At 53.9% G+C, this 57,671-nt stretch carries 54 protein-coding genes, 1 pseudogene and 2 riboswitches (1 of these 57 running past the window's edge); of the genes and pseudogenes, 38 read left to right on the top strand and 17 right to left on the bottom strand.

Annotated features, from left to right (window positions below; all coding sequences use genetic code 11):
• The 4 genes from MOMUL_RS10755 to sigF form a co-directional block, all read left to right on the top strand.
• Positions 1-313, top strand: the 3' portion of a protein-coding gene (locus MOMUL_RS10755; protein ID WP_169802193.1) for a D-alanyl-D-alanine carboxypeptidase family protein. It extends 857 nt beyond the left edge of the window; only the last 313 of its 1,170 coding nucleotides appear in the window; its start codon lies beyond the left edge, outside the window; it ends in the stop codon at positions 311-313.
• A gap of 80 nt (positions 314-393) precedes the next feature.
• Positions 394-732 carry an STAS domain-containing protein gene (locus tag MOMUL_RS10750; protein WP_084785603.1) on the top strand — a complete coding sequence of 113 codons (339 nt, stop codon included), beginning with the start codon at positions 394-396 and terminating at the stop codon, positions 730-732.
• The gene (spoIIAB, locus tag MOMUL_RS10745) at positions 732-1,178 is read left to right on the top strand and encodes an anti-sigma F factor (protein ID WP_062284824.1); all 447 of its coding nucleotides are present in this window, start codon (positions 732-734) and stop codon (positions 1,176-1,178) included. The genes MOMUL_RS10750 and spoIIAB overlap by 1 nt, the downstream gene beginning before the upstream one ends.
• Before the next feature lie 19 nt (positions 1,179-1,197).
• Positions 1,198-2,004, top strand: a complete 807-nt coding sequence (sigF, locus tag MOMUL_RS10740; RefSeq protein WP_062284823.1) for an RNA polymerase sporulation sigma factor SigF — start codon at positions 1,198-1,200, stop codon at positions 2,002-2,004.
• A 115-nt stretch (positions 2,005-2,119) separates the two neighbouring features.
• Here the strand turns inward: sigF and MOMUL_RS10735 are convergent, their stop codons facing one another.
• The 3 genes from MOMUL_RS10735 to MOMUL_RS10725 all read right to left on the bottom strand — a co-directional run bounded on the left by MOMUL_RS10735 (position 2,120) and on the right by MOMUL_RS10725 (position 5,067).
• Positions 2,120-3,280: a UxaA family hydrolase gene (locus MOMUL_RS10735; protein WP_062284821.1), complete on the bottom strand. Its 1,161-nt coding sequence runs from the start codon at positions 3,278-3,280 to the stop codon at positions 2,120-2,122.
• 2 nt (positions 3,281-3,282) lie between these two features.
• Positions 3,283-3,561, bottom strand: coding sequence for a UxaA family hydrolase (locus tag MOMUL_RS10730; RefSeq protein WP_054935406.1), 279 nt, complete (start codon positions 3,559-3,561; stop codon positions 3,283-3,285).
• Positions 3,562-4,050: 489 nt separating this feature from the next.
• Complete coding sequence (locus MOMUL_RS10725; RefSeq protein WP_236713090.1) at positions 4,051-5,067, bottom strand: ISNCY family transposase; 1,017 nt, start codon at positions 5,065-5,067, stop codon at positions 4,051-4,053.
• A 534-nt stretch (positions 5,068-5,601) separates the two neighbouring features.
• Here MOMUL_RS10725 and MOMUL_RS10720 point away from each other — a divergent pair.
• The 16 genes from MOMUL_RS10720 (at position 5,602) to hepT (ending at position 19,644) form a co-directional block, all read left to right on the top strand.
• Positions 5,602-6,000: a RidA family protein gene (locus MOMUL_RS10720; protein ID WP_062284877.1), complete on the top strand. Its 399-nt coding sequence runs from the start codon at positions 5,602-5,604 to the stop codon at positions 5,998-6,000.
• 92 nt (positions 6,001-6,092) lie between these two features.
• Positions 6,093-7,292 carry a threonine synthase gene (locus MOMUL_RS10715; protein ID WP_062284819.1) on the top strand — a complete coding sequence of 400 codons (1,200 nt, stop codon included), beginning with the start codon at positions 6,093-6,095 and terminating at the stop codon, positions 7,290-7,292.
• A 132-nt stretch (positions 7,293-7,424) separates the two neighbouring features.
• On the top strand, positions 7,425-8,504 hold the full coding sequence (locus MOMUL_RS10710) for an ABC transporter substrate-binding protein (RefSeq protein ID WP_062284818.1): 1,080 nt from the start codon (positions 7,425-7,427) through the stop codon (positions 8,502-8,504).
• 28 nt (positions 8,505-8,532) lie between these two features.
• Positions 8,533-9,612: an ABC transporter ATP-binding protein gene (locus MOMUL_RS10705; protein WP_062284875.1), complete on the top strand. Its 1,080-nt coding sequence runs from the start codon at positions 8,533-8,535 to the stop codon at positions 9,610-9,612.
• A gap of 25 nt (positions 9,613-9,637) precedes the next feature.
• A complete protein-coding gene (locus tag MOMUL_RS10700; protein WP_062284816.1) occupies positions 9,638-10,774 on the top strand; it encodes an S-methyl thiohydantoin desulfurase family protein in 1,137 nt (378 codons plus the stop codon).
• The gene (locus MOMUL_RS10695; protein WP_062284814.1) at positions 10,771-11,643 is read left to right on the top strand and encodes an ABC transporter permease; all 873 of its coding nucleotides are present in this window, start codon (positions 10,771-10,773) and stop codon (positions 11,641-11,643) included. The genes MOMUL_RS10700 and MOMUL_RS10695 overlap by 4 nt, the downstream gene beginning before the upstream one ends.
• Positions 11,644-11,645: 2 nt before the next feature.
• The gene (locus MOMUL_RS10690) at positions 11,646-12,452 is read left to right on the top strand and encodes an ABC transporter permease (protein ID WP_062284813.1); all 807 of its coding nucleotides are present in this window, start codon (positions 11,646-11,648) and stop codon (positions 12,450-12,452) included.
• Positions 12,453-12,467: 15 nt separating this feature from the next.
• The gene (locus tag MOMUL_RS10685; RefSeq protein WP_062284811.1) at positions 12,468-13,619 is read left to right on the top strand and encodes an S-methyl thiohydantoin desulfurase family protein; all 1,152 of its coding nucleotides are present in this window, start codon (positions 12,468-12,470) and stop codon (positions 13,617-13,619) included.
• Entirely contained in the window at positions 13,607-14,281 is a 675-nt protein-coding gene (locus MOMUL_RS10680; RefSeq protein ID WP_064774393.1) for an aspartate/glutamate racemase family protein, read from the top strand. Before MOMUL_RS10685 ends, MOMUL_RS10680 begins: the two co-directional genes overlap by 13 nt.
• Entirely contained in the window at positions 14,269-14,958 is a 690-nt protein-coding gene (locus tag MOMUL_RS10675) for an AroM family protein (protein ID WP_062284808.1), read from the top strand. The genes MOMUL_RS10680 and MOMUL_RS10675 overlap by 13 nt, the downstream gene beginning before the upstream one ends.
• Positions 14,959-15,039: 81 nt before the next feature.
• Positions 15,040-15,924 (top strand): DeoR/GlpR family DNA-binding transcription regulator, encoded by an 885-nt coding sequence (locus tag MOMUL_RS10670; RefSeq protein WP_062284806.1) that lies wholly within the window; start codon positions 15,040-15,042, stop codon positions 15,922-15,924.
• Between the two features lie 95 nt (positions 15,925-16,019).
• Complete coding sequence (locus MOMUL_RS10665; RefSeq protein ID WP_062284805.1) at positions 16,020-17,366, top strand: M20/M25/M40 family metallo-hydrolase; 1,347 nt, start codon at positions 16,020-16,022, stop codon at positions 17,364-17,366.
• Positions 17,367-17,506: 140 nt separating this feature from the next.
• Positions 17,507-18,187, top strand: coding sequence for a helix-turn-helix transcriptional regulator (locus MOMUL_RS10660; protein WP_201786513.1), 681 nt, complete (start codon positions 17,507-17,509; stop codon positions 18,185-18,187).
• A 115-nt stretch (positions 18,188-18,302) separates the two neighbouring features.
• Complete coding sequence (locus MOMUL_RS10655; protein ID WP_062284802.1) at positions 18,303-18,698, top strand: secondary thiamine-phosphate synthase enzyme YjbQ; 396 nt, start codon at positions 18,303-18,305, stop codon at positions 18,696-18,698.
• Positions 18,699-18,782: 84 nt separating this feature from the next.
• Positions 18,783-19,229, top strand: a complete 447-nt coding sequence (gene mntA, locus MOMUL_RS10650; protein WP_062284800.1) for a type VII toxin-antitoxin system MntA family adenylyltransferase antitoxin — start codon at positions 18,783-18,785, stop codon at positions 19,227-19,229.
• Positions 19,222-19,644 carry a type VII toxin-antitoxin system HepT family RNase toxin gene (gene hepT, locus MOMUL_RS10645; protein ID WP_062284798.1) on the top strand — a complete coding sequence of 141 codons (423 nt, stop codon included), beginning with the start codon at positions 19,222-19,224 and terminating at the stop codon, positions 19,642-19,644. The genes mntA and hepT overlap by 8 nt, the downstream gene beginning before the upstream one ends.
• Before the next feature lie 39 nt (positions 19,645-19,683).
• Here hepT and MOMUL_RS10640 read toward each other — a convergent pair whose 3' ends face one another.
• Positions 19,684-19,893 (bottom strand): dodecin family protein, encoded by a 210-nt coding sequence (locus MOMUL_RS10640; protein ID WP_062284796.1) that lies wholly within the window; start codon positions 19,891-19,893, stop codon positions 19,684-19,686.
• A gap of 212 nt (positions 19,894-20,105) precedes the next feature.
• On the opposite strand from MOMUL_RS10640, the gene MOMUL_RS10635 reads away from it, so the two are divergent.
• Complete coding sequence (locus tag MOMUL_RS10635; RefSeq protein WP_062284794.1) at positions 20,106-20,882, top strand: fumarylacetoacetate hydrolase family protein; 777 nt, start codon at positions 20,106-20,108, stop codon at positions 20,880-20,882.
• Positions 20,883-20,967: 85 nt separating this feature from the next.
• The gene (locus MOMUL_RS10630) at positions 20,968-22,158 is read left to right on the top strand and encodes a pyridoxal phosphate-dependent aminotransferase (protein ID WP_062284791.1); all 1,191 of its coding nucleotides are present in this window, start codon (positions 20,968-20,970) and stop codon (positions 22,156-22,158) included.
• A gap of 164 nt (positions 22,159-22,322) precedes the next feature.
• Here the strand turns inward: MOMUL_RS10630 and MOMUL_RS10625 are convergent, their stop codons facing one another.
• The 3 genes from MOMUL_RS10625 to MOMUL_RS10615 form a co-directional block, all read right to left on the bottom strand.
• Positions 22,323-22,775 (bottom strand): hypothetical protein, encoded by a 453-nt coding sequence (locus MOMUL_RS10625; RefSeq protein WP_062284789.1) that lies wholly within the window; start codon positions 22,773-22,775, stop codon positions 22,323-22,325.
• A gap of 78 nt (positions 22,776-22,853) precedes the next feature.
• The gene (locus MOMUL_RS10620) at positions 22,854-25,415 is read right to left on the bottom strand and encodes a cation-translocating P-type ATPase (RefSeq protein ID WP_062284787.1); all 2,562 of its coding nucleotides are present in this window, start codon (positions 25,413-25,415) and stop codon (positions 22,854-22,856) included.
• 3 nt (positions 25,416-25,418) lie between these two features.
• Positions 25,419-25,982 (bottom strand): Chromate resistance protein ChrB, encoded by a 564-nt coding sequence (locus MOMUL_RS10615; RefSeq protein WP_062284786.1) that lies wholly within the window; start codon positions 25,980-25,982, stop codon positions 25,419-25,421.
• 140 nt (positions 25,983-26,122) lie between these two features.
• Between MOMUL_RS10615 and MOMUL_RS10610 the strand changes: the two genes are divergently transcribed.
• The 9 genes from MOMUL_RS10610 to MOMUL_RS10570 all read left to right on the top strand — a co-directional run bounded on the left by MOMUL_RS10610 (position 26,123) and on the right by MOMUL_RS10570 (position 35,784).
• Positions 26,123-29,398 (top strand): DEAD/DEAH box helicase, encoded by a 3,276-nt coding sequence (locus MOMUL_RS10610; protein WP_062284784.1) that lies wholly within the window; start codon positions 26,123-26,125, stop codon positions 29,396-29,398.
• A 115-nt stretch (positions 29,399-29,513) separates the two neighbouring features.
• Complete coding sequence (locus MOMUL_RS10605) at positions 29,514-30,377, top strand: SWIM zinc finger family protein (protein ID WP_062284781.1); 864 nt, start codon at positions 29,514-29,516, stop codon at positions 30,375-30,377.
• Positions 30,378-30,436: 59 nt separating this feature from the next.
• A complete protein-coding gene (locus MOMUL_RS10600) occupies positions 30,437-30,880 on the top strand; it encodes an OsmC family protein (RefSeq protein WP_062284780.1) in 444 nt (147 codons plus the stop codon).
• A 115-nt stretch (positions 30,881-30,995) separates the two neighbouring features.
• Complete coding sequence (locus tag MOMUL_RS10595; protein WP_062284778.1) at positions 30,996-31,553, top strand: sigma-70 family RNA polymerase sigma factor; 558 nt, start codon at positions 30,996-30,998, stop codon at positions 31,551-31,553.
• A complete protein-coding gene (locus tag MOMUL_RS10590; RefSeq protein ID WP_062284777.1) occupies positions 31,546-32,157 on the top strand; it encodes a hypothetical protein in 612 nt (203 codons plus the stop codon). Before MOMUL_RS10595 ends, MOMUL_RS10590 begins: the two co-directional genes overlap by 8 nt.
• A gap of 120 nt (positions 32,158-32,277) precedes the next feature.
• Positions 32,278-33,417: a COG1470 family protein gene (locus tag MOMUL_RS10585; RefSeq protein ID WP_064774395.1), complete on the top strand. Its 1,140-nt coding sequence runs from the start codon at positions 32,278-32,280 to the stop codon at positions 33,415-33,417.
• Entirely contained in the window at positions 33,387-34,391 is a 1,005-nt protein-coding gene (locus MOMUL_RS10580; protein WP_236713084.1) for an ABC transporter ATP-binding protein, read from the top strand. Before MOMUL_RS10585 ends, MOMUL_RS10580 begins: the two co-directional genes overlap by 31 nt.
• The gene (locus MOMUL_RS10575) at positions 34,372-35,376 is read left to right on the top strand and encodes an ABC transporter permease (RefSeq protein ID WP_084785600.1); all 1,005 of its coding nucleotides are present in this window, start codon (positions 34,372-34,374) and stop codon (positions 35,374-35,376) included. Before MOMUL_RS10580 ends, MOMUL_RS10575 begins: the two co-directional genes overlap by 20 nt.
• A 129-nt stretch (positions 35,377-35,505) precedes the next feature.
• Positions 35,506-35,784, top strand: coding sequence for a nucleotidyl cyclase domain-containing protein (locus MOMUL_RS10570; RefSeq protein WP_062284772.1), 279 nt, complete (start codon positions 35,506-35,508; stop codon positions 35,782-35,784).
• A 39-nt stretch (positions 35,785-35,823) separates the two neighbouring features.
• Here MOMUL_RS10570 and MOMUL_RS10565 read toward each other — a convergent pair whose 3' ends face one another.
• The 9 genes from MOMUL_RS10565 to MOMUL_RS10525 form a co-directional block, all read right to left on the bottom strand.
• A complete protein-coding gene (locus MOMUL_RS10565) occupies positions 35,824-36,696 on the bottom strand; it encodes a GGDEF domain-containing protein (protein ID WP_062284770.1) in 873 nt (290 codons plus the stop codon).
• Positions 36,696-37,061, bottom strand: coding sequence for a hypothetical protein (locus tag MOMUL_RS10560; RefSeq protein ID WP_062284768.1), 366 nt, complete (start codon positions 37,059-37,061; stop codon positions 36,696-36,698). Before MOMUL_RS10560 ends, MOMUL_RS10565 begins: the two co-directional genes overlap by 1 nt.
• Before the next feature lie 133 nt (positions 37,062-37,194).
• Positions 37,195-39,042, bottom strand: coding sequence for an NADH-dependent [FeFe] hydrogenase, group A6 (locus MOMUL_RS10555; RefSeq protein ID WP_084785599.1), 1,848 nt, complete (start codon positions 39,040-39,042; stop codon positions 37,195-37,197).
• Between the two features lie 19 nt (positions 39,043-39,061).
• Positions 39,062-40,774 (bottom strand): NADH-quinone oxidoreductase subunit NuoF, encoded by a 1,713-nt coding sequence (nuoF, locus tag MOMUL_RS10550; protein WP_084785598.1) that lies wholly within the window; start codon positions 40,772-40,774, stop codon positions 39,062-39,064.
• A complete protein-coding gene (locus tag MOMUL_RS10545; RefSeq protein ID WP_062284766.1) occupies positions 40,716-41,246 on the bottom strand; it encodes an NADH-quinone oxidoreductase subunit NuoE family protein in 531 nt (176 codons plus the stop codon). Before MOMUL_RS10545 ends, nuoF begins: the two co-directional genes overlap by 59 nt.
• Positions 41,247-41,372: 126 nt before the next feature.
• A complete protein-coding gene (locus MOMUL_RS10540; protein ID WP_062284764.1) occupies positions 41,373-42,608 on the bottom strand; it encodes an NAD(P)/FAD-dependent oxidoreductase in 1,236 nt (411 codons plus the stop codon).
• A gap of 21 nt (positions 42,609-42,629) precedes the next feature.
• On the bottom strand, positions 42,630-45,860 hold the full coding sequence (locus MOMUL_RS10535) for an FAD-dependent oxidoreductase (protein WP_062284763.1): 3,231 nt from the start codon (positions 45,858-45,860) through the stop codon (positions 42,630-42,632).
• A 7-nt stretch (positions 45,861-45,867) separates the two neighbouring features.
• Entirely contained in the window at positions 45,868-47,106 is a 1,239-nt protein-coding gene (locus tag MOMUL_RS10530; protein WP_062284761.1) for a (Fe-S)-binding protein, read from the bottom strand.
• An 85-nt stretch (positions 47,107-47,191) separates the two neighbouring features.
• The gene (locus tag MOMUL_RS10525) at positions 47,192-47,512 is read right to left on the bottom strand and encodes a MerR family transcriptional regulator (RefSeq protein WP_062284759.1); all 321 of its coding nucleotides are present in this window, start codon (positions 47,510-47,512) and stop codon (positions 47,192-47,194) included.
• 221 nt (positions 47,513-47,733) lie between these two features.
• On the opposite strand from MOMUL_RS10525, the gene MOMUL_RS10520 reads away from it, so the two are divergent.
• The 7 genes and pseudogenes from MOMUL_RS10520 to MOMUL_RS10490 all read left to right on the top strand — a co-directional run bounded on the left by MOMUL_RS10520 (position 47,734) and on the right by MOMUL_RS10490 (position 57,291).
• Positions 47,734-48,117, top strand: coding sequence for a MerR family transcriptional regulator (locus MOMUL_RS10520; protein WP_062284757.1), 384 nt, complete (start codon positions 47,734-47,736; stop codon positions 48,115-48,117).
• A 99-nt stretch (positions 48,118-48,216) separates the two neighbouring features.
• Positions 48,217-48,468: riboswitch (cobalamin riboswitch) on the top strand.
• Between the two features lie 106 nt (positions 48,469-48,574).
• Positions 48,575-50,659: a ribonucleoside triphosphate reductase gene (locus MOMUL_RS10515; protein ID WP_062284756.1), complete on the top strand. Its 2,085-nt coding sequence runs from the start codon at positions 48,575-48,577 to the stop codon at positions 50,657-50,659.
• A 21-nt stretch (positions 50,660-50,680) separates the two neighbouring features.
• Complete coding sequence (locus tag MOMUL_RS10510) at positions 50,681-51,376, top strand: anaerobic ribonucleoside-triphosphate reductase activating protein (protein ID WP_062284754.1); 696 nt, start codon at positions 50,681-50,683, stop codon at positions 51,374-51,376.
• An 868-nt stretch (positions 51,377-52,244) separates the two neighbouring features.
• Positions 52,245-52,331: riboswitch (cyclic di-GMP riboswitch) on the top strand.
• Between the two features lie 419 nt (positions 52,332-52,750).
• A pseudogene (locus MOMUL_RS17895) lies at positions 52,751-53,623 on the top strand (methyl-accepting chemotaxis protein); the annotation flags it as partial.
• A gap of 363 nt (positions 53,624-53,986) precedes the next feature.
• The gene (locus MOMUL_RS17890) at positions 53,987-54,703 is read left to right on the top strand and encodes a methyl-accepting chemotaxis protein (protein WP_407937692.1); all 717 of its coding nucleotides are present in this window, start codon (positions 53,987-53,989) and stop codon (positions 54,701-54,703) included.
• A gap of 30 nt (positions 54,704-54,733) precedes the next feature.
• The gene (locus MOMUL_RS10495; RefSeq protein WP_062284748.1) at positions 54,734-56,242 is read left to right on the top strand and encodes a chemotaxis protein CheW; all 1,509 of its coding nucleotides are present in this window, start codon (positions 54,734-54,736) and stop codon (positions 56,240-56,242) included.
• Complete coding sequence (locus tag MOMUL_RS10490) at positions 56,239-57,291, top strand: protein-glutamate methylesterase/protein-glutamine glutaminase (protein ID WP_062284746.1); 1,053 nt, start codon at positions 56,239-56,241, stop codon at positions 57,289-57,291. The genes MOMUL_RS10495 and MOMUL_RS10490 overlap by 4 nt, the downstream gene beginning before the upstream one ends.
• A gap of 109 nt (positions 57,292-57,400) precedes the next feature.
• On the opposite strand, the gene MOMUL_RS10485 is transcribed toward MOMUL_RS10490, so the two are convergent.
• A partial coding sequence (locus tag MOMUL_RS10485) for an integrase core domain-containing protein (protein WP_153018361.1) occupies positions 57,401-57,671 on the bottom strand: 271 nt, incomplete at its 5' end.

The following is a 57,671-nucleotide window of genomic DNA, read 5'->3' as shown; positions in this document are numbered from 1 at the left end:
CGGCCAGGTGGTAGCCACGGTACCGGTAGGCAAGGGCCGGGTGGAACAGGTCAAAGCTATCACCAAGGGTAAAGTTGGGGCGCGGGTCAGCCGCATCCGGGGCAAGGCCGAAAAGGTAACTGCCAGGGTAGATTTACCGCCGCTTTTAAATGCTCCCGTTAATGAGGGCCAGCAGGCCGGCCAGGTGACGGTCTTCAGGGATGGTAAAGAGATCGACCACGTCGACCTGGTGACCGGCGAAGCGGTAGCCAGGGCATCCCTTGGCCAGGAAATTACCAGGGCAATCCGGGCCGTCTTCACCATTCGACAATAATTTTACCATTATTTAGCAGGAAGAAAGCCGGTGAAGAGCGAATTAACCCCTTCGGAGATCGTAACGAGGGGGTTTTTCCTTTGCAGGTTTTTTTTAGCATGGAAGGTAAAGAACTCTGGGTGCGGGTCAAGGGAGAGGTTGACCTGGAAAGCGCTGACGCTTTGCGCCGGGAACTGGAAGCCAGCCTGGATCACGCCCACCCGGAAGTATTGATGCTGGATCTGGAAGGAGTTACCTTTATGGATAGTTCAGGGCTGGGAGTAATCCTGGGCCGTTACCGGCGTTTAAAGAAGCAGGGAGGTAGGGTGGTCATTTGCCGGCCCCAGCCCCAGGTAAGGCGGTTGCTGGAAATATCCGGCCTTAGTAAAATTATGACCATCCATCCCCATGGACCGGAAACTGCGGGAGGGGTTGACTGATGGCTGGTGAGGCACAAGTTAAAAACAGCATGGCCCTTGAGTTTTTAAGCCTGCCGGAAAATGTCGGGCTGGCCAGGGTAGCTGTGGCTACCTTTGCCGCCCAGGTGGACATGACCCTGAATGAACTGGAAGAGATTAAAGTTGCCGTTTCCGAGGCGGTGTCCAATGCCATCATCCATGGCTATAATGGAGAACCCCAGGGAATAGTGCGGGTGGCTGTGGAGCGCACGGAGGCAGGGCTGGTAATTACCGTGGAGGATAAGGGGTGCGGTATCCCCGATGTGGCCCTGGCCATGCAGCCGGCCTACTCCACCGATCCCGAGCGGATGGGCCTGGGTTTCGCCTTTATGCAGGCCTTTATGGATGAACTGGAGGTGACCTCGGAGCTCAACCGGGGAACGCGGGTGAGAATGTTTAAAGCCTTCAAGGGAGAGATTGGAAAGTAGTTAAGGTGGCGACAAAAGCATGCGCCTGTCGGAAATGAACCTGCCCCGCTTTCCCCTCCTGTCCGAGGCTGAAACGGAAGAGCTGTTGCGCCGGGCCAAGGCAGGGGATAAAGAAGCCCGGGAGCGGTTGATTAATTGCAATCTCAAGCTGGTTTTTAACCTGGTCCAGCGCTTCGAAAATCGTAACTATGAACTGGAGGACCTCTTCCAGATCGGTACCATTGGCCTGATCAAGGCCATTGATAAATTTGACCTGAGCTACCAGGTGCGGTTTTCCACCTATGCCGTGCCCATGATTTTGGGGGAAATCAGGCGGTTTTTGCGGGACGATAGCACCGTCAAGGTAAGCCGCTCTTTAAAGGAGACGGCCTTCAAGGTTAACCGCACCCGGGAGGAACTGGCTAAAAAACTGGGCCGGGAGCCGGCCATTGGCGAAATAGCCGAAGCCCTGGATCTATCCCGGGAGGAGATAGTCGCTGCCCTGGAAGCCGTCCAGATGCCGGGGTCCATCCACGATACCATTTACCAGGATGACGGTGACCCTATCTATGTCCTGGACCAGCTGGCCGCAGAAGAAGGGGAAGAGCCGGCCTGGCTGGATAAAATTGCCCTGAAGGAAGTACTGCGTAAAATTCCGGAGAAACACCGGCGGGTCCTGGTCATGCGTTTTTTCCAGGATAAAACCCAGGCCCAAGTAGCGGCCCGCATGGGGCTGTCCCAGGTGCAGATTTCCCGTATTGAGCGCCAGGCCCTGCAGAAAATCAGGGAACTGTTGCAGGCGGAGGGAAACGAAGAGGCGACGCCGGCAGATAAAGAAAATGGGTGAAAGCAAACTAAAAAGTGGGAGACTGGAGCGAATGCCAATCGCTTTTCGTCTCCCACTTATTTTTTTACCATGATACCGCCGGCCATCCTGGCCGTCAGGTAAGGATACTATAATATTAAGCGCTGCGGTAAAGTTTGGTGAGGATAAATTCCTTATGACTCAGGGCTTCGGCACAGGTATAACGGCCGTTCAAGGTACGGATAAACATGTCCAGAATAGCGGTACCGGCACCGTCGAGGTCCATTTCCCGGCGTAGAAGACCTGTCAGGTCGACGTCAATGTGCTCGCTCATGGTGCTGACCGTCACCGGGTTGGCTGAAATCTTGATTACCGGGATGATGGGGTTGCCGACGATGTTGCCCTGGCCGGTGGTGAAGAAGTGCAGGACCGAGCCGCCGGCGGCAAAAAGGGTAACGGCTTCGGCGCCGGCAGAGGAGGTCTCCATGTACCACAAACCTTTACCTTTGGGGGCTTCGGCCGGCTGGAGGACACCCTGGATCATGGCCCGCTTGCCGATTTTCTGGATGTTACCGAGGGCCTTCTCTTCGATGGTGGTCAGGCCGCCGGCGATATTGCCTTCGGTGGGCTGGGAGCCGCAGAGGTCGACGCCCTGGGAGATAATAAAGTCGCTGTAGGATTTAAAGCTCTGCATGAACTGTTCACGGACCTCCGGGGTGGCGCAGCGGGCGGCCACCAGGTGCTCACCACCGGTGAGTTCGGAGGTTTCACCGAAGAGGACGGTCACGCCCATATCGACCAGGCGATCGACGGCGTTACCTATGGAAGGATTGGAGGCCAACCCAGAGGTGGTGTCGGACTCGCCGCACTTGATGCTGACGACCAGTTCGGAGATATCGCATTCCTCTTTTTGCAATTCGGTAGCGTACTGGACAAATTCGATGGCTTTACGGGAGGCCATTTCGATGACCTTCAGGTCGCCGTAGCGTTCAATGGCAAAGCCGGCCACGGGTTTTCCCGTTTTGGCGATGCCTTCCACCACGCGGTTGGTCCAGTTGGGTTCAATGCCGATAACTATGCAGGCCGCCACATTGGGGTTGGAGCCGGTGCCGATTAAGGTCCGGAAAAGGAGTTCCAGGTCTTCGCCGAATTGGAGGCGGCCGTAAGGATGGGGCAGGGCGATGGTACCGTCAATGAGCTTGGCTACCCCTTCGGCGGCAGCATTGGAAAGGTCATCTAAGGGAAGTATAACTACCCGGTTGCGGACGCCGACGCTGCCGTTTTCCCGGCGGTAGCCCATGAATTTGGTCCCGGTCATTTTTACCACCTCGCAGTTTTTAAATTATGGACGTGGACATGTTCGCCTTTGGCGATGGGGGCTACGGTTTTGCCGATGGGTTCGCCGTACTTGATTACAGTTTCACCTTTGGCGATGTCCTTAAGGGCAATCTTGTGGCCGAGTTTGATGTCGCTCAGGGCCTTGACGCTGACAATGGAGTTGTCCTCCATTACCCACCCGGTTACCGTTTCGCCGGCCTGGATATCGGCCACGGCCACGCCAACGGTATCCCGCTTGTCATGGACAAAGAATTTTTCCACTACAGGTTCCCCCTCTCTGGAAATGTAAGAATAGGCCTCATCTGGAAGGCATAAAGTGTGAGGTCTGTGGTAGGACCACTTTTATTATAAAACCACTCCCAGGGACTGTCAAGGCAAAAATTATAAAAAATGTTACCGATAGAGCCTAACGGGTATGTCAAGCGTCAATGAAAATGTCAGGTAAAACACATCTGTGATTCTGTCAGGGACGTGGTATAATTAGGCCTGCGAGATTTCCATGGTTTACGCCATGGATGATCTGCAGCGGGCCTACGAGGAAGAGAAGGAGTAGAGCCCGCGCTTTTTTCTAGAGCTATAGCAGGCATATTATTCTCTGAATTGCTTTTAGCATTTTCCAAGAATACCTCAAGGCTATAAAAATGGCCCTGCCAAGCAACGCACAAAGCACCGTGCAGGGGTTTAAGGACCTCCACAACGGAGCGAAGGGGGATAAAAGGCGCACCTTTAGGGTTTAAAACTTTATATGTCTTACCCTGGAAGTGAATAGTATATATAGCCAGGATTTAAGGTTCTATATTCCTTCCAGGAGAAGATATATTCCAGGCGCAAATGAGAAGGAATGGGGCGGAAGGCCGAAACAGTTTCAGCCGGGGGAACGGCGAATTTTTCATTGTAATGCTCAATAAAATCCGGAAGTACGGCGTTAGCCTCTTCAAGGGAAGAGGCGCCAGCCAGGCGGAGTTTGATAACCAGCCTTTGCTGCAAAGTCTCAAAAGAGTGCTCAATGCGGCCTTTAGCCTGGGGAGAATAGGCCGGAATATGCTGGATGTCAAGGTCCCTTAAGATGCGGCCAATATGGGTTAAAGAGCGTCTCTCACCCAGGAATTGCTCCTCAAGAGTAAGGTGATCCTGCTTCTCTTTCAGTGAGAAGAAGAGGGTATGCTTGTCCGAATAAATAGCAAGAGGGATGCCGTGCTGGGAGATAAGTTGGTATAAGAGACGGCAATAACCCTCGAAATCCTCAGCAGGCCAGAAGAGGGCGGAAAGAATTCGGCCAGTAGCGTCGTCGACGGCCAGCAATAAAACCAGCGATGGACCACGGCCCTCCAGCCAATCATGGTGGCTACCATCAATTTGGACCAGCATCCCGAATTGCGGTTTACGAGGACGGCGGCAATGGGGTTTATGGGGCCGGTGTTTCCTGGGACTAAGGATACCAGCGGCTTTAAGGATACGGCCCACAGAAGCCGGGCTTAAACAAATACCTTCATGCTCGCAGAGCAGTTCGCTCAAGAAAGTGTAATTGCACCCACTGTATTTAGTTTGAGCGAGCTGCACTACCTCCTGACGGATATTATCAGGGAGGGCATGAGCGGGTTTACGGCCACGATTTCCGTGGGCCAGGCCTGCGGGGCCAGAGGTTTGAAGTTTTGCCTTAAGGCGATAGGCATGGCGTTCGCTAATCCCCAAGATGAAGGCTGCATACGGTACTGAAACCTCCCCATCTAAAGCTTTTTGTAAAATAATTACCCGGTTCATTTCCATCTGTGACAAGGTAATCCTCTCCCTACTCATACTGACATTTTTACAGATGGATTTCACCCTGACAATATCACAAATGGATCACACACATAGAGCCCGCGGGGTATTGACAAATGAAAACATGATAGTATAATATTATTGTCAACAAAAGACCTGGCAAGGAAGCCTGATTTTGGTAAAGAAGCCCCGTGTGTGCAATGAGGCACGCCGGGGCTTTATATCTTTGTAAAACCTTACATTAGCCAGCCTAATCTTTTAGGGACTTGGGTAAACAGATGTCTTAGGAGATGCAGCCATATGATACCGAGGGTGATATGGGTGTACTTCTATTCCCTGCATTTTTGTTGTTGCCCGGACTTTAACCCCGCCCAGGAACAGATATGTTCCGCTGTCTTAAAGCGGTGGTTCCTGGTAGGAATGAGAGGTTAGGAAAAAATTTTTGTATAGACTACAAAAAAATTTTATGATGAGCAGGAAAAATTGTGGTTATGTCGAATGATAAAATTTAATGCTACAGTTGAGAAAGGATTTGATGAAATGCGCTCTAAAAACGTTGCTACAATTACAACAGGCGCCGCACCGGCAGCCATTGGTCCCTATTCCCAGGCCATAAAAGCTGGCAACATTATTTTTACATCTGGCCAGATACCCATTGATCCGGCCACCGGCCAGGTTGTCGCCGGGGGGGTTGCCAGGCAGACTGAACAGGTCATGGCCAACTTGCAGGCCATACTGGCAGCCGCCGGGGCCGGTTTGGAGAATGTTGTTAAAACAACCCTGTACATTAAAGATATGAATGATTTCGATGCCATAAATGAAGTTTACAGCCGTTATTTTACCAAGGAACCCCCGGCCCGTTCCTGCGTTGAAGTGGCCCGCTTACCCAAAAATGTACTGGTGGAGATTGAGGCGATGGCGGTTGTCGAAGATAAGTAAAGAAGGGGGTGGTCAAGAATAGCTGGCTGGAGGAATTTTAATAGCCACAGGTACATTTAGCTAAAGTGGCAGCGTTTGAGGAGGAAGAGACAATGAGTTTTGTCCGATGTTTGGAGTGTCCAAAGTGTCATGCTACTTATTCTGCCAGCGAAGTACATAACCTTTGCCATTGTAGTTCGCCATTACTGGTGCACTATGACCTGGAACGTTTGGAGAAGACTGTGAAAAAAGAGGACTTAAAAGGCAGGCGGGCCGACCTCTGGCGTTACTGGGAGTTTTTACCCCTGGAGAAGGAAGAAAATATCGTTTCCCTGGGAGAGGGTTTTACTCCTATCTTTACTGCCAACAACTTGGGGCGGGAGCTGGGATTTAAGCACCTTTATATCAAAGATGAGGGCTTAAATCCAACCGGGACTTTTAAGGCCCGGGGTGCCGCCGTAGGCGTTTCCAGGGCTAAGGAATTGGGTATTAAAACAATTGCCATGCCCACAGCCGGCAATGCCGGTGGTGCCTGGTCTTCCTATGGGGCCAAGGCGGGGATGGAAATGATTATTGCCATGCCGGTTGATGCTCCCGATCTGGCTAAAAAAGAGTGTGTAGTCAGCGGTGCCCGGACTTACTTAGTTAAAGGTTTAATTTCTGACGCCGGGAAAATAATTGCCCGGGGAGTAAAAAAATACGGCTGGTTTGATGCTTCAACTTTAAAAGAGCCATATCGCATTGAAGGCAAAAAAACCATGGGCCTGGAAATTGCCGAGCAATTTAACTGGGAGCTACCCGATGCCGTCCTCTATCCTACCGGCGGCGGGGTGGGTATCATCGGCATCTGGAAAGCCCTGCAAGAACTCAAGGCCATTGGCTGGATTAAAGGGCCCTTACCCAAGATGATTGCCGTCCAGGCCGAAGGGTGTTCTCCTATTGTTAAGGCTTTCCAGGAAGGCAAGAAGGAATCGGAGTTTTTTGAGGGTGCGCAGACTATTGCTGGCGGTATCCGGGTGCCCAAGGCTTTAGGTGATTTTCTGGTACTCGAGGCGGTTTATGAAAGCGGCGGTACGGCGGTAAGTGTTAGCGACGATGAGATCCTGGCAGCGGTAAAACTTGTCGCCAGGACCGAGGGCATGTTTATTTGCCCCGAGGGCGCCGCCGCCGTCGCCGGAGCGCAAAAATTGCTGACAAGCGGTTTCCTGAAGCCCGATGAAAAGGTGGTTGTTTTAAACACCGGTAGCGGTCTGAAATACCCGGAATTGATAAATTTAGACCTGCCGGTATTGGAGAAAGACACGGATATATAGTCAAGGACAAAAGGGTGCCATTATTTAGATAGGATTTAGGCTTTCGGTTGTAACTTAAGGAATATTCGGGGATGGGTTAAGACGCGGATTTGAAGGCGCAAACCAAGAAATCTCATGATGGGAGGAAATCAGATGACCTGGAGGCATCACATTCGACGTATAAAAAGGGTACTGGCACTGATGTTGGCCATTAGTTTTATTCTTTTACAAGTCGGATGCGGAAAACAACAAGACCAAGCTGGCCAGCAACAGGCTCCACGCAAGTTAGTGGTAACAAGTTACGGCGGTGCCTATGAGGAATTTTTCCGCTCCGAAGTTATTCCATCTTTTGAAAAGGAATACAACTGCAAGGTTGAGCTCGCGGTTGGTTTAGCTAAGGATTGGCTGGCAAAGATGAGGGCGGCTGGCCCCGACAATCCTCCTTATGATGTAGTAATGACTAACGAAATCTGGGCCAGCCAGGAACGGGCTGAGGGCTTTTTCGTACCTCTTCCGTCGGACAAGGTTCCAAATCTCAAGGACGTGCACCCGCTTCTCCGCAACAAGGATGATAACGGTGTCTTAGGCATAATCCAGCCTATCGGGATTGCCTACCGCACCGACCGGGTGAAAAATCCGCCTACTAGCTGGAAAGATCTGTGGAAGCCTGAATATAAGGGCAAGTTGGGGCTATACACTATCACCAATTCTGCTGGCATGATGTTCGTTACGCTTGTGAGTAAGGTTTTCACCGGGGACGAGCATAACATCGATGTGGCGCTGGAGGAAATTAAGAAGCTTAAGCCGTTTAAGCAAACCGACTTCTCGGGTGATATGGAAAAACTACTTTCACAGGGCGAGATCGATATTGGTATCCTGGATTCTCCGGCGGTAGCGCGGTTGCGCCACCAGGGTTTGCCGATTGGGTGGGTAGCACCCACAGAAGGCGTATACATGTTCGAGCAGGACTTTAACGTTACTAAAGGCAGCAAAGTCAAGGATCTAGCATACGCCTGGATAGACTACAACTTGAGACCCGAGGTGCAGGAAAAATGGATGCGGAAGTTCTACACTACGCCGGCCAATGTGAAGGTTAGTGTACCGCCTGAACTTCAAAGCGATATTCCGATTTATGGCGATAAACTCCAGAGTATAATCACCTGGGACTGGAAGTGGATTAACCAGGAGAAGCAATCTCTTACTGAGAAGTGGAATAAAGAGTTTACCCGTTAAGCTTGAAACTAGTAGGAGGGTAAGATTGGTGGCAGAGTTGCGGTTAGTTGGGCTGACTAAACGGTTCGGTTCTTTTACCGCAGTTGACGACCTGAACCTTTGTGTTGGCGATGGTGAGCTTCTGGCGTTGCTGGGGCCAAGCGGCTGCGGTAAGACGACCACGCTGAGGTGCATCTCGGGCTTCGAATTACCGGACGAGGGTGATGTCTTTTTTGGCGACAAGCAAGTTACATTGCTCCCTCCTGAGCAGCGGAACATTGGTATGGTGTTCCAGAATTACGCGCTGTTCCCGCATATGACGGTGTATGAAAACATTGCCTTCGGTCTTCGGTTGCGCCGTTGTACGAAGGCTGAAATACACCGGCGGGTTTGCGAGGTTCTCGAACGCGTGGGATTGAGTGGGGCGGGGGAACGATACCCCCGCCAACTAAGTGGTGGTCAGCAGCAGCGCGTTGCCCTGGCCAGGGCTTTAGTAATCTCGCCCTCCCTATTGCTCCTGGATGAGCCCCTGGCCAATCTTGACGCCAAACTCAGAGAGGAAATGCGGTTCTACATTCGCTCCCTTCAAAAAAATGTCGGGATAACCGCAGTGTATGTTACCCATGACCAGGCAGAGGCGATGGTACTGGCGGATCGGGTGGCGGTGATGTTTGCAGGCAAACTTGCCCAAATAGGCCCGCCGGCGGAGGTTTACCGCCACCCCGCCACCCCAGAGGTAGCTCAATTTATCGGATTGGCCAATTTCCTTACAGGTAGCGTTCAAGAGATACTTGAGAGTGGCTGCAAAGTTATGACAAGTGTGGGTCTGGTTGAGTGTGCTGAAAGCCGTGGTTTGGGAGTGGGTGAAAAGGTGCTCCTGACTGTGCGTCCTGAAGCCATCAGCCTGCACAGGCATTCGGCAAGGGTGGCCCTTCCCGGTCAAAATATAATCCGTGGCGTAATTAAAGAAAGCGCTTTTCTTGGTAATACCGTCGATTACTGGGTGGAGGTAGGAGACGGATTGCTGGTGCGAGTTCAGGGCAGCCCCATTGACATACTAGGGTTGGGAACTGAGGTGGACCTTTCCTTTTCTCCTTCCTCTTCCTGGCTCATTCCGGCAGAACACTAAACAAGTTAAGTGGGGAGGCAATGTTATGGGTGAATTCTGGCTGAAATCACAGCAGGAAGCTGAAGATTTGGTGAGGGGAGCTACGCTTTTAGGTACGGGAGGTGGAGGAAGCCCGGAAGAAGGCCGCCGCCTGTTTAGTGAGGCCTTGGCCCAGGGATTGAAGGTAGGATGGGTTGATGCGGAGACAATTAGGGATGATGACTACACCATGTGCGTCAGCTTTATGGGTAACCGTGCCCGCCTTACCCCTGAAGATGAACGTAAGAAGTTAGCCATGGGTTTAACAGACTTCACCTATCCCGATAACCTGGTAAAGGCTGCTGAAGTTTTGATAGAAGTCCTAGGTTTCCGACCAAAGTATGTTATCTGTCCGGAACTGGGGGGGTCCAATACCCCGGGGCCACTTTGTGTAGCAGCCAAGCTGGATTTGTTGGTACCTGATGGCGACTATGCCGGCCGTGCCCTGCCTGAGATAGCCCAGTGCACGCCATGCCTGTATGGACTACCCATGTTGCCAATGGTGAGCGTGGATAAGTGGGGAGATATAACGGTAATTCGGGCATCACGCAACTATAGCATGGCTGAGCGAGTAGGCAAGATGCTGGCCATGGCTGCTTTTGGCAATACAGCATTGGCAGGATTTGTTCTCTCAGGCAAGGATACGAAGCGGGTGCTGGTATGGCATACCCTATCACAGTCTCTGGAGGTTGGGCGCGCGATTAGAAAGGCCCTTGAAGGTGGAACGGATCCCGTGGCTGCTGCGGCCCGCGCTACAGGCGCAAAGGTCGTGTTTGAAGGGGAGTTGGTAAATGCTGAGACTGGTGTCGTAGACGGATATTACCAGGGTTATCACTATTTTATTGGCCGAGGGGACTGGCAAGGACAAGAAGCACGTATTTGGTTCCGGAATGAAAACCACCTACTGTGGATCGGCGATGGAGTTGGGGCGACGTCGCCTGACATGATCATGCAAATGGACCCGTCATCAGGTGAGCCGGTTCCCAACCACTCCCTGGAGGTAGGCCGTTGTGTAGCCATTTTGGTTGCGCCGGCGCGGCAGGCACACCGTAATAAGAAAGCCATTGAGCAATTGGGACCGCGTCACTATGGTTTCGATATCGATTATTCTCCAATATCTGTTGATACTGAAGGCAGAGGGTGAACGAGTTGACACCTCAAGGACAGAGAGGAAAAGTTGCCCCGACATTTCTATTGCTAGTACCCTCAGTTTTGCTGATATCTTTTCTGCTGGTGGCACCTTATGGCTACATGGTTCCGGTAAGCTTTTGTAAGCCGGGACAGATATCAGGGTACGAGAAGGCATTTACTCTCGCCAACTATGCCAAGGCCCTAGGCGATAGCTACTACCTGAGAATAATGATGTGGACCTTGGTTTACAGCATAGGCACAACGTTGGGATGTTTGCTATTGGGGTATCCGGTTGCTTACTACTTGGCGCGAACACGGACCAAGTGGAAAGGATTGTTGATGATAGGAATTCTGTCACCCCTTCTGGTAGGTGTGGTTATCCGTTGCTATGGGTGGATGGTTCTCTTAGCGGACAATGGGCTGGTCAACAGTTTGTTAGGACGGTTGGGAATTGGGCCCTTTAAGCTCATGTACAACCCTTTTGGCGTTATGCTTGCCCTGGTACACATTAACCTGCCATTTATGATCTTGACGCTTACTGGGAGTATCCAGACTATAGATCCGGTCTTAGAGGAGGCAGCACAGAGTTTGGGGGCATCACCAAGGAGGACTTTCTTTAGTGTTACACTACCAATGAGTCTCCCGGGGGTCTATTCAGGAACCCTGCTGGTATTTCTGCAGGTAGTAAGTGCCTACGCCATTCCCGTGTTGTTAGGTGGCTTTCAAGTGATGATGACACCTATACTGGTGGTACAACAGGTGATAGATATATTTAACTGGCCCTTTGGCTCGGCTCTAGCTATAGTACTCTTTATAGTCTCAGGTTTAATAATCTGGCTGTATACGAGGGCGATGAATCGGCTGATGAGGGGGCTAGCTTAGCCATGGAAGGGAAACGACGCCAAGGTGGAATTGGGCTTGCTGTGGCAGTTGCTCTCATCTATGTTTTTCTCCTGTTACCAATAATTATTGTGGTTCTTGCAGCTTTTAACGCCGGGGAATACTTAAGTTTCCCACCGCAGGGATTTTCCCTGCGGTGGTTTGAGAAGTTTTTCAGTAGCGAACCGTTTGTTAGGTCGTTCATATTCAGCCTGAGACTTGCCTTCATTACCACGTGTATATCGACAGTGATCGGAACGATGGCCAGTTTCTATGTGGTAAGGTACTCACGCATAGGTAAAGATTTTCTTCGTGTGTTGCATACCGCCCCCATGATGCTTCCGGGGATGTTAACCGGGACTGCCCTGCTAATTTTCTTTTATACAATTGGCTTGGGCGGGACGTACGCAGGGTTGCTCTTGGGTCATGTATTAGTTACCATGCCCTACGTGTTTTTAGCCGTGAGCGCTGCACTGTATAATTTTGACAGGAGCCTGGAAGAAGCCGCAAGGAGCCTAGGAGCCAGGCCGTTCACGACATTGGGTAGGATTACGTTGCCTCTTATCAAGGGAGGCATTATATCTGGAGCCATGTTTTCCTTCATTACATCCTTTGACCAGTTCCCTATTTCTCTATTGCTGTCAGGAGTTGGCATGACACCATTGCCAATACAGGTGTTCGATTATTTACGGTTTGAGTTTGATCCGACGGCCGCAGCGGTCGGTACTGTGACAATTGTTATGACTGCCGTTATCATCTTGGTGACTGAGAAATTCGTCGGCCTCGAGAGTATGTATTGGGGCAGTAAATGATGGAAGGGATAGAAAATGGCTACAACATTCTTGAAAGATGCAGAAGATATTGAGGCTTTTCTGACAGGGCTTACTTTCTTCGGTACAGGCGGCGGGGGCGACCCGGGCCGAGGGAGAAAGTTGATTGAGACAGAGCTGAGTTCAGGACGCAAAGTGGGGTGGTATGATCCTGACGAGGTAGATCAGGACGCCTGGTGTGTTAGGGTCAGCAGGACCGGATCGACTGGAGCGCCTACTCCCGCGATGATTGAGCTGAAGGAGAAGCTTGGAATGCGGGAGGAAAACCAGTTTCACTACCACATAGCCGAAGCGGTCCGTGAACTTGAGACGGTGGCGGGCGTTAAGATAGGCGCTATCGTACCACCGGAATTAGGTGCGTCAAATACTTGTGTTGCCCTTACGGTAGGTGCTTACCTGGGAATCCCTGTACTGGATGCAGACTACGCGGGGCGGGCTATTCCGGAACTCTGCAATACTACTCCGTGCCTGAGCGGGTGGAAAATCTGGCCCCTGGCCACTGTGGATGCCTGGGGTAATAGATGTGTTGTTAAAGAAGCCCTTAGCCCCCAGGTAGCGGAGCGAATAGTAAGGCACCTTGCGGTGGCATCGTTCGGGCATACCGGTGTGGCCGGCTTTTTAAAGAAGGTGCGCGACGCCAGAAATGTTGCTGTTTTGTACACTCTTAGTGAGGCATTGCAGGTAGGAAGGGCAATGCTCGAGGCACGATTGGAAGGAAGAGATGTGGCTGAGGTCGCTGCTGCTAGTGCCAGCGGTTGGGTTATATTCCGGGGAGAAGTATTTAAAACTGGGGGAGAAAATCGCGACGGATTTTTCTGGGGAGAACATGTGATCAAGGGAGAGGGTTCCTGGCAGGGCCGTACGCTGAGGATCTGGTATAAGAATGAAAACCTGATAAGCTGGCTCGATGATATTCCTTACATCACAGCTCCGGACCTAATTTCTGTCATAGATACGAGCAATGGTATCCCCCTGACCAACCCACAGGTAGCTGCGGGCCAGAAGGTGGCTGTTGTTGCCCTGCGCGCCAGGCCGCAGTACCGGACACCTGATGGATTGGCAAACCTTGGACCAGGTCATTTTGGCTTTGATTTCGAGTACCGACCGATAGAAGAGGTTTTGAATGCAAAAGGGGGATGCCACCAGTGACATGTGTATCTGAGGCTCACGTCGGACTAATCCGTGTACTAACCACTGACGATGAAGAGACGTTAGGAGCACACGGCAGGGTCCTAGAAGCAGCTTTCCCCTGGATGCGGACCATCTCTCGATGCATTCCTGACCAACCCCAGGGAATTTTTGATGATAACACAGAGCAACTTGCGGTGCCAAAGATTATTAGGTTAGCAGAAGAGATGGCAGATGGCTTAGATGCCTTGGCGATAACTTGCGCCGCCGACCCGGGCCTGGTGGAGGTGCGCAAAGTAGTAAGCATACCGGTAGTAGGGGCGGGATCCTCCGGAGCAGCGGTAGCGGCGGCACAAGGCAACCGAGTGGCTGTTTTGGGCCTGGAGGGGGCTGTTCCCCGGCCTATTAAAAGTATCCTTGGTAGGCGGTTTTTGAATTTCTATTCGGTCCCGGGCATGCGGACGGCTTGTGATCTGCTATCTGGGCAGGGCAAGCAGGCTGTAGTAGATGTAGCGCGTCAGGCACTTAAGGATGGCGCTGACGTAATTCTCTTTGGGTGTTGCGCTATGTCTAGTATGGGTTTAGCGCCATTATTGCGACTTGAGTGCGGTGTACCGGTGGTGGATCCCGTAGTGGCGGCGGGAGCTATGCTGTGGGAGGCGATCAGAAGTTGGCGCGCGTAACCTTACTTATGATGGGCCAGACACCGCGCCCTGATTCCTTGGTATCCGAGTTCAGTGGTATCCTGGGTGGAGAACATTGCGTGCAGGAACTGGGAGTCCTAGACGGTTTGGAGCCGAGGGACATCGCCAATTTGGCACCGGTGGGCGAAGAGGCTCGTATCGTGACACCCCTCCGTTCTGGCAAGACGGCGGTACTAGCTAAGAAGGCCCTGATACCCTTGATCGAGAGGCAGGCTCACAAGGCACTTATGGAGGGTAGCGAACTGGTTGTACTCATGTGCACGGGCAACTTTTCAGGCCTTCCTCCGGAGCCAAGGTTAATGAGATCTTCTGAAGTGTGCCATTCAGTAGTAAAGGCACTGGTCGGTCACGGGTTGTTGGGAGTGCTGGTTCCGCTTCCGGAGCAAGTCGCGGCAGCCCAGGCAGATTTTGAACACCTTGGTGTCCGGGTGGTGGCGAAGGACGCATCCCCGTATGGCCCTCTGGAACGGATAGAGCAGGGAATAGAGCAAGCGGCCGAGGCCCTGGCAAAAGCGGGGTGCGACCTGGTGTTTATGAATTGCTTCGGATATTCAACCACAATGAAATCCTTGGTACGCAAGGTATTTGGAGAGCGGGTAATCTTGGCCCGGTCACTGGTCGCCCGGGTGGTTCAGGAGCTATTATCCTCCTGCTAGAGCGCCCGTGGTGAGACACTTGCACCCTTATATCTTGTATAGCAACTTGAAAGAAGTCAAAAACAGCAGGGAGGATTTACCTTGAAAGCCGAAGAAGTGGCAGGGCTGGGAGGGATGGTGCGAGCGCAGTTCACACTTACGGTACCTGAAGGGAAGCTTTTAATAGCCCGCGCCATCGCGGCTTTGCCTGATGTGAGACGGGCTCTAGAAACAGGCCGAATACTTCTTAAGGGCGGTACCACAGTATCGGCTGTGGCGGAACAACTGGCAAAGGTGGCGTTGCGCATTTCCGGGCGAGTTACTCCTCGAGGGACTAAAGCAGCTTGGGATTCCGGCGATGATTCACCTCACAGTATCATCCTGGAAAAGGGTAGTTGGCGGAACATCGATGGTTGTTTCGCAGAGGAGGTAGCTTCTCTTTCGTTAGGAGATGTAGCGGTGCTGGGTGCAAATGCCCTGGACCCCCAGGGAAGGGCGGCGATGATGGCTGGAAGCCTGCTGGGGGGTAATCCAGGGAGGGCTTTGTCAGGCTTGATGGCACAAGGGGTTAAGGTTTTCGTAGCTTGTGGGCTCGAAAAACTGATACCCGGGCCTGTGGATGAAGCAATAAAACATTGCGGCCTGACCGGTACGTCGTGGTCCATGGGCATGGCAGTTGGCCTTATGCCAGTTGTGGGTCATGTAGTTACGGAAAGGGAGGCAGTGGAAATACTTTCTGGCGCAATCTGCACGGTAATTGGCCGGGGAGGAATAAACGGGGCCGAGGGGGCCACAACGATGGTGGCTGAAGGCGATGAAGCAAAGGTGCAGGCAGCGATATCCGTTGTTTTAGACGTGAAGGGTGCTTGTACCAGCGGCAGTTCCAGGAGTATGGAAGAATGTCGGGCAGGCTGCCCAAAATGCCGGGAGCACCGGTCCTGCGCCTGGCGGAAATGGAGTAAGAGCGGATTCGAGAAAAGACAATAGATAGGCCGGTTTTTGTTTACTCGGTCCGGATGTACAACTGAAGCAAATGATTTGGTTAAATTTACCATGGGCTATCGATTGGAGGTAGCTGATAAATGCAAGATGTTGATTGGGGAGCGGTTGCTGAAGAAGCCACGTCTATTCTTCAGGGGTTAGTACGGATAGATACTACCAACCCTCCTGGAAACGAAACTGCAGCTGCATTCTATCTAGCTGAAATTCTACGGAGAGAGGGTCTGTCGCCGGAGGTGATAGAACCTCAGCCCGGGCGCGGGAGCCTGATTTGCCGTCTTTCCGGCTCTGGCGAGCGGGGGGACCCTTTGTTACTCCTTTCGCATCTGGACGTTGTCGGTGTAGAGCGTGATAAGTGGGAGCGCGATCCCTTCTCGGGTGAGCTGGCCGGAGGATATATTTGGGGCCGAGGTACTTTAGATTGCAAGGGTCTTACTGTAATGGAAGTTATGGTTCTATTACTCCTCTGGCGCCAGGGGAGAAAGCTGGGCCGCGATTTAATCCTGGCTGCTACCGCAGATGAAGAGACAGGAGGCAAATGGGGTGCAGGATGGCTGGTAGCCAATCGACCTGACTTGATAGATGCTCCCTACGTCATCAATGAGGGAGGTGGGTATGGGTTCGTTCTGGGTAGCCATAGATACTATGCATGTCAGGTAGGCGAGAAAGGTCGGTGTCGCTTCCGGGTGACAACGAAAGGCAAGGGGGGTCACGCTTCAAGGCCCACTTCAGATAACCCCATATTCCTAATGGGCCGGGTATTGCAATCGCTGAACGAAATGAAAATGTCAGCCAGGATGACGCAGACCATCCGGGAGTTTTTCCGGATTACGGCGGCTGGCCAGCCCCCGGAAGTCGTTACTGTCCTGGACAAGCTCGCCCGGGGTTGCAGGCTTAACGCCGAGGAAACTTCCCTACTCCCCGAGGGCCTGGCAGCAGATATTTATGCGACAACCCATGATACCCTTAGCCCTACCATATTGAAGGCGGGGGAAAAAATAAACGTGATACCGTCGGAGGCCACCCTGATGGTAGATGCCAGACTGGTGCCGGGTTCTGAACCAGCCGCCTTCTTAGACCGTGTACGGGAGCAGTTATCGCCGCTAGGAGGTGTTGAGGTGGAAGTCATAGATTCGGGCTCTGGTTTGGAGGCCGACCCCGACTCCGAGTTGTACCGTTGTATGGCAGAGGTAATTGCTGAGGAGGAGCAAGGTGCAGCACTAGTGCCATTTCTTTCTACAGGTGGGACAGATGCCAAGCACTTATGCAAGAGGAACGGAGTCCGAGTGTATGGCTTTATGCCCACGCGACCGGATCCCGACGCGCCGGTGAGGGAATTATTACACAGTCATAATGAACGAATTTCGGTAGAGAACCTGCTTTTTGGTACCCGCCTGTTGTACAATGTAGTACGTAGATTCTGTAGCTGAATGCCGGTGTTGAACCATCCTCGATAACCACGGATATTGTTCTCACCTGTCCATGACGGGAGCAATTCTTGACGTTAAATCAACAAATGATTAATTTTAGTGTATAATACTTTTCATAAAGCTTAGCAAGGAGGCTGACTATGGCGGCAAGCCCAATCCATCCAGCATTAGAGGCGATGAAGCCTGTAGCCGAGGGCATAGCAGCAACCTTTGGTAAAAATTGCGAAGTTGTTCTTCATGATCTCAGCGAGCCGTCCAGTTCCCTTATTTTCAAAGCCGGATCGGTGACTAATAGAGAAATCGGCGCCCCGGTTACCAACCTGGTGCTGGAAGCCCTGCAACGTTACGGCGACGCCACCAAGGATTTAATCGGTTATCTTAACCGGACTAAGGACGGTAAGGTCTTGAAATCATCCACCATATTTATCCGTGATAACAGCGGTAAGATTATTGGTTGCCTGTGTATTAACTTTGATCTTACGGAGTTCCAGCTCGCTAAAAATATACTGGAGGACTTCTGCCAGCTAAAGGACCTGGCTGACGCAGGCTTTGAACGAACCCAGGAGCAATTTGCCCAGGACATTAACGAAGTGGTTGATAACGTGGTGGAAAGCGTCCTGCAGGAACTTGGCAAACCGGTACCGGTCATGACCAAGGAAGAAAAAGTTAAGGCCGTGGAAATGCTCGATGACCGGGGTGTTTTCCTGGTCAAGGGGGCAGTGGATGTCGTCGCCCAGGCCTTGGCAGTTTCTAAATATACCATTTATAATTACCTTGAGGAAGCCCGGGCCCTTAAAGGCTACCGGCGGGCCGTACTATAGGGCAACAAAACCTGGGTTGACCTAGATAGTGGCGATGGGGGTGCGGGCTGGGAATCAGGCCCTTAAGAAAAAGACGGCATGGTTTCCGGCAGCAATTTTCAGGAGGAAGGACAGGATGCTTTTTACCTTTGATCTCCAGACGCCAAGCAAAGAGGCCATGGTTGATATTACCCACCTGGCAGCCAGGGCAGTACAGCAGGCAGGCGTAAAGGAAGGCCTCTGTATGGTCTACGTACCCCACACGACGGCCGGGGTGACCATAAATGAAAATGCCGACCCGGATGTGGTAGCCGATATCCTGGCGGCTCTGGCCAGAATTGTTCCGGCAGGAGGTTACCGCCACGGCGAAGGCAACTCGCCGGCTCACATCAAAGCCTCCCTCATGGGCAGCAGCCAGACGGTGATTGTATATAACGGCAACCTGGTGCTCGGTACCTGGCAGGGCATTTATTTCTGCGAATTCGACGGTCCCCGCCGGCGCAAGGTGCATATCAAGGTGTGGGAGGGATAGAGATAAATTGCTCGACAGCCAGGAAGGCCAATGGTATAATATACCCGTAGTGGAAGATAATAGTGGCATAGAAGTGGTGAGCTCATGGAGGATACTCTCCTTTCTCTGGCAGAACGCTTGCGGGAGGCCCTTATAAAGAGAGAAGAAATTAAGTTTGCTTATCTCTTTGGTTCCTACGCCCGGGGAAAGGCGCATAAGCTTAGTGATGTGGACGTTGCTATTTATCTAGATGAAAAGCGAATACCACCGAGCGGACCTTATGGTTATAGAAGTGATTTGTTGATCACCATGAGGCAGCAGCTCCGGCAGCCCCTGGATTTAGTTATCCTCAATGAAGCGCCTTTAGTTCTACGTTTTCGCGTTATACGTGATGGCAAAATCCTTTTCTGCCGCGATAGCAGGGCCCGCATTCGCTTTCATGAAAAAACGCTATGCGCTTATTTGGATTTCCAGCCTGTGTTAAGGCTTCAGAAACAGTATATGCTGAAAAGGCTGGCCGAGGGGCGCTTCGGAGGTACAGGTAGTGGTTGATGCAGGTGTTGTTCAACAAAAACTTCAACAACTGGAACGTTATTTGAGACAGTTGGAGAAACACAAGAATGCAAAGGCCCTTGAGCTGGAGCAAGATCTGGACTTGGCCTGGATAGTGGAACATGGTTTGCAACTTAGCATCCAGGTGGTACTAGATATTGGTACTCATATCCTGGCCGAGGAAGGAATTACTGTAGACGAATATAGCGACATTTTCGGAGAACTGGCAAAGCTAGGGGTTTTACCTGAAAAGTTTGCCCGGGATATTTCCGGTATGGCGGGCTTTAGAAATATTCTGGTACATGAATACGGCAAGGTAGATATGGAAAAGGTGGCAGATATCATGAAAAATCACTTGGATGATTTCCGTCAATTTGCTCGATACGTTATCAAGTACATAGGTTGGAGTTTTTAGCTAATATGAAGCCCCGGCGATTCCCGGGGCTTACATTTATTATAGATCGGCGCTATGGTCGGCGTAAGCGATTTTCACGTTAGCTTTAAACTCGGTTAGCTTACCGTCCTCAACGTTGGCCGTTAGGTTATATACCTCCACCCCAGAAATGTTCCGGATCTCCCGGCTGGCTTCAGCCACGGCTTGCTCGACGGCATCCTTCCAGTTATGGGGCGATTCGCCCACCAGTTCTACTACTTTAACGTGCAAAGGAAAACCTCCCTTCCTTATTTAAAATCATACTGTTTTTTTATTATTCCCCGGGCTGATGAAATAATCCCTTTCCCTGAACGGGATAATAAACGGGATTTCCGGCAATTTTATTTTAAAAGCCAGGAGGATTTTATCTTCGGAGCTTGAACTAAATAAACTTAGGCCCGGGAACATTTTATTGGCATAAAAGGGCAGAAGGAGGCAAAGTCATGGTAAAAGTCGAGAAATTTGTGCGCTTTGCCGCAGGGGAAGAAACCTTTTACGGCCGCCTGGATGGAGAGACGATTATCGCCCTGGAAGGCGATATTTTCGGGGCGTACCGCGAAAACGGCCGGCGCTTCAATTTGAACGAAGTCACGCTCCTGGCTCCCTGCCGGCCCGGCAAGGCTGTTTGCGTGGGGTTGAACTACCGCAGCCATGCTGCGGAAATGGCCGAGAAGGTGCCGGAAGACCCGGTCATCTTTATCAAACCGCCGACAAGCGTTATTGGTCCAAATGCAAACATAATTTACTGGCCCATGGTCAAACGCCTTGATTACGAAGCCGAGCTGGCCGTTGTCATCGGCCGCGAGGCCCATAATGTTAAGGAAGAAGAAGCTGAGGAGTATATTTTTGGCTATACCGTAGGGAATGACGTTACGGCCCGGGACCTGCAGCAGAAAGACGGCCAGTGGACCAGGTCTAAGGGTTTCGATACTTTTCTACCCATCGGGCCTTATATCGTTCGAGGGATAGACGTTGCTGACCTTCGTGTCCAGTCTTTTTTAAACGGCGAGCTAAAGCAGGACGGCCGTACCTCCCAGATGATCTTTTGTGTGCCCTTCCTGGTGAGTTTTATTTCCCAGGTGATGACCCTTTTACCAGGGGATATCATCCTGACCGGCACACCCGAAGGAGTGGGCCCCATGCAAGTGGGTGATACCATCGAGATCAGGGTGGAGGAAGTAGGAAGCCTTGTCAACAGGATAGTTGCTCCTAGCGTATAATACTGTGTACATCCCTCCCAAAACCTTTACAAAATCAGCAGCAAGAGAAATAATAAAAATATCATTAACGCTGGAGGGATTTATAGTGGAAATTGCCCGGAGGGCTGCCGGCATCAGCCCATCCCCTACCCTGGCTATAGATGCCCAGGCCAAAGCCATGAAGGCTAAAGGTATTCAGGTAATCAATTTCAGTGCCGGCGAGCCTGATTTCGACACGCCCGAACATATCAAGCAAGCAGCCATTGACGCCTTAAAGGCCGGCTTTACCCGTTACACGCCCGTGGCCGGGATCCCGGAACTGCGCCAGGCAGTCTGCGACAGCCTGAAGGTCCGGGGTTTAAGCTATGAGCCTGCCAACATAGTGGTATCGTGCGGCGCCAAACACTCCCTTTACAACGCCATGCAGGTCTTACTTAACGAAGGTGATGAAGTAATCCTTAGCGCCCCCTACTGGGTAAGTTATTACGAGCAAATTAAGCTGGCCGGCGGGGTCCCGGTGGTAGTAAATACCGATGCTACTACGGATTTCAAGTTAACCCCGGCGGCCCTGAAGGCAGCCCTGACTCCCCGGACCAAACTCTTAATCCTCAATTCGCCCTGCAATCCCACCGGGGTGGTCTACAGCCGGAGCGAATTAGAAGCCCTGGCGGAAGTAATCCTGTCCCATGGCCTGATGGTTATTTCCGATGAAATATATGCCGCCCTGCTCTATGATGGTCTCACCCACACCAGCATCGCCGCCCTGGGGCCGGAAATAAAAGAGCGCACCATCCTGATCGACGGCGTGTCCAAAACCTATGCCATGACCGGCTGGCGGATTGGCTATGCCGCCGCTCCCCGGCCAGTTGCCACGGCCATGACCGACCTCCAGAGCCACTCGACTTCCAACCCTACTTCTATAGCCCAGAAGGCGGCGGTGGCCGCCCTGACCGGCAGCCAGGAACCGGTGGAAGCAATGCGCTGCGAGTTTGAACAGCGCCGCAACCGCATCCTGGCAGGATTAAGGGAACTGCCGGGTGTGATGTGCAACCAGCCCGGCGGTGCCTTCTATGTTTTCCCGTACATCGGCAAGCTATTTGGCCGCCGCTTCCGAGGCCAGGTGCTGGCCAGTTCTACCGACGTGGCCACGGTTCTCCTTAATGAATACCAGGTAGCCGTGGTCCCAGGCATTGCCTTTGGCGCCGACCCATTCTTACGCCTTTCCTATGCCACCTCGATGACCCAGATCGAAGCCGGCTTGGAGCGGTTCAAAGCCTTTGTCGGGGAATTGCAATAAAACCGCCACTCTTAAGCCCGGGGTTAATCCCGGGCTTAAACTTCTAAAAATGATTGGCAGGCATTAATCCTCCAGAAATCCGGGTCAATCCCGGGCTTTTTAGTGTAAGAATCAAAAACCGCCCGGTGAAATCATCCGAGCGGGTAACGTCTTAATTACCAGAGCTAGTTTAGGGGCAGCCTGGCCAGAATAACAAGGAGGGAGGTAATGACGCCTATGAATCCGACAATAACACCTGCTACGATACCGAATGACCAGCGTTGAACGCTGCGCAGCTCTCGATGCATTTCTTCGCGTACTCGATGTATTTCTTCACGTAATGAGCCCATGTCTTGCCGCATAGTACCAATTTCATTTTCTAGCCTGGTAAAACGGTTTTCAAATTTGTTCTCTAGCTCGGTAAACCGGTTTTCAAATTTGCTCTCTAGCTCGGTAAAGCGGTTTTCAAATTCATTTTCTAACTCGGTAAACCGGGTTTCCACCTTACTAAACCTGGTTTCCAAGCGTGCATCCATGTTATTAAGCTGCTGGACCAGGTAATTGAATGGGTCAAAACCTCTAGGGTAGAATATTTCATCTGTCCCGGCAGCTATTTCTTTTCTGGCTTCTTCAGGCATATTTGTCCCTCCCTGATACAATTGTACCATTATCTCGCGGGATGGGCAATGGCAGTTCTTATTACTGCAAACCTCCCTTCAATGTCCAGGACGGTAGAGCAGCATCACCAGGCCGGGCAGCAGGGCGGCCCCGGCCACCAACCCCCAAGCCCCGGTGGGTAGGGTGCCGGTACCCAGGACAGCTTGCAGGGGCGTCAGGTAGACAGCCATCAGTGTTACTGCTGCCGCCCCCAGGGCCCAGAGATTAAGGACACTGTTGCTAAAGAACCCCTGGCGGTAAGGGGGCAGGCTCTGGGTCCTTAAGGCGTAGGCCAGCAGGACATGCCCCAGCATCCAGGTGGCAAAGGCGGCAGTTTGCCTTATAGGTACAGGGGCCGGTCCCCACCAGACTTCGAGGCCCTGGTAGGCCAGCCCTACTGCCAGGGCCAGGAGCAGGCCTCCGGCAAAGATCACCTGGACCATGGGCCGGTCCAGGAAGGGCCGGCCGGGCCGGCGCGGGGGGCGTTCCATGAGAGGCTCCTCCGGGGGCTCGATGACAAAGGCGGTTGAGGCCGCCAGGTCCATGAACAGTTCCAGGAGAATAATCATCAGGGGCGAAAAGGGAGCCGGTTGCCCCAGGGCGGCAGGTACCAGCATGGTGGCGATGAGGGCTACCTTCACTGCCAGGTAATAGCGCACCGACTTTTGCAGGTTCGCCAGGAGGCCCCGCCCCTGGCGGATGGCCGTGGCCAGGGTAGAAAAGCAGTCGTCGCTTAAAACCACGCCGGCGGCCTCCCGGGCGACATCGGTACCCTGGCGGCCCATGGCCAGGCCCACGTGGGCCACCGCCAGGGCCGGGGCATCATTAATACCATCGCCGATCATGGCGACTATTTCCCCTTTAGCCTGCAGGGCCTGGACTAACTGGAGTTTCTGCTCCGGTGTTATGCGCGCCAGGACACGGGTTTCCTGGAGAAAGGGATCCCAATCCTCCGGATTTAATTGCTCCAGTTCGGCGCCGGCCAGTAATTTCTCTGCCGGTATACCTACCTGGCGGGCAATACTGCGGGCTGCCTCGGGGTGGTCGCCGGTGGCCAGGTAGACCTTGATCCCGGCCCGCTGCACGGCGGCCACTGCCGCGGCAGCCTCAGGGCGTAAGGAATCGGCAAAGATTAAAAATCCCAGGAAAGTGAGGTCCTGGCCGGCTGCAGCAGCCCCTGCCGGCAGGTCCTGGCTGGAGAAAAAGCGCCTGGCTACTGCCAGGACCCGCTTACCTTGGCCGGCAAATTGCGCCAGGGTGGCGGCGGTAGCCTCGCGGGTGGGGGGACCGGTACACATGGCCAGCACTTCTTCCGCCGCTCCCTTGACATATAGGGTAGCCCCGGCCTGGCTAGCGCGCAGGGCCCCTACCCAGCGTTGTTCCTGGTTTAAAGGGTAAAAGGCCAGCAATTCTTCCCTGGGCAGGTCCAGGTGCCCTCCACCTTCGGCCAGGGCCTTTTCCAGGGGGTCACAGGCTTCCAAGGCAGTAACCGGGCTCTGGGTCAGGAGGGCGGCCAGGAGTAATTCACCGGCCGCGTTATCCTGCCGGGCCAGGGCAGGGGACAGGAGTTCTCCTTCCCCCGGCAGCCAGAGGGCTTCCAGGGTGAGGCGGTTGGCCGTCAGGGTACCCGTCTTGTCGGTGACCACGGTGGTGATGTGTCCCAGGGTTTCAGCGGCTCGCAGGCGCCGGACCAGGGCCTTTTCCCGGGCGAGCTTTAGAGACCCCAGGCCCAGGACCATGGTCACCAGGATGGGGAGTTCTTCGGGTATGGTGGCAAAGGCCAGGCTCAGGCCGGTGAGGACCGCCCGGGGCCAGGGTTCCCTGGCCACCAGGAACTGGAGGAAAGGGATAAGCACGGCAAAAGCCAGGGCAACTAGCGCCAGGACCCGGCTCAGTTCCCGCATGAACTGCTGCAGGGGGGTGCGGGGCTCACGGGCCCGGCGCGTAAGGCCAACAATCCGCCCCAGTTCGGTCTCCAGACCTGTGGCTACCACGCAGGCCAGACCTTCACCCCGGGATATTACCGTACCCTGATAAACCATATTGTGACGGTCGGGCAGGGGGGTCGCCGGGTCCAGGGGGCGGGTATGTTTTTCCACCGGCAGGGATTCCCCGGTAAGGGGGGACTCATCGACGGCTAGTCCGGCGCTCACCAGGAGGCGGGCGTCGGCCGGCACGCGGTTGCCGGGCTGGAGCACCAGGATATCGCCGGGGACAACGTCTTCAGTATTAATGGCCTCTACTTTGCCCTGGCGCAGGACCGGGGTAGTGGGGGCGTTCAGGTCCTGGAGGGCGGCAATAGCCTTCTTGGCGCGAAACTCGGTGCCTACCTCAATGAAGACGATACCCAGGATAATGACCGTTACGGCCAGGGCTTCCCCCAGTTCTCCCAGGAGGAAATAGGCGGCAGCCACCGCCAGGAGTAAAAGGATCATGGGCTCGCGGATTTCTTCGGCAAAGATATGCCAGAAGGATAGGACGGGACGGGCCAGCGTGCGGTTGGGACCATAAATTTTCAGGCGCCTCTGGGCTTCAGCGGTACTTAGACCCTGCTCCGGGTCTACCTGCTGCCAGGCCAGAACATCTCCCGGCGCCTGGCTCCAGGGGCAGGGGGCCGGCATCAATTAACCCTCCCTTTCTTTTAAGGCTCCATAGGTAAGAGTGGTAAACCTCGTCAGGGCTACCCGGGCTTCGTCTATAAGGGAGGCGACCTGTTCACCCAGGGGGGCATTATACCAATCGCGCTCCCGGGCCCGCTGGTACCAGCGTTCGATTTTTTCCAGTTCGGCTTCCTCCTCTTCTATTTCCGCCGGAGAAAAGTTCTGGATACGTACTTCCTTTTCCAGTTCCGCCAGGTATTTGTTAATCTCTTTAATTATTTCCTGGTATTCTTTATTGCGCATCTCCCTGAATTGCTCTATTACCTGTGCTTCTTGCCCGGGATCAAGGTTGAGATTGGGGAAGAGATAGGCAATGCCTTCGAATTCTTCTACCCGTGTCTTTAGTTGTTCCAGTTTTTCCAGTAGTCCGGGGCGTGCCGGGAGCAGGCAGGCGGCTTGCTGCAGGTAGAGGGCTCCCAGCCTGTTGAGTTCCCGCCAGAGGTAAATGCGCTTGCTCGATGGTTCACCGGGTACTTTATAGATGAACAGGTGCCATTTGTTGCCGGGGCTGGTAATGTCCTGGTTCATTAATCTCACCCATAGATGTAACATTAGTTACAATGTAACAGATGTTGCATTAAAAGTCAAGGTTAAAGGGGGAACGGCAGGAAAAATTAATCCTCGCGGCGAATAATTGCAGGATATATTTCAGCAGGAGCATACTGGCAATGATTGTCGTCCATGGGACCTGGGTTAAAGATAGCAATAAAGAAGTAAATGGCCGCTTTTTTGTCTGGGGGGAATCCCTGGCCGCCGCCCGGCAGCAGAAGGAACTCTACCTCCCCAGGCCAGCTAAGAATAAAGTGCCCCTTCATCCTTTTCAGGCTTCCGACCAGGAACTTATCACCGTCCTGCTAAATTTAAGCGCGGGCCTTTATAAAAGCATTCCCCTTATTCCGCCAGGCCTGGATAAAATCCAGTTGTTACTCCCCTCAACCAATCTTGGACCGCTACCTTCGCCGCAGCTAAGGTATCTGCCCGGTAGCGGCGAGATTACCCGGAGGGGTCAATCTTTACGGGAAAGCTCCCCGGCCTTAACCCCCTGGGAAGTCAAAGGCCTGGCAGTATCACCGGTATGGGTTATCAATGTCCTGACCCGGCTGGGGGAAGGAAGTCCAGGGCAAATTAAAGGTAATATTTTAGCCCCCGATTTCCTGTTTTGGAGCCTGGCAGCCAAGCTGGCCCTGGAACTCCTGGTCCGGGAACGCATCGTCCCGGTGGTGCTGGAGGAGGTAAAAGCACCGGCGGGGAAGAGGGCCGGGGCTAAAACTCCGCTGAGGCAGGAATTAAGGGCAGCCTGGCGGGCCCTGTTAGACCAGCCGGAAGATGCCCGCCGGGTGGAATTACTGGCGGCCGGTATGCCGCCCGCCTGCCGGGCCCAGGCGAGTACTCCGTTCTCCCATCCTCACCTCCTGGTGGAAGATTTCCTGCACGGCGCCGTCGATGCCATGGCCCGGCACTGGTTAATGACTTCGCCCCTGGAGGGGAGGGTCAAAGGCTCTAGTGACGATAGTATCCCGGCCAGGTGGGCTGCGGCCCTGGCGGCAGAAAAAGCCACCTTTAGCGGGCCGTTGCTGGAAATGAAAGACCTGAAGGAGCAAATCAATGGCTGGACGAAGACCCTGTTCAGCCAGCCGGGGACCGTAGCCTTTCGCACCTGTTTCCGCCTGGAACCACCGGAAAGGATGGGAGAAGAAGGCCCACCTTCCTGGCAGCTGCAATTTTTACTCCAGGCCAGCGATGATCCCAGCCTCCTGGTGCCCGCCGGAGAGGTCTGGCGCGAAAGGGGCAGCGTGCTGGAGTTCCTGAACCGGCGCTTCGCCAATCCCCAGGAAAGGCTCCTGGCCGACCTGGGCCGGGCGGCACGGTTATTCCCGCCCCTGGAAAGAAGCCTGAAAGACCCTTCCCCGGAAAGCTGTCTCTTAACTGTGGCAGAAGCTTATACTTTCTTGCGGGAAGCGGCTGGCCTCCTGGCTGAAAGCGGCTTTGGCGTACTGGTACCTTCCTGGTGGGGGCAGCATAAATCCCGCCTGGGGCTGCGCTTAAAGCTGAAGGCCAGCGAGCGGGGCAAAAACGCTTCCCGGACGAACAGGCTGGCTGCACCCGGGAGGCTGGGCTCTGCAGCCCTGGTTGATTATGACTGGGAAGTGGCCCTGGGGGATACCGTGATCGACAGGAAGGAATTTGCCAGGCTGGCTGCTTTAAAGGTCCCCCTGGTCCAGGTGCGGGGCCAGTGGGTGGAGCTCCGGCCAGAGGAACTGGCGGCCCTGGACAGGTTCTGGAAAAAGCAACCGGGCCCGGGCACCATGAGCCTGGGCGAGGCTTTACGTGTTAGCCTGCTGGGCGGGGTAACTCTAGAGCAAGGTGAGGGGATACCTGATGGCGAAATAGCCCCAGCCAGTCTCCCTCTACTGGGTATTGAAGCCGAGGGTTACCTTGCTTCCCTTCTAGAAAAGGTGCACGACAACCTGAAAATTGCCCTCCTACCCCAGCCATCCGGGTTCCGCGGTAGCCTCCGCCCTTACCAGGTGCGGGGTTTTTCCTGGCTTAAGTTTATTACGGAACTGGGCCTGGGGGCCTGCCTGGCCGACGATATGGGACTGGGCAAGACTATCCAGCTCCTCGCTTTACTGCTCCACCGCAAGGAACAGGGAATGGCAACCGGCCCGGTTCTCCTTATCTGTCCCACCTCAGTGGCCGGTAACTGGCAGCGGGAAGTAGCACGTTTTGCCCCCTCCTTGCGGGTCCTCCTCCACCACGGCAGTGAGCGCCTCGCCGGTGACGCTTTTACCCGGGAAGTGGCCCGGCAGGACCTGGTAATCAGCACCTATACCCTGGTTCACCGGGATGAAAGGGACCTGATGGCCGTAGACTGGGACGGGGTGGTGCTGGACGAGGCCCAGAATATTAAAAATACGGAAGCCAAGCAGACCCGGAGCATCCGCCGCTTAAAGGCCGGCTTCAGAATCGCCCTTACCGGTACACCGGTGGAAAACCACCTGGGAGAACTCTGGTCCATCATGGAATTTTTAAACCCTGGTTACCTGGGCAGCCAGGCCGATTTTCGCAGCCGTTTTATGATCCCCATCGAACGTTACCGGGACCGGGAGCGGGCGGGCAGGTTACAGCGCCTGGTCCAACCTTTTATCCTGCGCCGGGTCAAGACTGACCCGGCTATCATCCAGGACCTGCCGGAAAAGCAGGAGATCAAGGTTTTTTGCCACTTGACCCGGGAGCAGGCTACCCTCTACGAAGCTGTGGTCCAGGACATGCTGCAAAAGATAGAAGCCGCCACCGGCATCGAACGCAAAGGCCTGGTCCTGGCCACCCTGGCAAAACTAAAACAAATCTGCAACCACCCGGCCCAATTCTTGGGTGACGGCAGCCTCCTGGACGGCCGGTCGGGGAAACTGACCCGGCTCCAGGAGATGCTGGAAGAGGTCCTGGCTGCAGGGGAACGGGCCCTCATCTTTACCCAGTTTGCCGTCATGGGTCAAATGCTCCAGGAATATTTAGAGGCCACCTTTGGCCGGGAAGTCCTTTTCCTGCACGGGGGCCTGGCCAGGGCCAGGCGGGAGGAGCTAATCCGGCGTTTCCAGGAAGAAAACAATGGACCGCCCCTCTTCATCCTTTCCCTCAAGGCCGGCGGGGTGGGGCTGAACCTTACCCGTGCCAACCATGTGTTTCACTTTGACCGCTGGTGGAACCCGGCCGTAGAAGACCAGGCCACCGATCGCGCCTTCCGCATTGGCCAGAAGAAAAATGTCCAGGTTTATAAATTTATCTGCGCCGGGACCCTGGAAGAAAGAATTGACAACCTGATCGAGGAAAAACGCGCCCTGGCACAGCAAATTATTGGTACCGGCGAAGGCTGGCTCACGGAATTGTCAACAGGGGAGTTGCGGGAACTGCTGGCGTTAAAGGAAAAAGGGATAGATCTTTAAGCGTAGTGACCGGGCCTTTGCCTGCGCCGGGCTGAACCTCACCTTAAGCCTCACGGTTGAGCCGCAGGCCACTTCGCGAAGGCTTTGGTGGGCAGGATTTTTTGGAGGTTAAAAAATGGCTTCACGACGCAACTTCGGCAGCAACTGGTGGGCCAGGCGCTGGCTGGATGTGCTGGAGTCCTTTGGCTGGGCCAGCCGCCTGCAACGGGGCCGGACTTATGCCCGGCAGGGCAACGTCTTAAGTATTGATCTCGCCCCGGGGGTGGTCAATGCTAAAGTCCAGGGGACCAGGCCCAAGCCCTACAGCGTTAAAATTAAAATCAAGCCCCTGTCAGACGGGGAATGGAACCGGGTAATCGAGGCCCTGGCCAGCCAGGCAGCTTTTGCTGCCCGCTTGCTGGCCGGCGAGATGCCGGAGGATATTGAGACGGCCTTTACCGGGGTGAGCCTGTCCCTCTTCCCCCGCGCTGCCGGGGATATCGTCACCAGCTGCTCCTGTCCCGACTGGGCCAACCCCTGCAAGCATATCGCCGCCGTCTATTACTTGCTGGGGGAGAAGTTTGATAGCGACCCCTTCTTACTTTTCCTCCTGCGCGGGCGGGAAAAAGAAGCAATAATAAAAGCTCTTAGGGAGAAGCGCGCAGCCCTTGCCGGCGGTGGCCCATCCCTGCCGGTTAAAGAAGCAGAAAAGAAGGAGCCGGTTGCAGAAGAAAACAGGTTCCCACCAGAGTTGCCGGTCCACCCGGTTGAGTTCTGGCAGGCAGGGGAGGGTTTGACTGCCTTTCAGGTTAAGATGCACCCACCTGCTGTGCCCCAGGGGGTTTTAAAGCGCCTGGGTCCTCCTCCTTTAGGACGCTATGCCCGGGATTTTTACCAGCTTTTAAATAGCTATTACCAGGAAATCTCCCGCCGGGCTTATGAGCTGGCCTATGATGCAGGAGATGGCGACGCAACCAATTCCAGTCATACTAAACCCTAAATTGCTTCTGCCCCGCCCCTGGTGTATAATAGCAAAAAATAGCACCAGGAGGGAAAAGGATGAAAGTAACCGTAACCTGGGAAGGGGAACACATGTGTTTAAAGGGCCTGGGGCCCTCCGGCCAGCAGGTAACCATGGACGCCGCCCCCGAGCACGGCGGCCAGAACCTGGGAGCCAGGCCTTCAGAGGTCCTGCTCATGGGTATGGCCGGGTGCACGGCCCTGGATGTCCTGAGCATCCTTAAGAAAAAACGCCTGTCCCTGGCTTCCTTTGCCATTGACGTCGAGGCTGAACGGGCTCCAGAGCATCCTAAAGTCTTTAACGCTGCTACCCTGGTTTACCGCCTGGCCGGGCCCGACCTCCCTGAAGACCAGGTCAAGCACGCCATTGAGTTATCTTTAAGCAAATACTGTGGCATGGTCAATACGCTGAAGAAAGCCATGCCCATCAGTTACTGTTATGAGATCAACGGCAATCGCAGCCCGGTAACACCGGCACCTTAGGGCAAACCGCGGCCAGGGGCTATCCCCCCCTGGCCGTTTTTATCAGCAGGCTTTGAAGAAGGACAAAGAAATGCTAAAATAATTTTCAGGTAGCTCCCTGGGGAGGGAAACGGAGATGGGTATGTCAGAGCCTTTTATCCAGCCGGAAGCGGCTTCCCTGGAACTGGATAATCGCCAGCAACAGCTGGAATATTTGATGCGCCGTTTCGGCGATAAAGTCCTTTACCTGGCTTATTCCTATCTCCATGACCGCTACTGGGCCGAAGATGTCGCCCAGGAGGTTTTTATCCGGATTTACACCAACCTGGATAAGTTCCAGGGCCGCAGTTCCATTTACACCTGGATTTATCATATTACCGTCAACCTCTGCCGCGACCAGCTGCGGGCCCAGACCCGCCGCCAGCGCCTGGAACCCGTAAAACTCCAGAGGCCTACCTGGCCCAATGTTGAGGACCGGGTCCTGGACAGCCTGCAGCAGCAGGAATTATGGCAGACCATTTTAAATTTGCCGGTTATCTACCGGGAGGTAATCTGGCTCCACTATTACGAGCAGTTGAGTCTTAAAGATATAGCTAAAATCCTGGGCATTTCCCTGCCAACAGTAAAAATCCGCCTTTACCGGGCCCGCCAGCACTTGCAGCAAGTTTTACAGGCAGGTGAGGGTGATGCCTGAATACCGGGACCGCCTGGATAAACTGCTGGCCGGACTGCCGGGAAAAGTCCCGCCGCCCCTGGCCGGCTGGCATTTTACGGCTGCCATGCGGCACCGGGTACAAAACAGGGTGGCTTTCTTACCGGTGCCAGAAGTAACTGCGAGGTCTTCCCGGCAGCGGTGGGTAAAGTGGCCCCTGGCCGGGGCAGTGGCCCTGGTGCTGGCCTTTTTATTCCTGGCCTGGTGGCAATGGCCGGTTACTTCCCCCGGACCGCCGGCAGAGTTTAAAGTTAAGCCCCTCCAGTACCGGGTAGTCAGCTTCAACGGCCCGGAGCCTGAAGCCCTGGTGAGCATCGGCCAGGTGGAAGGTTCCAACCAGCTCCTGGCTTCCATCAGCAAGCGCCGGGAGCCCGTAGGCTGGCAGCTTATCTATACCCAGCCCCTTAACGCCTACCTGGTCTTACCCCTGCAGGTGATGCGTTCGGACACCAGCCGGGGCGCCTTGATCCTCATTACTTACCAGGAACCATGGGGGCCGGAGTACCACTACCTGATTTTAGAGTTTGATGGCGAGAAGGTAATACCTTACCAGGAACAGGATATAGTTACCCTCACCGGGCGTTAAAACGCCCATTTTTTTGAGCAGGTTGTAACCTTTCGCATGCCCTGGTCGTCTATTAAGGTGGCATTATTTATACTGGATGGGGGGATTGCTTTGCTTCGCCAACGCCCATGGTTAGTCCTGATGACACTTTTATTTACCCTGGCTCTGTCCTTCAGTCCCTTTGTAGGTCCAGCCCGGGCAAATAACGGCCTGCTCTTGTCTACGGCCTTCCCGGGCATTGAGGCCCAACCCGGGGAAACGGTCACCTTTCCCCTGGAGTTACGCAATAGTGGCGTGCCCCAGAAGGTTGATCTGAAAGTTGTTTCCGCCCCCAAAGAATGGCAGACCGTGTTTAAAGGCGGGGGCATGATTGTTACCCAGGCCTTTGCCGGTAACGACAAGCCGGCCAGTGTTGATTTCCAGGTAGAAGTGCCTGAAACCGCCCGGCCGGGTAGCTACAACTTTGTGGTCCAGGCCGCCGGACCCGGAGCCACTTCCCGGCTTGGCTTGCAGGTGGTTATTAAAGAAGTGGCCACTGGCAGCGACAAGATGACCACCGACTACCCGGTGTTGAGCGGTACCAGCAGTACCAGCTTCCAGTTCCGGGTTGACCTGACCAACAACGGCGCCCAGGAGCGCTCCTACAGCCTGGCCGCCCAGGCGCCCCCTGGCTGGCAAGTGACCTTTAGCCCGGCTTATGACAGTAAGCAGATTGCCAGTTTAAGTCTAAAGCCCGGTAAGAGCCAGGGGCTGGATGTGACCGTCAAGCCGCCCCAGGGTGTCAAGGCCGGTACTTATAATATTCCTATCCAGGCCACCTCGGGGAGCAGTAAAGCGGGGGTTGTTCTCAAAGTCAATATTACCGGCAACTACAGCCTGGAATTGACTACACCCTCGGGCCGCTTGAACGCTGACGCCATTGCCGGAAGAGAGAGCCCGGTAACCCTGGTGGTGAAAAATACCGGCAGCGCTGACCTGGCCAACATTACCTTTGCCGCCAGTGCAGCCACCGGGTGGGCGGTTACCTTCAAACCCGAAAAGATTGACCTGCTGCCGGCCGGCGCCAGCCAGCAGGTAACGGCTTTTATCAAACCTTCGCCCAAGGCCATAGCCGGTGATTACGTGGTGAGCCTTTCGGCCAATGCCCAGGAAACCAGCGGCAGCGCTGATTTCCGGGTCAGTGTACGCACTTCTACCCTCTGGGGCCTGGTGGGGGTAATCCTGGTCCTCATCGTTATTGGTGCCGTTGGGTGGACCTTCCGGAAGTACGGGCGGCGATAGCCATGGCAGGACAGGCAGCGGTCATTGTCACTCACAACCTTACCAAGCGCTATGGCTCCATAACTGCCGTCCAGGACCTCAACCTGGAAATCAGGCAGGGGGAGATCTTTGGCCTCCTGGGGCCCAATGGTGCCGGTAAGACGACGACGATATTGATGCTCCTGGGGTTGACCGAGCCGACGTCCGGCCAGGCTCTTGTCAATGGCCTGGATGCTACCCGCCATCCCCTGGAGGTCAAAAGGATAGCAGGTTATTTACCCGATAATGTCGGCTTCTATGACGACCTGACGGCCCGGGAGAACCTCCTCTATACCGCCAGGCTGAACCAGATTCCCCCGGCGGAAGCTGAAAAGCGCGTGGCCTTAAGCCTGGAGCAGGTGGGTTTAAGCAATTTCGCCCACCGCAGGGTGAAGGAGTTTTCGCGCGGGATGCGCCAGCGGTTGGGCATTGCCGATATTATGGTCAAGGACCCGGCTATTATTATCCTCGATGAGCCCACCCTGGGCATTGACCCCGAGGGCGTCCGGGAGTTGCTGGCCCTCATTGTCCGGCTGGCCCGGGAAGGCGGGAAAACAGTTCTCCTCTCCTCCCATCTCCTGCACCAGGTGCAGCAAATCTGCGACCGGGTGGGGATTTTTGTTGCCGGCAGGCTCCTGGCAGCGGGGCCGGTGGCTTTACTCGGGCACCAGGTCATGGCCGGCAAGCCCCTGGAGATTGAATTGCAGGCCGAGCCGGACAATGACAACCTGCTCTCTACCCTCAGGTCCCTTCAAGGTGTGACCGCCGTCGAGCGCCACGGGGCCTTTATCCGGCTGCGCTGCGCCGCGGGACGCGATATCCGCCCTGAGCTGGTGCCTTACCTGGCAGGCAAAGGGTTTACCCTGCTATATTTAAGGGCACGAGGTTATGATTTAGATGATATTTATCGCCAGTATTTCCAGGGGGAGGGATACCATGGGACGATGGCAGGATAGGGTGAAAGAATGGCTGGTCTGGTGGCGGCAGCAGGAGTGGTTTAGCGGCGGGCTGAAAACTGTTTTCCAGAAGGAACTGGCGGACAACCTGAGCAGCACCCGCTTTACGATCCTGGTTTTCCTGGTGGCCGTAGCCGGCGTAGGCGCCTTTTACGTAGCAGCCCAAAGCATCCGCCAGGCAGCAGGGGAAGGGGACCCCCAGTTTGTCTTCCTGCGCCTTTTTACCACCAGCGGTGGGTCCCTACCACCCTTTATCACTTTTATTTCTTTTTTGGGACCCCTGCTGGGTCTGGCCCTGGGCTTTGATGCCATCAACGGTGAGCATAATAAGCGCACCTTGAGCCGGTTGCTCGCCCAGCCTATCTACCGGGACGATGTCATCAACGGTAAGTTCCTGGCCGGCCTGGTAGTTCTGGCCGTGGTCATCCTGGCCCTGGGGTTCCTGGTGGCCGGGTTGGGGCTGCTGCTAATCGGCGTTCCGCCCACGGGGGAGGAAATCGGCCGGCTGTTTATCTATCTCCTGGTCACCATTATTTATGTAGCCTTTTGGTTAAGTGTCTCCCTCCTCTTTTCTTTATTGTTCCGCCAGACCGCCACCTCGGCCCTGGCGGGTATAGCCGTATGGCTGTTTTTTGCCCTCTTCGCCGGGATGCTGGCAGGGCTCATCGCCGACGGCCTCTTCCCGGTAAGTGAAGACGCCGCGCCGGCCCGGATCCTGCACAACGCCACCTTAAAACAGGACCTCAGCCGCCTGTCGCCGACAACCCTTTATGATGAGGCTACGGTAACCCTCCTCAACCCTGGGGTAAGGACACTGGGGCCGGTACTGGTGCAGCAGTTGGAAGGGGCCATCCCAGGGAGCCTGCCATTGGACCAGAGCCTGCTCCTCATATGGCCGCACCTGGTAGGGCTTATCGCCGCCACCATGCTGATCTTTGCCCTGGCCTATTACTTCTTTATGCGCCAGGAAATACGGGCCGGCTAGGCGGCAATATCTTTCCTTTTGCCGGTGATAAATCTTCACCGGTTTTTTCTTTTTTATTTTCTAATTGCATTATTACACCCGTGAGGATTAACAACTGGTGGAGTACCTTTACCAGCTAAATGAGGACAGATGTGCCTCAACGGCAGGAATAATGGAGCACCTGCTGTTTCTTTATATGCAAACCCGTTACATATTTTTATCATACCAGGATATTCGAGAGTAGAAGAAGAAATTGCGGCATTTAATGCTGGTGCCAGGGAAGAGGGATATCCTGAGGGCTTCAAGTTAAGCCTGAGCTTTGGGATTGCCACCTGGGAACCGGGAAGCACCAGGAAATGGGAAGAAATGCTTAAAGAAAGTGACCTCTTAATGTACCAGGAGAAAATGAGAAAGAAAACTTCCTGGTGATCAGTTTTTGCCGGCCAGTACCTCCCGCCGGCTAATATACTACATCCCTACAGTTTCTTTAAACTCAATTGCCTCCACAGCTACTACCGGCTTTTTCACTTTTTTGGCTCTGGTTGAAGCCAGACTGGCCGTATTGACCAGGTATTTAACTATGTAACTACTGTCTTCACCAGAACTGCGTAGTTCTGAACAGCGGCCTCCGGCTACGCCGGCAGAAATGGCGACCTTTATTTTCCCGGGCCAGTTTTTATTAGTAAGGGCCAGGACCATTTGCCGGGCAAGTTTTTCGGCTTCGGCCAGGGGCCTGGTAGTAACGGCGGCAAATTCGTCCCCGGCATAACGACATAAAGTATCCTTATTGCTGTCGATTAAGCTATTTAAGATTAAAGCAGTCTGGCGCAGGACATTGTCGCCGTAGATATGGCCGTACTCTTTATTAATAAAGCCAAAGTTATCCAGATCCAGGAAGATTACCGCAATCTCCTGGCCTTCTTTTAATAACTCCAGGGCCTTTTCGTAAAAGATTTCGGCTTTATTTAATCCGGTAAGGCTATCGGTATATTTACCCAATTCCGACATAATTTGGGCAAAGGTAACAATGCCTATAATATCACTTTCCCTGGTAACTACCAGACGCTCAATTTTATATTTTGCCATTAATTTTTGCGCTTCTGTGAGGCAAGCTGTTGGCGGTACAGTGATCACTTTGCGGGTCATGGCATCGGCAACCAGCCGGTTGGGATGAGATCTTTTTATATCCCTGGAAGTGATGATGCCTACCAGTTTTCCCTCTTCTACTACCGGTAGACTACCTATACCATAACGTTCCATGATGGATGCCGCCCGGCCGACACTGGCCAGAGGGTCGATGGTATAAAGCTTCTGGCTTATCAGGCCTTCTACCGTGGGCACTACAAATCCACCGTCCTGTTTATCTGGATGGTAATATTTATCTGGGCTTTAACCACCATCTTGTCGTCGGCGATACGGTTTCCTTCATCGATTACAACTGGTAAAAGCTTTTCTTTAGGTAGGAGTCTTAAAAGAGATTTTTTTACTACTACTGCTTCAAAAACTTCATGGTTGAGGCGGACTATTTCATACTGTTCCGGCGAAACCGCATCAACCATCCGCCTGACGGCTTCGGGACCGATAGGGGCCCTTTTACCGACGAGCAAGATGTCCTGCATGGGAGGGATTTCAAATTCCGATAATTTTATGGTGATGTCGGCTTTACGCTGTGGTTCCGGCGAGCGGGACGTTTCCTGGAGTGTCAAATAAAGATATCCCCCTTCCTTCCCCAAAAACACATATTATATTATACCCCTTTTTACTAAATTTGCCCATGGAGTTTTATATTAATTTTTAGTTAAGTTATATCTATGTTAACCGGTGACCTTGGTCGCGAATTTACTGGACTGGATTTACCGCATACCCCGGCAAAGGCCCCCGCGGTGTGTAGTGGGTATGCAAAAGCTTATTCGCAGTCTCGCTCAAGGGCGCGCCCAAAAACTCGGCGTATATTTTCTGTACCGCCGGGTTTTCATGGGACAGGCGGATGCGGCGGGAGTAATCGATGCGGTAGAGGGCATCGGCACGGTTGTGGCGGTAGTCCAGGGAGATCTCCTTGTGGTCCCGGCTGCCAAAGATGGGCTGCCCGCCGCCGCCGACACAGCCGCCCGGGCAGGCCATAATTTCTACATAATCAAACTGCTCGCCGGCCTTCATGCGGTCGAGGACTTTCCGGGCATTACCGGTACCGTGGGCAATGGCCACTTTAATCCTTCTTCCCTTTAACTCTACCCAGGCCTCTTTGACGCCGCTGATACCCCGGAATTCTTCAAAGTCAATTACCCCCATTTCGCGGCCATGGGTGATGGCATAGGCCGTCCTTACGGCTGCTTCCACGACGCCGCCGGTGGCGCCAAAAATGGTGCCGGCGCCGCTGGCTATCCCTAAAGGCGTGTCGTATTCTTCATCAGGTAGCTGGCGAAAGTTGAGGCCGGCCTGGCGGATCATCCGCGCCAGCTCCCTGGTAGTTAGCACAAAATCGACATCCTTCCAATCGCCGCTGCCCATTTCCGGGCGGCTGGCTTCAAACTTTTTGGCCGTGCAGGGCATGACGGCCACAACCACTATTTTTTTCGGGTCCAGGCCTTCTTTCTGGGCAAAATAAGTCTTGGTAATGGCCCCGAACATTTCATGGGGTGACTTGCAGGTAGAGAGGTTGGGGATAAATTCCGGGTAGAAATGCTCGCAGAACTTGATCCACCCCGGGCTGCAGGAGGAGAGGAGGGGGAGGGGCCCGCCGCGGCCATCCAGCCGTTCCAGGAGTTCATGGGCCTCTTCCATAATGGTCAGATCAGCCGTAAAATCGGTGGCGAAAACCCGGTCAAAGCCCAGCCGTCGTAAGCTGGCTACCAGTTTACCCGTAACCACAGTGCCCACCGGCAGGCCAAACACTTCTCCCAGGGTAACCTGGATGGAAGGAGCGGTCTGGACGACCACATATTTGTCCGGGTCTGCCAGGGCTTGCCAGACTTCATCAATGCACTCCTTTTCCACCAGGGAAGCCGTGGGGCAGGCGATGACGCACTGGCCGCAGGTGATACAGGCGACTTCGGCAAGGTCTTTCATAAAGGCCGGGGCAATGACGGTGTCAAATCCCCGGTTCTGGGCCGAATAGACATGGACTTCCTGGACCTTGCTGCAGATGGCCTCACAGCGCCTGCATTTAATACATTTATTATAATCGCGGACGATAAAAGGGTTCTTATTGAAAATGGGGTAGTTGGAGGTTTCGCCGGTAAAGCGGATGTTGCGGATCCCCAGGGTATCGGCAAGGTGCTGCAACTCACAGTTGAGATTGCGGATGCAGTTAGTGCACTCCCGGTGGTGATCGGAGAGCAAAAGTTCCACCACAGTGCGGCGGGCCCGGAGGACCCGGGGCGTACTGGTACGGACCTTAAGGCCGGCAGAGACAGGGTACACGCAGGCCGCCTGGAGGTTCCGGGCTCCTTCGATCTCTACCAGGCACACCCGGCAGGCGCCGATCTCATTGATGTTTTTCAAGTAACAGAGGCTGGGAATCTCAATCCCCACCCGGTGAGCAGCCTCCAGGACAGAAATACCTTCCTCAGCCACGACTTCCCGGCCGTCAATCCAGAAGCGCACCTTTTTCCTTGCGACGGGGTGGGGGGCTTCATCCTCCTGGCTAACGGGCGAAACGGGATCGAAGATAAGTTTGTCAGCAGGCATAAGTAGATGCCTCCTTTAATTAATGAAGAACTGGCCGGCGTGTTAAATTGCGGCATACCCCGGCCGGGCAGTATTTATCCCGGACGTGGGCCTCGTACTCGTGGCGGAAATACCGCAAAGTAGAAAGGATGGGGTTGGGTGCCGTCTGGCCCAGACCGCAGAGGGAGGCCTCCTTAACGTCGTGGCTCAAGTCTTCCAGGAGCTTGAGATCATCCATGGTGCCCTCTCCGGAAGTAATGCGCTTTAAGATCTCCAGCAGGCGTTTGGTGCCCACGCGGCAGGGAGTGCAGCGGCCGCAGGACTCGTCCTGGGAAAACTCCAGGTAAAAGCGGGCAATATCTACCATGCAGTCGCTTTCATCCATGACAATGAGCCCGCCGGAGCCCATGATGGAGCCGGCAGCAGTTAGGGCTTCATAATCTACAGGTGTATCCAGCATCTCCTCAGGCAGGCAACCCCCGGAAGGACCGCCCGTCTGCACGGCTTTAAACTTTTTCCCGCCGGGAATACCACCGCCGATGCCAAAAATTATCTCCCGCAGTGTGGTGCCCATGGGCACTTCGATGAGCCCGGTGTTGTTGATACTACCGGCCAGGGAGAAGACCTTGGTGCCTTTGCTGCCTTTGGTGCCGAAGGAGGCGTACCATTCCGCACCTTTACGGATAATCACCGGTACGTTGGCCAGGGTTTCGACGTTATTGACTACGGTGGGCTTGCCCCAGAGGCCGGCCTGGGCCGGGTAGGGAGGCCGCGGCCGCGGTTCGCCCCGGCGGCCCTCGATGGAGCGAAGGAGTGCCGTTTCTTCGCCGCACACGAAGGCCCCGGCTCCCAGCCGGATCTCAATGTTAAAAGAAAACCCTGTACCGAAGATGTTATCCCCCAGGAGGCCGGCGCGGCGCGCCTGGCGGATGGCCCTTTCCAGACGGTCGACGGCGATAGGGTACTCGGCCCGGACATAGACATAGCCCTGCCGGGCGCCAGTGGCGTAGCCGGCGATAGCCATCCCTTCCAGGACACTGTGGGGATCGCCCTCCAGGATGCTGCGATCCATAAAAGCACCGGGATCGCCCTCGTCGGCGTTGCAAACCACATACCTGGGCCGGCCCGGGGCTGCGGCCATCAGCTCCCACTTGCGACCAGTAGGAAACCCGGCCCCGCCGCGCCCCCGTAGACCCGAGGCGCTGATAGCGGCGATGATCTCTTCTGGCCGGCGCGTCAGGGCTTCAGCCAGGGCCTGGTAACCGTCGCGGGCGATGTACTCGTTAATATCCTCCGGGTTGATGAGGCCGCAGTTGCGTAAGGCGATGCGGTGCTGGGCCTGGAAGAAATGGATTTCCTCCATACGCCGGGGCTGGTGTCCGGTGGCCGGGTCACGATAAAGGAGGCGAGTAATTACCTGGCCGGAAGCCAAGCCCTTGACCAGGGCGGCGGCATCCTCCTTCCGGACCCGGCAGTAAAAGATGCCTTCCGGGTAGACCACAGCAATGGGGCCCAGTTTGCAAAAACCAAAGCAGCCGGTCTTGATAATTTTTACTTTTTCTTGGAGCTGGTGGGCCTCCACCTGCTTTTTTAACTCCTCGCGCAGGCCGTGGCTCCCGGAAGAGCTGCAACCGGTACCGGCGCAGACCAGGATTTGATGCTCCCCGGCAGCTTCTTCCCTGCCCAGGCGGGCCTCAATGAGGGGGAGGTGCTGTTGCTGGATGTTCAGCAGGTCGCTGGTACTCGTGATCATCTGCTAACTCCTTTGCCTGGTAGCGAGATAAAATGCCGGCTACATCGCCAGCCTTAACCTGGCCGTAGATGTCGTCGTTGATGGCCACCACCGGCGCTAAACCACAGGCTCCCATACAGCGGGTGGACCGCAGGGTGAAGAGACCGTCCGGGGTGGTATCGTCGTCGTCGAGGTCCAGCTCGTTTTTTAAGGCCTGGAAAATCTCCTGGGAGCCTTTAACATAGCAGGCCGTGCCCAGGCAGACGCTGATGGTATACTTGCCCCTGGGCTCGGAGTTAAAAAGAGAATAAAAGGAAACTACGCCGGCGATTTCCGCGAGGGGGATATTAAGTTTTGCCGCCAGGTAGGCCTGGACCTCGGGCGAGAGATACCCAAAGATTTCCTGGGCCTGGTGCAAGATGCGGATGAGCTGTCCCGGCTGCCGGCCGTGGACTTTAATGACCTTATCGAGGCGGCTGTATTTATCCAGCATAAGACTTACCTCCGGCCTTAGTTTGAAGCAGTGAGTTTTTTTTCATACTCTCATAGCCCAAAAACAAGAAAAGTGGCGTAAATTAACGCCACTTTTTAGAACGGTAGGCAAGGTCTTTGAAGTTTATCAGGCCAGGGCCAGTTCGTCGAAACGTGCCTGGTGTTGAATTGCAGTCGCTAACCGGTCTATTATTTCCCGGACCAGGCCCAGAGGCTTACCGTGGACTTGAGCACCAATAGTTGCCCCGGTTTCCCGGGCATAAGCCACCTTTACCGCCACATCTCTGGCTATCACGCCAGGAGCAATATCGACTGTTAGCATTTCTCTACCCGTTTCCGGGTTCGTTCTTTGAATGAGACCCACGGAGCCAAAGGCATGATCGCCAATGGTGACAGAGAACTTCTCTAAAGCTATTTCCCTGGGGCGCTTGAGGGCGAAGAGATTGGCGGCGGCCACGCGGGCCTCGCGGCCGCCTGCTGTAGCCTGTCTGGCAATAGCGCCCCCTGGTCCGGAAGGGGAGATTTTCGCGGCACAATCGCCAACGGCAAAGATATCTTCATCACTGGTGCGCATATACTCATCAACAAGGATGCCAGCGTGTTCGTCGGTTGCCAGACCGGCCTCCCGGGCCAGCCCGGTATTGGGCACGACACCTGTGGCCAGAATAACCGTATCAGCAGGTAAAGTCCGGCCACTGGTGAGCTTCACCTGTTCAACCCGTTTATTGCCCTGCAATTCTTCTACTCCGGTTGCGGTTATAATGTTGATACCTCGCTGCCGGAGGTTTTCCTCCAGCAGGTTGCATAACTCATCGTCAAAAGCCCAGGCCAGGCAGTGGGGGAGAAGTTCTACCATGGTGACGTTTAGCTGCCGGTTGGCGGTGCATGCCTCGGCAAACTCTATGCCAGCGGGTCCGGCACCCACGATGACCAGGGACCTGGCAGAAGCCAGAGATGCGCGAATGTTTTCCAGGTAGGGGAACTCTTTTTTTAAGACAAACACGCCTTGCAGGTCGGCGCCTTTAAAAAAAGGCGTTGCCGGGAGGGAACCGGTAGCCAGAATTAATTTATCATAAATAATATCTTCAGCAAAGGCGGTGGTGACGCATTTGCCTTGGCGGTCAATGGCTGTCACTTCATCGATTACCAGTTCAATTCCCTCATCATAAAGACGGTCGTCCCGCAAGACATTGTTATAGAGTGTACCTTTAGCGCAATTGTAAGCAAGGCACCACGGAATTAAAGCCCGGACTTCTTTACGCACCAGGGTGATCTTTTTGCCGCCATAGTACCGCCTGGCAGCCAGCGCTGCCGTATACCCGCAAATACCCCCGCCCACAACCAGTACCTCCGTCCGTTTCATGGCTGCACCCCTTTCCGGTTTTTAACCCAGGCAACTGGCCAGGCGCCCGTTATCCGGCATTGGTGGAGGGAGACGCAGAACCTTTACCGTTTCTTCGTCAATCCCGATTTCACCCAGTATCTTCTTGACACGGCGCCAGGCCTGCTCCTGGCAAATCATAGGGTCGGGTCCAGAGCGCTGGCTGCCGAAAGCCCTGGCCGGCCGGAAGTGGCACTGGCCTTCAATGCAGCCCGTCAGTAAAATCTCCTGCGCGCCGGCTTCAATGGCCTTAAGCACCTCCAAGGTGCCAATCCGGCTTAAACACGGTACCTGCAATACAAAAACGTCATTCTGGCAGTTCAGGCCAACAGCATTTTCAAAGTTGGCATAAGCGCAGTAGCTGCAGGTGAAGATAACGGTAGGCAACACTTTTCCTGGCTCATCTGGCAGGGCCTTGAGTTCAGCTTCCATTTCAGTATGACTGTAACTTGTAAGGGTAATGGCTTGCGCCGGGCATGCCGCCACGCAGGCGCCGCATCCCTGGCAGAGCAGGGGATCGATATATGAACGGTGTTCCTTAATTACAGGGGCACCATGGGGACAAACACGCACACAGGTAAGACAGGCCGCGCAGGCGCCTTCTACCCGGGCTACCCGCTCGGGAAGGGTTTGGCGCTCTTGCACCAGGAGGGCGGCCGCCTTTACGGCCGCTGCCTGAGCTGAAGCTATGGCTTCCTCGAGATTCTTAGGCCCTTCTGCCAGCCCGCAGGTGAAGATGCCTGGCACCGGCGTCTCAACAGTTTTTAATTTGGGATGGCTGGTAGCAAAGAAACCATTCTCGTCCAGGGGGATGTGGCATAAAGACGCCAGGCACCAATTCTCCGCCCGTGGCTCCATCCCGGTCGCCAGCACCAGGAGATCGGCATCAATGACAATTTCTTCGCCCAGGATGGGATCGTAAACCCGGACTTGAATTTTGCCCTCTGGCCCTGCTTTCTTTGCGGGCACCGTTACTTCCGGCGGCGCTTCCAGGTTATAACGCAGGAACAGGATGCCCTGAGAGCGGGCGGTCTCGTACCACTGCTCCTGCAGGCCGTAGGTCATAATATCCCGGTTGAGCACGTATACATCAACTTCTGGGTTAATTTTCTTGAGTTCCAGGGCATTTTTTAAAGTTTCACTGCAGCAGATCCGGCTGCAGTAAGGATGAGAGTCATCGCGGGAATCTACGCATTGAATAAAGACAACCTTTTGCAGGCTGTCCAGTCGCCGGCTCCGGGTTTTAAGCAGGTCTTCTAACTCCAGGCCGGTAATTGCTGCCGGGTGCTCGCCATACAAGTACTGCCGCGGCTTTTTTTCTGCAGCACCGGTGGCAATAATAATTACGCCGTGCCGGATGTTTTCCTTTCGCCCACCTGTGCCTTCTATCTCTGTAGCAAAACTTCCCAGCTGGCCGGTTATGGTCCTGGCTTGAGCGTCCAGGTGGATATGGATGCGGGGGTGTTTGCTGAGACGCTGGCTTAGCCTGGCCAGATATGCCTCAACGTCGGCGCCCTGTAAGGTGTACTGCAGGCGAAGGGCATTACCACCCAGTCGTCCCTCCTTTTCTACCAGGTGGACTTCGAAATCGAGATCGGCCAGGGTAAGGGCGGCAACCATGCCGGCCACCCCACCACCGATTACCAGGGCGGCGGGTGTTATTGACCATTCCTCCACCATGCCGGCAGGAGCAGTCAATGCCCTGGACGCTGCCATCCGCACCAGGTCCCTGGCTTTTCTGGTAGCGCGATCTTTCCGGCCACTGTAAATCCGGGCCGCATGATCCAGGACATTAACCACCTTTGCTACATTGCCTGGCAGGCCAGCCTGCCGCAAATAAGTGTTTATCAGGGGTTCCAGAGCACGCGCACTGCAGGCAGCTACTACAATCCGGTTTAAGCTATGTTCCTTTATGGCCTGGCGTAATTGTTCGCCCGCCCCCCCGGCGCAAAGGGATAATCTTTCCACCCAGGCAACCCCAGGCAAAGAGCGGCTATATTCTTCCAGCTCCTTTAAATCCAGGCCGGCAGACAGCTGGTCACACCCGCAGACAAAGACGCCGGTCCGCGGCGGGATATTATTGCCGCCAGGAAGTGAAACCAATTGTATTTTAGGGGGCAGGGAACTCCAATAGGGTAAACCTGCTTCTTTTAGCCAGGAAGCGCAGGCAGCGGCAGCGGCCGAGCCCTGGGTGACGGCGTCGATTACGTCGCAGGGGCCGCTAAAGGCGCCGGCGACAAATACTCCTTCCCGTGTGGTGGCCAAGGGAGAAAGGGCAGGGGACTGGCAGAAACCATAGGTATCGACCTTAATGCCCAGCCTGGCAGCCAGTTCCCGGGCGCCATCCGGCGGTCGCAAGCCGGTAGCCAGTACTGCCAGGTCAAATTCTTCGACGTTGATCTGGCCGTTTTCCTGGGCATAGCGAATGACCAGCCGGGGATCTCCTGGAGACTGGATAATGCTGTGAATGCGGGAACGAACAAGCCTTAATCCGTATTCCCGCCGGGCCTTCTCTAGATATTCCTGGTAAGTTTTGCTGTAGGTACGCAGGTCCATGTAAAATAGGGTTATTTGCGGTAAAGGGAGTTTCAAAGCAGCAGCGGTCTCATAAAGCATCAGGGCCTCCTTCAGGGCATACATACAGCAGACGGCCGAGCAGTAAGCCACTCCGTTGGCGGGATCGCGGGAGCCGGCACACTGGATGAAAGCCACCCGTTGCACCGGCTCTTTGCCCGGAGGACGGTGCGGGTACCCACTGTTAGCCAACTGTTGCTCCAGCTCCAGGCCCGTCAAGACACCGCTATAACGGCCATAACCGTAACGGGCGTTTAAACTGGGAGGTAAATATTCCTCATAACCGGGACAAAGGATGATGGCAGCCACATTGATGGTTTCTTCCCGGCCCTGCCGGTTAAGATGGAGACAAAAATGGCCTGCTTTCCCGGTTAAGTTTTTAACTTCAGCACCGGTCAAGAGTACGATTTTATCTTCCCCAGCCAGCCTGATAAAGTGCGGGGAGCGTATACAGAAGAAACCATTCCAGGGCGTCAAAGCGCAGGCGCTGCAGTCGTTGGTGGGAAAGGTCTTCGGCAAAATAGCCAGCTTACCCCCCGGCCGGGCAGCGCGTTCTACCAGGATTACCTGGTGGCCGAGGCAGGCCAGGTCTAGAGCCGCCTGGACCCCGGCGATGCCTGCTCCCAGTACGGCTACCGGCAACGAACCATTTTTATCCATCAATACCTCACTCCTTGCCATTAATTACGAGAGCGTCGGCTACCAGCTCGACTATGTTTTTCGCCTTAACTTCGAGGTGATAATGACGGCACAAATCGTTCAATTGGTCAACGCAGTTATGGCAGGGAGTGGCGATAATCTTTGCTCCCGTGCGCTGGATCTGTTCTATTTTCACCTTTCCTTTAGCCATCCGTTCCTGGCCAAACTCGCTCAAAGAGAGCATGCCGCCACCGCCGCCGCAGCAGTAGTTATTCTCACGGTTGGGTGTCATCTCCCGGAAATCTGTTACCGCCGCCCGGAGTATCTGCCGCGGTTCTTCAAAAATGCCCTCCTTGCGGCCTAGATTGCAGGGATCGTGATAGGTTACCGGTTCGCTGTTGCGGGAGGGGTCAAGGCGGATGCGGCCGTCTTGCAGGTATTCGGCCATGAGCTGGACGATACTGCGCACGCTGAAGGGGAGTTTGTGCCCCAGCCACTGCTCTGGCCCCCAGCGAATGGCGCGGAAGGCATGGCCGCACTCGGTCATGATCAACTCCTGGCAGCCCAGGCGCTCCACCTCATCCGCCAGGCGCTGCACCAGGATAGCGCCGGCTTTGTCGTCCCCGGAGAAAAGGGCGTAGTTGGTCGCGTCCCAGTAGCGGCTGGAAAGGGTCCAGCTTTCGCCGGCGGCATGGAACACTTTGGCCGCCGCTAGAATGGAGAGGGGGAAGAACTTCGCTTCCCGCGGGTTGATAACGTACAATATCCTAGCGTCCTTCTTATCAACGGGTATTTCCGCCTCACTGCCGAACTCCGCCTGGAGCTCTTCTTGCATCCAGTCCAGGGTGTCGAGGTAATCCTCCTGGCTGATCCCCATATTATTGCCAGACTCTAGAGCCAGGTCTACCACTTTCTGCAGGTTTACAGGGACGCGGCCTTCTGCCGCCAGTTCCGACCGCATGGCCCGGACCAGGTCGCCCATATTCACGCCCACCGGGCAGTACACTGTACAGCGGCCGCACATGGTGCAGAGCCAGATCATATCTGACGCCAGGAGCCGGTCTTCCATTCCCAACAGGAGCAGGCGCACCATTTTACGGGGGTCTACTGGTGCGCCGATGTCGCCGGTAGGGCAGCCGCCGGTGCACACGCCGCAGGCCAGGCAGGTCTGCAGGCTGGCTCCGCCCATGGCCCGGGAGATTTTTGCTTGTAAATTTAGATGATGGGGTGTAAGGGTAGGCGCTTCTTTAGCCAGTAAAATGGCCATAAACAACACTCCTGTATAAAATTGAGATTCCCTTGCCTTTTAACCACGGCTATCATTTCCAGTGGAGCTGGGAGCCAGCCTTATGTTATGGGACCTGTCCCGGGCAATACCAATTTTTCTTTTGCCAGCAAGGACGCGCCCCTTCCTTTGGCTCTTCTAAAGGGGTGCTTATACATTTGCCGTCCTGCCAGCAGGGGTAAAAGGCGAGGTAATGGGGGAGGTCTGCGAGCCGGCAGTGCTTGCCCTCAAGGAGACGTTTAATAAACATTAACCGCTGTAAGTCCAGTTCCGAATAGCAGCGCCGGCCGTTTTTCCTCGTGGGAACGACCAGTCCCTTTCGTTCCCAGCGACGCAGGCGGTGGGGAGAAATATCTAAGACCTGGATAACCATACCGATGGGATACACCGGCCTTCTTCGCCCCGCTTACTATTGATCTTACTTATATCATATTTGTTGAACATAATCATGTCAATAAACTTATAAAAAATATTATAAGAAAGTTATTTAGATATAGCGAAAATATGTTTCCAAAAGGAGAAAAGCGACACTTGATCTGGGATGATAAGTTAACGTAAAATAAAGCTGTAAATAATTTATAACCTGATTGTTAAGCGAGGCGGCTTCCCATGTCGGAACAAATGTTATATACCATCAGCGTGGTCGCCGATTTACTGGGCATACAGCCGGGCACCCTGCGGGTCTGGGAAAGGCATAAACTCATCCAGCCCGCACGCAAGAACGGGCGGCGCCTTTACTCAAATAATGATTTGAAACGGCTGCGCTTCATTCAAAAGCTCATTGATAAAGGCTTCAATTTAAACTCCATCAAACACTACCTGGCCTTTTATCCCTGCTGGTTATACGAGGACTGCCCGGCCTGCTCCCGTAAGACTGAACGCATAGGGTGCGCCAAGCCATGCTGGAAGGAGGAAGGTACGTACTGCCAGATTTCCTTTGACGATCCCTCCCTTTGTAATACATGCCCCCATAGAAGCCAGGAAATAAAGTAATTCCAACAGGAAAAAAGAGCCCCTGGTGAATAAAAACCGTTATTGACCAGGGGGATAGTTATAACGGCAGGAATTTGCCTCTTCTTTGTCGAACATTACCAGAAAACGATTCTCGCGGGTGCCAGGGAAGCCGGTGCAAGTCCGGCGCGGTGCCGCCACTGTAAGGGGGAGTACCTGCTAAAGGAGCCACTGGTCCAGCACTCAGCAAGATATTTACCGCTACGGGTTAATTTCTTATAGTATTAAGAAGTACCCGGAGTAGTGCAGCTAAAGGAGCTGAGTGCTGGACTGGGAAGGTAGCAGGGAGCGTTGAACCCGAGCCAGGAGACCTGCCCGTGGGATTTCACCGTTAAACCACGGCCATGGTGAAGGTGAGGTAAGGAAGAATTTACCCCAGCTACGCAGGCGTGGTTGGGGTTTTTAATTCAGGCAGGCGAAAGGAGATTAAAATTTTATCATGATACCCAGGAAGATCATCAAGCGCGACGGCCGGGTAGTTGATTTTGACGAGGAAAGGATTATCAATGCTATTTATAAAGCGGCCCTGGCTGTCGGGGGCCAGGACCGCCGCCTGGCCAGCCGGCTGGCCAACCAGGTGACGGCCCTTTTAGCGGAAAAATTTGCCGACAGGCTGCCTACCGTCGAAGACGTGCAGGACCTGGTAGAAAAAGTATTGATTGAGAACGGCCATGCCCGGACGGCCAAGGCCTATATACTTTACCGGCAACAACATGCGGAATGGCGGGATTTCCGCCACCTCCTGGTCAACGTGCAGGAAATGGTCCAGGGCTACCTTGACGGCCAGGACTGGCGGATTAATGAGAACAGTAACATGAATTATTCCCTCCAGGGCCTCAACAACCATATCATTGCCGCCGTCAGTTCGAGGTACTGGCTGGAAAAGGTCTACCCGCCGGCCATCCGCGAGGCCCATGAAAGGGGCGATATCCATATCCACGACCTGGGGTTGCTGGCGCCCTATTGCTGTGGCTGGGACCTGGCCGATCTGCTGGAAAGCGGCTTTGCCGGCGTGGGTCAAAAGGTGGAAAGCGCGCCACCCCGGCATTTCCGGACGGCCCTGGGTCAGATAGCCAATTTCTTTTATACCTTGCAGGGGGAAGCTGCCGGTGCCCAGGCCTTTTCCAGTTTCGATACTTACCTGGCTCCCTTTATCCGTTACGACGGCCTGGACTACCGGGAAGTCAAGCAGGCCCTGCAGGAGTTTATCTTTAATCTCAATGTGCCCACCAGGGTGGGCTTCCAGACGCCCTTTGTCAACCTGACCATGGATGTGGTCGTACCGCAGGTTTTAGCCGGCGAGCCGGTGATCATCGGCGGCGAGCGGCGTAAGGAATGCTACGGCGACTTCCAGCAAGAGATGGACTGGCTGAACATAGCCTTTTGCGAGGTGATGATGGAGGGGGACGCCCGGGGCCGCATTTTTACCTTCCCCATACCCACGTACAACATCACGCCTGATTTTCCCTGGGAAACCCCGGTGGCAGATAAGATCATGGCCATGACGGCTAAATACGGCATCCCCTACTTTGCCAACTTTATCAACTCCGATTTAAAGCCTGAGGACGTGCGCAGCATGTGCTGCCGCCTGCGTCTGGATAACCGGGAACTTAAAAAACGCGGCGGCGGTCTCTTTGGGGCTAACCCCCTTACCGGGTCTATCGGGGTAGTGACCATAAATTTGCCCCGTCTAGGTTATCTTTCCAAAAACAAGGAAGAATTCTTCGCCGGCCTCAAGGTAAGGATGGATCTGGCGAAGGAGAGCCTGCTTTTGAAGCGTAACATACTAGAAAAACTTACGGAGCAGGGGCTTTATCCTTACTCCCGGTTCTATTTGCGGCAGGTTAAAGAGCGTTTCGGCAGGTACTGGGAGAACCATTTCAATACCATCGGCATTGTCGGCATGCATGAAGCCCTTCTTAATTTTATGGGCAAAGGCATCGAGACCCGGGAAGGAAGGGGAATGGCCCTGGAGGTGCTGGACTTCATGCGTTCGGTATTGACTGCTTACCAGGAAGAAACCGGCCAGCTCTTTAACCTGGAGGCCACCCCGGCGGAGGGCACTTCTTACCGCCTGGCCCGCCTGGACAGGCGCCTTTATCCTGATATTATCACCTCCGGGACACAAGAACCGTATTATACCAATTCCACCCACCTACCGGTCGGCTACACCGACGACGTTTTTACCGCCCTGGAGCACCAGGACGAGCTGCAGCTAAAATATACCGGAGGTACGGTCTTTCACGCCTACCTGGGGGAAAGGGTGACTGATACAGCAACCTGCCGGCGTTTTCTGCAGGCGGTGATGCATAATTTCCGCCTGCCTTATTTCACCATTACGCCTACCTTCAGCATCTGCCCCGAGCACGGGTATCTTTCCGGCGAGCAGTGGACATGCCCGGCCTGCGGCCGGGAAACGGAGGTCTGGAGCCGGATCGTCGGCTATTACCGGCCGGTGAAGAACTGGAATAAAGGCAAGCAGGAGGAGTTCCGGGAGCGGCGGAGCTTTCGTCCTGTCACCTGATGTTTTAAGGGGGCGGTACCCATAACCATTAGAGGCATCCAGTTAACGAGCCTGGTGGACTTCCCCAGCGAGGTCTGCACCACCGTCTTTTATGGCGGGTGCAATTTCCGCTGCCCCTGGTGCCATAATGCCGACCTGGTGCTACGTCCTTTTACTTTGCCGGAAATCAGCCCTGATGAGGTTTTAAACCTGTTGAGTCGGCGCCGCTCCTGGGTGCAGGCCGTTTGTATAACCGGAGGAGAGCCAACCCTGGCGCCGGGACTGGAGGAATTTATCCTCTCTCTGAAATCCTGCGGTTTTAAAGTCAAACTGGATACCAACGGCACGCAGCCGGAAGTTCTAGCCAGGCTGCTGGCCGGAGGATTGCTGGATTATGTGGCTATGGATGTTAAAGCGCCGCCGGAGAAGTATAACCTTTTAACCGGCACCAGGGCGGACCTGGAGGCAGTAAGGGAAAGTATTGCTCTCATTAAAAACAGCCGGGTGGCTTATGAATTTCGTACCACGGTAGTTCCCGGCCTGTTACTGGAGGAAGATTTCCTGGCCATAGGCCGGTTGCTGCGTGGAGCACGGCGTTACGTACTACAGCAGTACCGGCCTGCCGGAACGTTGCTGGATGGTAACTTCCGGGATATCCTTCCTTATCCCGGGGCGACTTTAAACAATATCGCGCAAAAATTACAGCCCTTTTTTGCTAACGTGGAAATCAGGATTTAACGAATAAAAGCTGGTGGCAGGCCATTTGATATCTTGGAAGCCCCTCATAAGATCAAGTCCCTTTTTAAAGAGATTTTTTAAGGAAACCTGCAGGAAATTAGAGTAACATGTCGAATAAAATCTTCTCGAATAAAATATCTATCAAAGTACTAAACCTTGGGAGAAGGGCTGTCAAAATGAGAGGGTTTAGATACGTCAAAAGTAAAATAGTTCCAATATGGGGGGGGGGGGGTACGATTACCATAACTCCCGATTGCTGGAAATAGATCTTCTTTACACCCTCTTTCTATTTTACCTCCTCTACTTTTACCATGCCCGCGGTAAAATTATTCTTCTTTTCCATAATTCCCCTAAACCAACGGTAAACTCACTTTCCCTACGTATCGTACGCTCAAGGCAAACAGTCGAAAGGCAGAGGCGTAAAGCCATGGGCCGAAAGCCCTTTCATGGGTTTGAGCGCCACTGGCGTAGGTTTTTGCCTTTTACTGGCAGCTTTTTCCTTTACCATGCAGCGGTAAGGAAAAATCCTCAAGGCTATGGTTAAATGCCAAGTAAGGTAACAAGCCAGGTAACACCTACCACCAGAAATCATTGGACATTTGTGTACGGGGGAGCAAAGTATGGTTGATGGCCCATTAACCGAGGAAGAAATTAACGAACTATTGGCTGCGTACGAAGAACTAATAGCCCAGATTAAGGAGGGTAAAGTGCGGACACTTACCCGGCTACCTATACGGGAAGAAGTTGGTAATTGTGGTTCTAATGGAGGAAAAATGGTGGATTGTTTATCCCAAAAGCTTGGTAACGCTACATGTTAAAGGGTAGTTAAATGGGAACTACCCTGAAAACCCCATAACTGACAGGAAGACACCGTTAAGGGCAAACCCGTTGAAAGGCGGGGGCGCAAAGCCGTGGGCCTAAGGCTTGTATAAGTTATGGTTGCCAGGTTGCCGGTGGACCTTCTGGGAGAGGAAGGGAATTGTGTTGGCTCTTAGAGGGAACAGGTAACCTGTTCCCTTAATTTATACTATATGGAAATAATAAACTGTAATGAGTATTGTAGCCATAGAATGCCTTGTGAAGAAGGGTTGAGGGTACCCATAAATTTTCTATACCAGGACAGTTTACTTGATGTGTAGTTATGGAATTAGGTTTAGGAGGGGGGTGGCTGTATGAACTCAGGTTACAATACGACGTAGGAATAGTTCACATATCAAGAAGCCTTTTAACGAGCTTAACAGATATTTACATGTTAAAGAAGGCTGAAACCAATTATGGGTACCCACAAGATAAATGGCAATAAACTAATAAGTTGTTTTAAAATGGTATTTAGATTAATTTATAACACATAAAATAATAAAACCTAAGGAGGACATGATAATCATGGCTATTAATGCCACCAAAACACTGGAGCCTTTACCTTCTGCTAACCGAGGGATATACAGCGATACCAGTAAAAGTGGAGCAATCAAAGAAGGTGACAAAAAGGAAATGGAGTCCCGGAGGAAGCAAGCACGGACTTTTGCGAAGCAGCAACAGATCGCTGAAAGGGTAGCCAGTGCAACGGAGCAACTTTCTTCTGGCGTGGAAGAGGCTTCCAGCGCAGTACAAGAATTGCGCACTGCCATGGAGCAGATAGCTAGCGGTGCACAGGAGGCCAGCGGTGCTACCCAGCAATCCCTGTCCGCTATTCGGGTTATTGGCGAAGCTGCTAAGGTTTCGGTAAAGCAGACTCGGGAGTCCGTGAGCCGTTGTGAAGCCATAAGGAATCTTGTGAGCCGCACGAGTGACGATATTGAGGTTTTGATACAAGGGGTAGACGCCAGCGCAGCCAGAAACGAGGAGTCGGCTAGAGTAGTAGCAAAGCTGGAAGAAGAGGCGTCCAAGATTGGCGAGATCGTCCGGACCGTGGTAAGAATAGCCGACCAGACCAACCTTCTAGCCCTGAACGCTGCCATTGAGGCGGCGCGGGCTGGAGAGCACGGCCGCGGGTTTGCTGTAGTTGCGGACGAAGTAAGAACCTTAGCAGAGACTTCCGAGAAAGCGGCCAGCGACATACGGAAGATAGTAGACAGCGTGCAGGAAGACGTGCGCACGGTGGCTGAAGCCATCAACAAGGCAGCTGAGGTAGCCAGGGGCGAGACGGAAAAAGGCAAGACTATCACTGAAGAACTTAAGAAGATAGCTACTTCTGTAGCCAATGTAGTGGAAGGAGCTACTAGAATTGAGCAACTGGTCACTGAAGTAGAAAAAGCGGTAGCCGAGTTCCAGAAAGGTAGTGAACAGATAGCTGCTACTGCTGAGGAGCAGGCCAGCGCCACTGAGCAGGCCTTGCAGGGGGTTCAGCAACAGGTCCGGGCACTAGACGAGATAAGCAATAACAGTAATAATTTAGCCGATCTGGCTGATGAACTCAAGCACTCGACTGATGTGGTCAAATCAGCTGAGGGCCTGGCGGCAGCGGCAGAAGAACTATCCTCGGCCATTGAGGAGGCCAGCCGTTCGGCAGAAGAGATCAACGCGGCCCTAAATCAAATAGCGAAATCGGCAGAGCAGCAGGCTTCAGCGTCCGAGGAAGCCTCCGTGGCCATCAAGCAGATCGAAAAATCGATGGGAGTAATTGCAAAGGAGGCCGATGAGTCTAAATCTGCAGCACAGGAACTTAGTGACTTACTGGCTGAGAACAAAGTCAGGGTAAATGAGCTGATTAAAGGGATAAGGCAGGCGGCAGTCACCAACCTTGAGAACGTACACAAGGTTAACCAGCTTGAGCGGAACGCCCGCATGATCGACAAGATAGTAGATACCATTGCGAGCGTAAGCATCCAGACCAACATGCTGGCGGTAAGCGGCGCTATAGAGGCAGCCCGGGCTGGCGAGTACGGCAAGGGGTTTGCGGTAGTAGCTTCAGACATCCGGAACCTTGCCCAGGAGAGTGCCCGCAACGCTGAGCAGATTAAGGAAATGGTAAAGGGTATTCAAGAGCAAGTAACGAACGTACTCCGGGACATTACTACTATTGGAGATGTAGTTCAAAAGGAAGCGGAAAAAGCCCAAAAGACAACGGCCGACCTTGACCTTATCGAAACCGATATGCGGGTGGTCGTTGAAGGGGTGGAAACGGTTAAAAAGCAGGCAGATGAAAGCCTCCTAAGGGTAGAAGAGGCAGCCAAAGGAGTAGAACAGATAAGTACGGCTGCCCAGGAAGCCAGTAAAGCGGCAGAAGAAGCAGCCACCGCCAGCCGCCAGCAAGCGGAAGGCATGAAAGAGCTTGCCCAGGCTATCGAGGAAATTGCAGCCCTGGCGGACGAGCTCCAGCAGGGCTAAAGAAATCGGAGTAAACGAGGAGGAAGGTATATGGCAATAGCCGGTGGGTCGGTTGCAAGCCTTGACCAATACGTGGTATTTCGTTTGGGACAGGAAAGCTACGGCATAGCAATAGAGTACCTCCAGGAGATCATTCGCGTTCCTTACGTGGTGAAGGTGCCCCTGACGCCCCCGTACATGCGGGGGCTCGCCAACCTAAGGGGCAACATTCTCCCGATTTATGACACCCGCCTGCGGTTAGGCATAAATGCTACGAATGATGACGAGAGCAACCGGGTGATAGTTGTTAATGCTGGAGGGAAGCAGGCGGGCTATGTTGTGGACCGGGTAGACGGCGTTGTAGATATTCCAGGGGAAGCCGTAGAGGAATTCCAGAAAAAAGGTGATACTGGAGGTTACGTTACGAGGGCAGCACGTGTGGGCGAGGGCAAGCTTGTCCTACTTATAGAAATGGACCAGATGCTTAAAGATGTGGGTTTAAACGACAGCAGTGTTGTTTCCCTTAAAGACACTAAAGAGTACGAGAACCTTGGTGCGAAAGAAGAAGAAAGTAAGGCCGAGGAAAACGAGCAACAACTTTTGACCTTCCAAGTAGGAAAAGAAGAGTACGCTTTGGACATCGCTGATGTTCAAGAAATAGTGCATTTACCGGAAAACTGGAATGTGGTGCCTGATGCTCCTCCTTATGTACTGGGATTGGTGTCATTGCGGGACAGGGTTTTACCCCTTATAAGTATGAGAAGGCTTTTCGGTCTTCCTGAAGGAGAAGTTGCTGGTGGCAGGATAGTAGTCGCGTACGTGGGGGAAGGCAAGAGAGTAGCGGTTGGTCTTGTAGTGGACAGCGTAGCTGAGGTTCTGAGGGTGGCAGAGCGTTTATTGGAACCCGTGCCTGCAGTTGTGAGGCGTAGCGGGGACGAGTTTGCTGCCATTTGCCGGCTAACCGACGAGCGCATGTTATTTACACTTGAAGCCTCCAGACTGTTGCGAGACGTGACATTTCTTACGGAATGGGAACAAGGCGGGGCAGATGAAGTCAGCGCATATAGCCATAAAACGCTAGAAGAGGAGCGGCAGCTTGTGACTTTCTTCCTGGGTGAAGAAGAGTTTGCCCTGCCCATAGATAGCGTACGCGAGATAATTCGCGCAGGGCGTATAACCGCCGTACCCAGGACGCCTGATTTTGTAAAAGGGATATTGAACCTTCGCGGGAGCATAGTGCCGATTATCGACTTGCGGTGCAAATTCGGCTATCCCGAGAGAGAAATAGATGAACAGGTACGAATTTTAATCTGCGAAGGGAATACTTCAGTGATGGGCCTTATGGTCGACGGCGTAAAGGAAGTAGTCAAAATTAGTGTGAGCAGCATTGAAGCCACTCCGCAAGTTTTATTGAAGGACAGTATCCAGTCTTTCGTGGCAGGGATAGCCAAGTTTAACGGCGAGCGTAACGTAATACTTTTAGACCCGGCGCGGGTAATGTCCTGGGAAGAGGGCGCCGAACTTATGGAAGTGGTGGAGGAGACGGATATCAGCGGATGAAGCCTATACGGGTACTAGTAGTAGACGATTCAGCGTTCATGCGAAGAGTTATAAGGCAAATACTAGAGGGGGCACCCGATATCGAAGTAGTGGACGTGGCACGGGATGGGCAGGAGGGTATGGAGAAGGCCATTACCCTCCAGCCCGACGTGGTCACCCTGGATATCAACATGCCCCGCATGGATGGCCTTACCGCCTTGCAGCATATAACCTTGAAGACAACCGCAAAAGTAGTCATGATTTCGTCATTGACCCAGGAGGACGCGCTCATAACGTTTGAGGCCCTGGAGCTTGGAGCAGTAGACTTTATAGCGAAACCGGACGGCACCATTTCGTTGGGCATAAGCAGGCTAGCGGATGAGATCATAGGCAAGGTCCGGGCGGCGGCTAAGGCGCGGCTGCCAAAGAGAACGCCTGGTAGAAGGGTTTCCCGTGTGGAAAAACAAATCCCGGTAACTACTATCACGGACCTGGACTGGGTAGTACTGATAGGCGTATCCACGGGAGGGCCCAGGACTCTGGAGGATATACTGCCACACCTGCCCGGGGATCTGCCGGCGGGAGTGGTAGTGGTGCAGCACATGCCGCCGCGCTTCACTGCAAGCCTCGCGCAACGCCTCGACCAGTATTGCAAGCTGCACGTGTGCGAGGCCCGGGAGGGGATGAAATTGAGTAATGGCCTGGCGGTATTTGCTCCTGGGGGCTACCATCTTATGTTTAGACAGCAGGGCGGTGGCATTACGTGTTATCTCTCTCTAAGGCCGGAAGACGCTCAGTTCCGGCCTTCAGTAGATGTAACCCTACATGCTTTGATGGAGACGTATGATCCCAAACGAACCATTGGTGTACTTCTTACAGGAATGGGGGACGACGGTGCGGATGCGATGGTAGAGTTAAGGAGGCGCGGCGGGTGGACTGTAGTCGAGAGCGAGGAGACAGCGGTAGTATGGGGCATGCCTCGTGCCGCGATAGAACGCGGGGGTGCGGACGTAGTAGCCCCCAGTTATCAGATAGCGGACATTATACGGCGGAAAGTCGGGGGGAGGTAGCTATGGACGAGATAACAACGTTTATAGAGGCGTTTGAGAAGGCCAGGGATGTAAATGACCGCATAGATTTGGTCTGCAAGATAGCGGGCTGACCCCCTAACATTGGACATCAGGCACAAATTGGTAAGGCTTTTACAAAATTACGCTGAAAAGCATCATAATATCCCGATGGAGTTAAATAACCAATCTTCGAGTGGATACGGACATTGTTATAGTAGTCCATAAACTTATATATCACCTCATAGGCCTCCCTGAAACTATTAAATTCGTACCGTGCCAGGCATTCCTCCTCCAGGATGCTGTGAAAGGACTCGATATGAGCATTCTTATTGGGCGTTTTGTAGGGGATAAGCTCATGCTCTACCCCTAGATCCTTGCAG

This window comes from Moorella mulderi DSM 14980, assembly GCF_001594015.1.
GTDB lineage: Bacteria > Bacillota > DSM-521 > Neomoorellales > Neomoorellaceae > Neomoorella > Neomoorella mulderi.
The sequence above is the reverse complement of the archived record's forward strand: the minus strand, read 5'-3'. Positions and strand labels throughout refer to the sequence as shown.

Excerpts from the sequence above, each read along its gene's own strand:
- spoIIAB (WP_062284824.1), top strand. The coding sequence starts at position 732 with ATGGCTGGTGAGGCACAAGTTAAAAACAGCATGGCCCTTGAGTTTTTA.
- sigF (WP_062284823.1), top strand. The coding sequence starts at position 1,198 with ATGCGCCTGTCGGAAATGAACCTGCCCCGCTTTCCCCTCCTGTCCGAG.
- MOMUL_RS10735 (WP_062284821.1), bottom strand. The coding sequence starts at position 3,280 with ATGACCGGGACCAAATTCATGGGCTACCGCCGGGAAAACGGCAGCGTC.
- MOMUL_RS10725 (WP_236713090.1), bottom strand. The coding sequence starts at position 5,067 with ATGGAAATGAACCGGGTAATTATTTTACAAAAAGCTTTAGATGGGGAG.
- MOMUL_RS10720 (WP_062284877.1), top strand. The coding sequence starts at position 5,602 with ATGCGCTCTAAAAACGTTGCTACAATTACAACAGGCGCCGCACCGGCA.
- MOMUL_RS10715 (WP_062284819.1), top strand. The coding sequence starts at position 6,093 with ATGAGTTTTGTCCGATGTTTGGAGTGTCCAAAGTGTCATGCTACTTAT.
- MOMUL_RS10710 (WP_062284818.1), top strand. The coding sequence starts at position 7,425 with ATGACCTGGAGGCATCACATTCGACGTATAAAAAGGGTACTGGCACTG.
- MOMUL_RS10700 (WP_062284816.1), top strand. The coding sequence starts at position 9,638 with ATGGGTGAATTCTGGCTGAAATCACAGCAGGAAGCTGAAGATTTGGTG.
- MOMUL_RS10690 (WP_062284813.1), top strand. The coding sequence starts at position 11,646 with ATGGAAGGGAAACGACGCCAAGGTGGAATTGGGCTTGCTGTGGCAGTT.
- MOMUL_RS10685 (WP_062284811.1), top strand. The coding sequence starts at position 12,468 with ATGGCTACAACATTCTTGAAAGATGCAGAAGATATTGAGGCTTTTCTG.
- MOMUL_RS10680 (WP_064774393.1), top strand. The coding sequence starts at position 13,607 with ATGCCACCAGTGACATGTGTATCTGAGGCTCACGTCGGACTAATCCGT.
- MOMUL_RS10665 (WP_062284805.1), top strand. The coding sequence starts at position 16,020 with ATGCAAGATGTTGATTGGGGAGCGGTTGCTGAAGAAGCCACGTCTATT.
- MOMUL_RS10660 (WP_201786513.1), top strand. The coding sequence starts at position 17,507 with ATGGCGGCAAGCCCAATCCATCCAGCATTAGAGGCGATGAAGCCTGTA.
- MOMUL_RS10655 (WP_062284802.1), top strand. The coding sequence starts at position 18,303 with ATGCTTTTTACCTTTGATCTCCAGACGCCAAGCAAAGAGGCCATGGTT.
- mntA (WP_062284800.1), top strand. The coding sequence starts at position 18,783 with ATGGAGGATACTCTCCTTTCTCTGGCAGAACGCTTGCGGGAGGCCCTT.
- MOMUL_RS10635 (WP_062284794.1), top strand. The coding sequence starts at position 20,106 with ATGGTAAAAGTCGAGAAATTTGTGCGCTTTGCCGCAGGGGAAGAAACC.
- MOMUL_RS10625 (WP_062284789.1), bottom strand. The coding sequence starts at position 22,775 with ATGCCTGAAGAAGCCAGAAAAGAAATAGCTGCCGGGACAGATGAAATA.
- MOMUL_RS10620 (WP_062284787.1), bottom strand. The coding sequence starts at position 25,415 with ATGCCGGCCCCCTGCCCCTGGAGCCAGGCGCCGGGAGATGTTCTGGCC.
- MOMUL_RS10615 (WP_062284786.1), bottom strand. The coding sequence starts at position 25,982 with ATGAACCAGGACATTACCAGCCCCGGCAACAAATGGCACCTGTTCATC.
- MOMUL_RS10610 (WP_062284784.1), top strand. The coding sequence starts at position 26,123 with ATGATTGTCGTCCATGGGACCTGGGTTAAAGATAGCAATAAAGAAGTA.
- MOMUL_RS10605 (WP_062284781.1), top strand. The coding sequence starts at position 29,514 with ATGGCTTCACGACGCAACTTCGGCAGCAACTGGTGGGCCAGGCGCTGG.
- MOMUL_RS10600 (WP_062284780.1), top strand. The coding sequence starts at position 30,437 with ATGAAAGTAACCGTAACCTGGGAAGGGGAACACATGTGTTTAAAGGGC.
- MOMUL_RS10595 (WP_062284778.1), top strand. The coding sequence starts at position 30,996 with ATGGGTATGTCAGAGCCTTTTATCCAGCCGGAAGCGGCTTCCCTGGAA.
- MOMUL_RS10590 (WP_062284777.1), top strand. The coding sequence starts at position 31,546 with ATGCCTGAATACCGGGACCGCCTGGATAAACTGCTGGCCGGACTGCCG.
- MOMUL_RS10585 (WP_064774395.1), top strand. The coding sequence starts at position 32,278 with ATGACACTTTTATTTACCCTGGCTCTGTCCTTCAGTCCCTTTGTAGGT.
- MOMUL_RS10575 (WP_084785600.1), top strand. The coding sequence starts at position 34,372 with ATGGGACGATGGCAGGATAGGGTGAAAGAATGGCTGGTCTGGTGGCGG.
- MOMUL_RS10570 (WP_062284772.1), top strand. The coding sequence starts at position 35,506 with ATGTGCCTCAACGGCAGGAATAATGGAGCACCTGCTGTTTCTTTATAT.
- MOMUL_RS10555 (WP_084785599.1), bottom strand. The coding sequence starts at position 39,042 with ATGCCTGCTGACAAACTTATCTTCGATCCCGTTTCGCCCGTTAGCCAG.
- nuoF (WP_084785598.1), bottom strand. The coding sequence starts at position 40,774 with ATGATCACGAGTACCAGCGACCTGCTGAACATCCAGCAACAGCACCTC.
- MOMUL_RS10545 (WP_062284766.1), bottom strand. The coding sequence starts at position 41,246 with ATGCTGGATAAATACAGCCGCCTCGATAAGGTCATTAAAGTCCACGGC.
- MOMUL_RS10540 (WP_062284764.1), bottom strand. The coding sequence starts at position 42,608 with ATGAAACGGACGGAGGTACTGGTTGTGGGCGGGGGTATTTGCGGGTAT.
- MOMUL_RS10535 (WP_062284763.1), bottom strand. The coding sequence starts at position 45,860 with ATGGATAAAAATGGTTCGTTGCCGGTAGCCGTACTGGGAGCAGGCATC.
- MOMUL_RS10530 (WP_062284761.1), bottom strand. The coding sequence starts at position 47,106 with ATGGCCATTTTACTGGCTAAAGAAGCGCCTACCCTTACACCCCATCAT.
- MOMUL_RS10520 (WP_062284757.1), top strand. The coding sequence starts at position 47,734 with ATGTCGGAACAAATGTTATATACCATCAGCGTGGTCGCCGATTTACTG.
- MOMUL_RS10515 (WP_062284756.1), top strand. The coding sequence starts at position 48,575 with ATGATACCCAGGAAGATCATCAAGCGCGACGGCCGGGTAGTTGATTTT.
- MOMUL_RS17890 (WP_407937692.1), top strand. The coding sequence starts at position 53,987 with ATGGGAGTAATTGCAAAGGAGGCCGATGAGTCTAAATCTGCAGCACAG.
- MOMUL_RS10495 (WP_062284748.1), top strand. The coding sequence starts at position 54,734 with ATGGCAATAGCCGGTGGGTCGGTTGCAAGCCTTGACCAATACGTGGTA.
- MOMUL_RS10490 (WP_062284746.1), top strand. The coding sequence starts at position 56,239 with ATGAAGCCTATACGGGTACTAGTAGTAGACGATTCAGCGTTCATGCGA.